Source organism: Roseovarius albus (genome assembly GCF_900172335.1).
GTDB lineage: Bacteria > Pseudomonadota > Alphaproteobacteria > Rhodobacterales > Rhodobacteraceae > Roseovarius > Roseovarius albus.
The window spans coordinates 57,672-102,369 of sequence record NZ_FWFX01000015.1 but is presented as its reverse complement, the minus strand read 5'-3'; the positions used below and the strand labels follow the sequence as shown (position 1 = coordinate 102,369).

55 protein-coding genes, 1 tRNA gene and 1 pseudogene (1 of these 57 running past the window's edge) are annotated in these 44,698 nt (G+C 54.0%); 33 read left to right on the top strand and 24 right to left on the bottom strand.

Features of this window, described 5'->3' with window-relative positions; translation table 11 throughout:
* Positions 1-287: 287 nt before the first annotated feature.
* From ROA7450_RS18360 to truA, 3 genes are all read right to left on the bottom strand, one after another.
* Positions 288-869 (bottom strand): GNAT family N-acetyltransferase, encoded by a 582-nt coding sequence (locus tag ROA7450_RS18360; protein ID WP_085807419.1) that lies wholly within the window; start codon positions 867-869, stop codon positions 288-290.
* Between the two features lie 422 nt (positions 870-1,291).
* Positions 1,292-1,369, bottom strand: a tRNA-Arg gene (locus tag ROA7450_RS18355).
* A 203-nt stretch (positions 1,370-1,572) separates the two neighbouring features.
* Positions 1,573-2,340, bottom strand: coding sequence for a tRNA pseudouridine(38-40) synthase TruA (gene truA, locus ROA7450_RS18350; protein WP_085807418.1), 768 nt, complete (start codon positions 2,338-2,340; stop codon positions 1,573-1,575).
* Positions 2,341-2,450: 110 nt separating this feature from the next.
* Between truA and ROA7450_RS18345 the strand changes: the two genes are divergently transcribed.
* Genes ROA7450_RS18345 through ROA7450_RS18335 form a run of 3 tightly spaced genes read left to right on the top strand, consistent with a single transcriptional unit; the run spans position 2,451 to position 5,304 of the window.
* Entirely contained in the window at positions 2,451-3,866 is a 1,416-nt protein-coding gene (locus ROA7450_RS18345) for a YcjX family GTP-binding protein (RefSeq protein ID WP_085807410.1), read from the top strand.
* Positions 3,863-4,294 carry a GNAT family N-acetyltransferase gene (locus tag ROA7450_RS18340; protein ID WP_085807409.1) on the top strand — a complete coding sequence of 144 codons (432 nt, stop codon included), beginning with the start codon at positions 3,863-3,865 and terminating at the stop codon, positions 4,292-4,294. The genes ROA7450_RS18345 and ROA7450_RS18340 overlap by 4 nt, the downstream gene beginning before the upstream one ends.
* Entirely contained in the window at positions 4,294-5,304 is a 1,011-nt protein-coding gene (locus ROA7450_RS18335) for a YcjF family protein (protein WP_085807408.1), read from the top strand. The genes ROA7450_RS18340 and ROA7450_RS18335 overlap by 1 nt, the downstream gene beginning before the upstream one ends.
* Here ROA7450_RS18335 and ROA7450_RS18330 read toward each other — a convergent pair.
* A complete protein-coding gene (locus ROA7450_RS18330) occupies positions 5,301-6,068 on the bottom strand; it encodes an FCD domain-containing protein (protein ID WP_085807407.1) in 768 nt (255 codons plus the stop codon). The two genes, ROA7450_RS18335 and ROA7450_RS18330, sit on opposite strands and share 4 nt — an antisense overlap.
* Positions 6,069-6,145: 77 nt before the next feature.
* Positions 6,146-7,021: a LysR family transcriptional regulator gene (locus ROA7450_RS18325; RefSeq protein WP_085807406.1), complete on the bottom strand. Its 876-nt coding sequence runs from the start codon at positions 7,019-7,021 to the stop codon at positions 6,146-6,148.
* 80 nt (positions 7,022-7,101) lie between these two features.
* Between ROA7450_RS18325 and ROA7450_RS18320 the strand changes: the two genes are divergently transcribed.
* Positions 7,102-7,899, top strand: a complete 798-nt coding sequence (locus ROA7450_RS18320) for a phytanoyl-CoA dioxygenase family protein (protein ID WP_085807405.1) — start codon at positions 7,102-7,104, stop codon at positions 7,897-7,899.
* Positions 7,900-7,973: 74 nt separating this feature from the next.
* Here the strand turns inward: ROA7450_RS18320 and ROA7450_RS18315 are convergent, their stop codons facing one another.
* The 3 genes from ROA7450_RS18315 to ROA7450_RS18305 all read right to left on the bottom strand — a co-directional run bounded on the left by ROA7450_RS18315 (position 7,974) and on the right by ROA7450_RS18305 (position 9,294).
* Positions 7,974-8,339, bottom strand: a complete 366-nt coding sequence (locus ROA7450_RS18315) for a Lin0512 family protein (protein WP_085807404.1) — start codon at positions 8,337-8,339, stop codon at positions 7,974-7,976.
* Positions 8,332-8,682: a Lin0512 family protein gene (locus ROA7450_RS18310; protein ID WP_085807403.1), complete on the bottom strand. Its 351-nt coding sequence runs from the start codon at positions 8,680-8,682 to the stop codon at positions 8,332-8,334. Before ROA7450_RS18310 ends, ROA7450_RS18315 begins: the two co-directional genes overlap by 8 nt.
* A gap of 66 nt (positions 8,683-8,748) precedes the next feature.
* On the bottom strand, positions 8,749-9,294 hold the full coding sequence (locus ROA7450_RS18305) for a TetR/AcrR family transcriptional regulator (protein ID WP_085807402.1): 546 nt from the start codon (positions 9,292-9,294) through the stop codon (positions 8,749-8,751).
* A 112-nt stretch (positions 9,295-9,406) separates the two neighbouring features.
* Between ROA7450_RS18305 and ROA7450_RS18300 the strand changes: the two genes are divergently transcribed.
* Positions 9,407-10,183, top strand: a complete 777-nt coding sequence (locus ROA7450_RS18300; protein ID WP_085807401.1) for an SDR family NAD(P)-dependent oxidoreductase — start codon at positions 9,407-9,409, stop codon at positions 10,181-10,183.
* Here the strand turns inward: ROA7450_RS18300 and ROA7450_RS18295 are convergent.
* From ROA7450_RS18295 to ROA7450_RS18280, 4 genes are all read right to left on the bottom strand, one after another.
* Positions 10,180-10,830 (bottom strand): hypothetical protein, encoded by a 651-nt coding sequence (locus tag ROA7450_RS18295; RefSeq protein ID WP_370738218.1) that lies wholly within the window; start codon positions 10,828-10,830, stop codon positions 10,180-10,182. The genes ROA7450_RS18300 and ROA7450_RS18295 overlap by 4 nt on opposite strands.
* Before the next feature lie 12 nt (positions 10,831-10,842).
* Positions 10,843-12,243 carry a selenium-binding protein SBP56-related protein gene (locus ROA7450_RS18290; protein ID WP_085807399.1) on the bottom strand — a complete coding sequence of 467 codons (1,401 nt, stop codon included), beginning with the start codon at positions 12,241-12,243 and terminating at the stop codon, positions 10,843-10,845.
* Between the two features lie 321 nt (positions 12,244-12,564).
* Positions 12,565-13,173: a cob(I)yrinic acid a,c-diamide adenosyltransferase gene (gene cobO, locus ROA7450_RS18285; protein ID WP_085807398.1), complete on the bottom strand. Its 609-nt coding sequence runs from the start codon at positions 13,171-13,173 to the stop codon at positions 12,565-12,567.
* Between the two features lie 302 nt (positions 13,174-13,475).
* The gene (locus ROA7450_RS18280; RefSeq protein WP_085807397.1) at positions 13,476-14,297 is read right to left on the bottom strand and encodes an SAM-dependent methyltransferase; all 822 of its coding nucleotides are present in this window, start codon (positions 14,295-14,297) and stop codon (positions 13,476-13,478) included.
* A 273-nt stretch (positions 14,298-14,570) separates the two neighbouring features.
* Here ROA7450_RS18280 and rpmC point away from each other — a divergent pair, with 273 nt between their 5' ends.
* From rpmC to rpmD, 11 genes are all read left to right on the top strand, one after another.
* Entirely contained in the window at positions 14,571-14,774 is a 204-nt protein-coding gene (rpmC, locus tag ROA7450_RS18275; protein WP_085807396.1) for a 50S ribosomal protein L29, read from the top strand.
* Positions 14,775-14,787: 13 nt separating this feature from the next.
* Complete coding sequence (gene rpsQ / locus ROA7450_RS18270; protein WP_085807395.1) at positions 14,788-15,018, top strand: 30S ribosomal protein S17; 231 nt, start codon at positions 14,788-14,790, stop codon at positions 15,016-15,018.
* Between the two features lie 76 nt (positions 15,019-15,094).
* A complete protein-coding gene (gene rplN, locus ROA7450_RS18265) occupies positions 15,095-15,463 on the top strand; it encodes a 50S ribosomal protein L14 (protein WP_085807394.1) in 369 nt (122 codons plus the stop codon).
* 1 nt (position 15,464) lies between these two features.
* The gene (gene rplX / locus ROA7450_RS18260) at positions 15,465-15,776 is read left to right on the top strand and encodes a 50S ribosomal protein L24 (protein WP_085807393.1); all 312 of its coding nucleotides are present in this window, start codon (positions 15,465-15,467) and stop codon (positions 15,774-15,776) included.
* The gene (gene rplE / locus ROA7450_RS18255; protein WP_085807392.1) at positions 15,769-16,332 is read left to right on the top strand and encodes a 50S ribosomal protein L5; all 564 of its coding nucleotides are present in this window, start codon (positions 15,769-15,771) and stop codon (positions 16,330-16,332) included. Before rplX ends, rplE begins: the two co-directional genes overlap by 8 nt.
* Before the next feature lie 21 nt (positions 16,333-16,353).
* Positions 16,354-16,659: a 30S ribosomal protein S14 gene (gene rpsN / locus ROA7450_RS18250; RefSeq protein ID WP_085807391.1), complete on the top strand. Its 306-nt coding sequence runs from the start codon at positions 16,354-16,356 to the stop codon at positions 16,657-16,659.
* 13 nt (positions 16,660-16,672) lie between these two features.
* A complete protein-coding gene (gene rpsH, locus ROA7450_RS18245) occupies positions 16,673-17,065 on the top strand; it encodes a 30S ribosomal protein S8 (protein ID WP_085807390.1) in 393 nt (130 codons plus the stop codon).
* Positions 17,066-17,078: 13 nt separating this feature from the next.
* Positions 17,079-17,612 carry a 50S ribosomal protein L6 gene (rplF, locus tag ROA7450_RS18240; RefSeq protein ID WP_085807389.1) on the top strand — a complete coding sequence of 178 codons (534 nt, stop codon included), beginning with the start codon at positions 17,079-17,081 and terminating at the stop codon, positions 17,610-17,612.
* A gap of 12 nt (positions 17,613-17,624) precedes the next feature.
* The gene (rplR, locus tag ROA7450_RS18235) at positions 17,625-17,984 is read left to right on the top strand and encodes a 50S ribosomal protein L18 (RefSeq protein ID WP_085807388.1); all 360 of its coding nucleotides are present in this window, start codon (positions 17,625-17,627) and stop codon (positions 17,982-17,984) included.
* Positions 17,985-18,087: 103 nt separating this feature from the next.
* Positions 18,088-18,651 carry a 30S ribosomal protein S5 gene (rpsE, locus tag ROA7450_RS18230; protein ID WP_085807387.1) on the top strand — a complete coding sequence of 188 codons (564 nt, stop codon included), beginning with the start codon at positions 18,088-18,090 and terminating at the stop codon, positions 18,649-18,651.
* A gap of 12 nt (positions 18,652-18,663) precedes the next feature.
* A complete protein-coding gene (gene rpmD / locus ROA7450_RS18225; RefSeq protein ID WP_085807386.1) occupies positions 18,664-18,852 on the top strand; it encodes a 50S ribosomal protein L30 in 189 nt (62 codons plus the stop codon).
* Between the two features lie 67 nt (positions 18,853-18,919).
* Here the strand turns inward: rpmD and ROA7450_RS18220 are convergent, their stop codons facing one another.
* From ROA7450_RS18220 to ROA7450_RS18185, 9 genes are all read right to left on the bottom strand, one after another.
* Positions 18,920-19,696, bottom strand: coding sequence for an outer membrane protein (locus ROA7450_RS18220; protein WP_085807385.1), 777 nt, complete (start codon positions 19,694-19,696; stop codon positions 18,920-18,922).
* A gap of 399 nt (positions 19,697-20,095) precedes the next feature.
* Positions 20,096-20,221 carry a hypothetical protein gene (locus ROA7450_RS21455; RefSeq protein WP_268808485.1) on the bottom strand — a complete coding sequence of 42 codons (126 nt, stop codon included), beginning with the start codon at positions 20,219-20,221 and terminating at the stop codon, positions 20,096-20,098.
* A 522-nt stretch (positions 20,222-20,743) separates the two neighbouring features.
* Positions 20,744-21,973 (bottom strand): tryptophan synthase subunit beta, encoded by a 1,230-nt coding sequence (trpB, locus tag ROA7450_RS18215; protein ID WP_085807384.1) that lies wholly within the window; start codon positions 21,971-21,973, stop codon positions 20,744-20,746.
* Positions 21,974-22,315: 342 nt separating this feature from the next.
* Positions 22,316-22,765 carry a GNAT family N-acetyltransferase gene (locus ROA7450_RS18210; protein ID WP_085807383.1) on the bottom strand — a complete coding sequence of 150 codons (450 nt, stop codon included), beginning with the start codon at positions 22,763-22,765 and terminating at the stop codon, positions 22,316-22,318.
* Positions 22,762-23,409 carry a phosphoribosylanthranilate isomerase gene (locus ROA7450_RS18205; RefSeq protein ID WP_085807382.1) on the bottom strand — a complete coding sequence of 216 codons (648 nt, stop codon included), beginning with the start codon at positions 23,407-23,409 and terminating at the stop codon, positions 22,762-22,764. Before ROA7450_RS18205 ends, ROA7450_RS18210 begins: the two co-directional genes overlap by 4 nt.
* Before the next feature lie 9 nt (positions 23,410-23,418).
* On the bottom strand, positions 23,419-23,769 hold the full coding sequence (locus tag ROA7450_RS18200) for a lipopolysaccharide assembly protein LapA domain-containing protein (protein ID WP_085807381.1): 351 nt from the start codon (positions 23,767-23,769) through the stop codon (positions 23,419-23,421).
* Position 23,770: 1 nt separating this feature from the next.
* Positions 23,771-24,052, bottom strand: a complete 282-nt coding sequence (ihfB, locus tag ROA7450_RS18195; RefSeq protein WP_085807380.1) for an integration host factor subunit beta — start codon at positions 24,050-24,052, stop codon at positions 23,771-23,773.
* Positions 24,053-24,369: 317 nt separating this feature from the next.
* Positions 24,370-26,049 (bottom strand): 30S ribosomal protein S1, encoded by a 1,680-nt coding sequence (rpsA, locus tag ROA7450_RS18190; RefSeq protein WP_085807379.1) that lies wholly within the window; start codon positions 26,047-26,049, stop codon positions 24,370-24,372.
* Positions 26,050-26,443: 394 nt separating this feature from the next.
* Positions 26,444-27,439 (bottom strand): isopenicillin N synthase family dioxygenase, encoded by a 996-nt coding sequence (locus ROA7450_RS18185; protein WP_085807378.1) that lies wholly within the window; start codon positions 27,437-27,439, stop codon positions 26,444-26,446.
* 155 nt (positions 27,440-27,594) lie between these two features.
* On the opposite strand from ROA7450_RS18185, the gene ROA7450_RS18180 reads away from it, so the two are divergent.
* The 4 genes and pseudogenes from ROA7450_RS18180 to ROA7450_RS18165 all read left to right on the top strand — a co-directional run bounded on the left by ROA7450_RS18180 (position 27,595) and on the right by ROA7450_RS18165 (position 31,123).
* Entirely contained in the window at positions 27,595-28,488 is an 894-nt protein-coding gene (locus tag ROA7450_RS18180; protein WP_085807377.1) for a LysR substrate-binding domain-containing protein, read from the top strand.
* A 130-nt stretch (positions 28,489-28,618) separates the two neighbouring features.
* A pseudogene (locus ROA7450_RS18175) lies at positions 28,619-29,005 on the top strand (YHS domain-containing (seleno)protein); the annotation flags it as partial.
* Positions 29,006-29,240: 235 nt separating this feature from the next.
* A complete protein-coding gene (locus ROA7450_RS18170) occupies positions 29,241-30,464 on the top strand; it encodes a RidA family protein (protein WP_085807375.1) in 1,224 nt (407 codons plus the stop codon).
* A 23-nt stretch (positions 30,465-30,487) separates the two neighbouring features.
* On the top strand, positions 30,488-31,123 hold the full coding sequence (locus ROA7450_RS18165) for a tetratricopeptide repeat protein (protein WP_159454098.1): 636 nt from the start codon (positions 30,488-30,490) through the stop codon (positions 31,121-31,123).
* Positions 31,124-31,160: 37 nt separating this feature from the next.
* Here ROA7450_RS18165 and ROA7450_RS18160 read toward each other — a convergent pair whose 3' ends face one another.
* Complete coding sequence (locus tag ROA7450_RS18160) at positions 31,161-31,478, bottom strand: bactofilin family protein (RefSeq protein ID WP_085807373.1); 318 nt, start codon at positions 31,476-31,478, stop codon at positions 31,161-31,163.
* 255 nt (positions 31,479-31,733) lie between these two features.
* Between ROA7450_RS18160 and ROA7450_RS18155 the strand changes: the two genes are divergently transcribed.
* Positions 31,734-33,107, top strand: a complete 1,374-nt coding sequence (locus ROA7450_RS18155; protein WP_085807372.1) for a DUF3179 domain-containing protein — start codon at positions 31,734-31,736, stop codon at positions 33,105-33,107.
* On the opposite strand, the gene ROA7450_RS18150 is transcribed toward ROA7450_RS18155, so the two are convergent.
* The gene (locus ROA7450_RS18150) at positions 33,104-33,721 is read right to left on the bottom strand and encodes a (d)CMP kinase (protein ID WP_085807371.1); all 618 of its coding nucleotides are present in this window, start codon (positions 33,719-33,721) and stop codon (positions 33,104-33,106) included. The genes ROA7450_RS18155 and ROA7450_RS18150 overlap by 4 nt on opposite strands.
* A gap of 452 nt (positions 33,722-34,173) precedes the next feature.
* Between ROA7450_RS18150 and ROA7450_RS18145 the strand changes: the two genes are divergently transcribed.
* The gene (locus tag ROA7450_RS18145) at positions 34,174-34,419 is read left to right on the top strand and encodes a hypothetical protein (RefSeq protein WP_085807370.1); all 246 of its coding nucleotides are present in this window, start codon (positions 34,174-34,176) and stop codon (positions 34,417-34,419) included.
* Positions 34,420-34,717: 298 nt separating this feature from the next.
* On the top strand, positions 34,718-35,092 hold the full coding sequence (locus ROA7450_RS18140) for a hypothetical protein (RefSeq protein ID WP_234999588.1): 375 nt from the start codon (positions 34,718-34,720) through the stop codon (positions 35,090-35,092).
* 154 nt (positions 35,093-35,246) lie between these two features.
* On the opposite strand, the gene ROA7450_RS18135 is transcribed toward ROA7450_RS18140, so the two are convergent.
* Complete coding sequence (locus tag ROA7450_RS18135) at positions 35,247-37,127, bottom strand: adenylate/guanylate cyclase domain-containing protein (protein ID WP_085807369.1); 1,881 nt, start codon at positions 37,125-37,127, stop codon at positions 35,247-35,249.
* 222 nt (positions 37,128-37,349) lie between these two features.
* On the opposite strand from ROA7450_RS18135, the gene ROA7450_RS18130 reads away from it, so the two are divergent.
* The 10 genes from ROA7450_RS18130 to ROA7450_RS18085 form a co-directional block, all read left to right on the top strand.
* Positions 37,350-37,733 carry an ectoine synthase gene (locus ROA7450_RS18130; RefSeq protein ID WP_085807368.1) on the top strand — a complete coding sequence of 128 codons (384 nt, stop codon included), beginning with the start codon at positions 37,350-37,352 and terminating at the stop codon, positions 37,731-37,733.
* Positions 37,734-37,911: 178 nt separating this feature from the next.
* Positions 37,912-38,385 carry a 50S ribosomal protein L15 gene (gene rplO / locus ROA7450_RS18125; RefSeq protein WP_085807367.1) on the top strand — a complete coding sequence of 158 codons (474 nt, stop codon included), beginning with the start codon at positions 37,912-37,914 and terminating at the stop codon, positions 38,383-38,385.
* A gap of 112 nt (positions 38,386-38,497) precedes the next feature.
* Positions 38,498-39,862, top strand: coding sequence for a preprotein translocase subunit SecY (secY, locus tag ROA7450_RS18120; RefSeq protein ID WP_085807366.1), 1,365 nt, complete (start codon positions 38,498-38,500; stop codon positions 39,860-39,862).
* Complete coding sequence (locus tag ROA7450_RS18115) at positions 39,859-40,500, top strand: adenylate kinase (protein WP_085807365.1); 642 nt, start codon at positions 39,859-39,861, stop codon at positions 40,498-40,500. Before secY ends, ROA7450_RS18115 begins: the two co-directional genes overlap by 4 nt.
* Positions 40,501-40,505: 5 nt before the next feature.
* Positions 40,506-40,748 carry a hypothetical protein gene (locus tag ROA7450_RS18110; RefSeq protein ID WP_085807364.1) on the top strand — a complete coding sequence of 81 codons (243 nt, stop codon included), beginning with the start codon at positions 40,506-40,508 and terminating at the stop codon, positions 40,746-40,748.
* Between the two features lie 208 nt (positions 40,749-40,956).
* Entirely contained in the window at positions 40,957-41,325 is a 369-nt protein-coding gene (gene rpsM / locus ROA7450_RS18105; protein WP_085807363.1) for a 30S ribosomal protein S13, read from the top strand.
* 14 nt (positions 41,326-41,339) lie between these two features.
* Positions 41,340-41,729 carry a 30S ribosomal protein S11 gene (gene rpsK / locus ROA7450_RS18100; protein ID WP_085807362.1) on the top strand — a complete coding sequence of 130 codons (390 nt, stop codon included), beginning with the start codon at positions 41,340-41,342 and terminating at the stop codon, positions 41,727-41,729.
* A 117-nt stretch (positions 41,730-41,846) separates the two neighbouring features.
* Positions 41,847-42,863 (top strand): DNA-directed RNA polymerase subunit alpha, encoded by a 1,017-nt coding sequence (locus tag ROA7450_RS18095; protein ID WP_085807361.1) that lies wholly within the window; start codon positions 41,847-41,849, stop codon positions 42,861-42,863.
* 153 nt (positions 42,864-43,016) lie between these two features.
* The gene (gene rplQ / locus ROA7450_RS18090; protein WP_085807360.1) at positions 43,017-43,436 is read left to right on the top strand and encodes a 50S ribosomal protein L17; all 420 of its coding nucleotides are present in this window, start codon (positions 43,017-43,019) and stop codon (positions 43,434-43,436) included.
* A gap of 127 nt (positions 43,437-43,563) precedes the next feature.
* Positions 43,564-44,698: the 5' portion of a trypsin-like peptidase domain-containing protein gene (locus tag ROA7450_RS18085; protein WP_085807359.1), read on the top strand. The gene runs 245 nt beyond the window's last position; only the first 1,135 of its 1,380 coding nucleotides appear in the window; its start codon is at positions 43,564-43,566; its stop codon lies off the right edge, out of view.

The following is a 44,698-nucleotide window of genomic DNA, read 5'->3' as shown; positions in this document are numbered from 1 at the left end:
TATGCGTGCAGCGGTGCCATCATGGCATCAAACCAGACTGCGAAGATAAGCGTGACCCGGATGAGCGACAATGACCCGAAAGAAAAGGAAAAATGAGCTTGACCTAAACACCCAATTAGAGAAGCAGGCATTGGACTCAATTCCAAATTGCTGCGGTCGCAGCCCGCATTGCGGCCGTTCGCCTCAATTGGAAATCTTGAACCCAGCCAACACTCAATTATGTACGTGATCGCTTCGTCCGCAAAACAGCAGACAGTATACGGCATTCCCAACACAGGTGGCATTCTTCAAGAAAGCGGTTTGATCATGAGCAGCCAGTTCTCGGTTTTGGTGTTCCAGCCATTCTTGGCACAGGGAGTTTGGGCCACCTCAGAGTAGCCTTTGCGCTTGTAGAGACGTCTTGCGCCAATGTTTTCATCGGCCACAATGATACTCATAGGACTGAAACCCTCAGCTCGACCTATTTCATCAGCGAGATCAAGCAACTGCGAACCAAGACCTCGGCCGCGATGCTCTGGGTAACAGGCCAACACGTTGACGTACCAACTCTCAAGCGCTTGGTTCTCCAGTTCTTGCAAAGGCCGAAACAACACTGGAAAATCATCCGGAATTTCCTCTGGTTCAGCCCCAATTCCATAACCATTTAATCCCGCCACGGCACCATTTCCAAAGTCGATAACCACGACCTGACCCTCTCGGGCTTTGTCAGCTTGGCGCGCCCGACCAACTTCCCAGGGGTCTTCACCTTCCTGCGCAAGTCCGGTCCAAACGTGGAGAGGCAATCCCTCTCCAGCGAAATTTATTAACTCCGCAAGTGCGACAGCGTCGGCTTCCACGGCCAATCTCAGAGGTTTCTCAAGCTGTATCATCTGCATTTACACCACTTCAAAGTTTCTGACTTCTGTCAGAAGTATCCCATCCAGCCATCTTCCCGCTACGGTTCTCGCAATCAAAAAAAACACTGCGGAGGATCAAAAATAGGGCGCCCGCGCTCGCCATATACTGGTCAATTGCATTTTAAGGTTCTGTACGAAGACCAAATTTGGTTTCAAGAAACCGCTCGTGCATATGAAATTCGGCAAGGCAGGTTCTTCCACCACATGCGGAAATTGTTCGAAACCCACAGCTAGAGGCGTTTGTCTTTTTAAGGCATTCTAGATTGCAAAGAGAAATTGCTATCAAGAACAAACGTGTTTGAGAGAAGTTTTAAGTGTAGTAGCTAAAATGCCCCACGCACATTTTATGGCCTAAAAATAAGGTTTTAATATTGGGTTGGACCAATATTAAAATTTGGCGAGCCGTGGAGGACTCGAACCCCCGACCTGAGAATTAGAAGTTCCCTGCTCTAATCCAGCTGAGCTAACGGCCCGCACTTTTGGGCTGTATTATTGAACACAGCCAAATTGTCAACTCGGTAGGCACATGGGATATCTACCAAAAGAAAATAATTAAAATTCAATGCAGTATACTGATTTGGTATGAAATAGGGTGTTATTCTTGCTCTATCCAGTTGAGCTACGGGACCGCTTGGGTTTCCTTCAACTGGGGTTTTGCCCAAGATCAAAGGGCAATTTAGCTAAAAGGATCATCCGGGTAGCCGACACCGGCGAGATACAGCCCCTGCGGCGGGCAAACCGGGCCGCAGGCGGCGCGGTTGCAGGCTTCGAGCGCGGTTTTCACGTCCTCGGGGGTCCAAGCCCCTGAACCGACTCGTTCTAGCGTTCCGACAAAGCTGCGCACTTGATTATGCAGGAAGGACCGGGCCCGCAGGTGAAAGCGAATCTCGGGCCCGCTCACGCCGGTAGTTTCCTCGATCTCCAGCATGTCCAGTGTTTTGACTGGGCTGGCGGCCTGACAGATCGACGAACGGAAAGTGGTGAAATCATGCCGCCCCAGCAGATATTGCGCGGCCTCGCGCATGGCCTCGGCATCCAACGCGTGTTGCACCTGCCAGACTTGCCCGCGATCATGCACCGCCGGGGCGCGGCGCATCAGCAGGCGAAACAGATAGCGGCGTTCATGTGCAGAGAAACGTGCATGCCATTCACCATCGACCTGCGCGCAGGCGGTGATGGCAACCGGGTCGGGTTTTAGGTGATAGTTCAGTGCCTCGCTCAGGCGGAACGGATCCCAGTCTTTGGCCATGTCGCAGTGGGCCACCTGTGCGGTGGCATGCACGCCTGCATCGGTACGCCCGGCGGCGGCGATGGTGTGCTCGCGCGGTTCCAGCTTGGCCAGCGCAGATTCAATGGCCCCCTGCACGGTGGGCAGGTCCGCCTGACGTTGCCACCCGGCGAAGGGCGCGCCATTGTATTCGACTTTGAGGGCGTATCTGGGCATATCCGGGCAATAGCGCGCTGTGGGCATGGGAACAATCCCCCAAAGCTCCCCTCTGGCATGCTGGGCGATCCGTGACTATCTTGGAATTGTAATGAGATAAGGGGCAGAGTTTGGTACTCTCTAACATCGCAGACGGGTTGACGCGCAGTGTTGAGGGCGTTGCTGATACGGTCTCCGAGGCGTTATTCGAACCTGTCATTCGCCTGGGGGTGACCGGCTTGGCACGCGCCGGCAAGACGGTATTTATCACCTCGCTTGTGGCCAACATGATGGATCGTGGTCGGATGCCCGGGCTGGCTGCGGCCGCCGATGGGCGGGTGGTTGCTGCGTTTTTGCAGCCGCAACCTAATGATACGGTGCCACGTTTTGATTACGAGACGCATCTTAGTGCCCTGACATCACCCGAGCCGAATTGGCCGGACAGCACGCGTGCTGTGTCAGAATTGCGCCTGTCGCTCAGGATGCATCCTAATGGGCTGCTATCGGGCTTATCGGGGCCGCGCACGATGCATCTGGATATTGTGGATTATCCGGGGGAGTGGCTGCTGGATCTGGCGCTGTTGGATAAATCGTATGTCGAGTGGTCGATGCAGGCGCTCGCGCGGTTGAAAACGAGACCCGGAGGCGAGGGCTATCTGGCGCTGGTGGGGCGGACTGATGGAACCGATGCCTTGGAGGAGCCGAACGCGCAGGCCTTGGCCGCGACATTCAGCGCGCATTTACAGGCGGCGCGTGATGCGGGCTATTCCGATTGCAGCCCGGGGCGGTTCTTGCTGCCCGGAGATTTGGCAGGATCGCCGGCGCTGACTTTCGCACCGCTGCCGAAACCGGAAAGCGTGCCGCGCAAATCACTGTGGCGCGAAATGGAGCGGCGCTATGAGGCGTATAAATCTCAGGTGGTGAAACCGTTTTTTCGCGATCACTTTGCTCGGATAGACCGGCAAGTGGTGCTGGTCGATGCCTTGGGTGCAATTCATCAGGGGCCGCGCGCGGTGGAGGATATGCGCCAGACCATGGCGGATATCCTATCGGCGTTTCGTCCGGGGCGGAATGATTTCCTGAGGCGATTGCTTCGAGGTAGACGCGTTGAAAAGATCTTGTTTGCGGCAACAAAGGCAGATCATCTTCACCATACCCAGCATGACAAGCTGGCGGCGATTATGGCGGCGATGACACGGGATGCAAGGGACCGGGCCGATTTCAGCGGGGCCGAAACACATGCGATGGCGATTGCGTCGCTGCGGGCGACTGTAGAAGAGACGATTAAGCACAACGGATCGACGTTAGACTGTGTGCGCGGGCGGTTGCTGGAGACCGGCAAGCAGGCGGCGTTTTACCCTGGGGCCTTACCTGCGGACCCCGCACATTTGTTGACCCCGGGGCGTGAGGGGGCCGAGCGCTGGCTGGACGCTGAATATGAGGTGATGACTTTTGCCCCGGCAAATCTGACCCTGCGCCCGGGCGAAGGGCCTCCGCATATCCGGTTGGATCGGGCGGCGCAGTTTCTGATCGGTGATCGGTTATGAGTTTGAGATCCGCAAAGCTTTGGCATTTACCCCAATTGCTACACGTGTTGTGGGCCAATACGCGATTGTCGCCGGTGCAGGCGCGCTCCAAATTTACGGATGCAGCCCTGATGCTGCGTTGCGTGCGGCGCGGTTGGGTCTGGTTGGCGAAAGAAGGCGACGGGTTCTTGGTGCGTGACTCTGCGCGCGTGCATGCGCTGTACGTGCATCCCAAGGCCCAAGGGCGTGGCACCGGACAGCGATTGATGCAGGACACGCAGGCGCGGACGGATCAGTTGGAGTTGTGGGTGCAGCAGGATAATCAGCGCGCCATCAGGTTTTACGAAGCGCTCGGGTTTACCGAAGTCGCCCGCACCGACGGGCATGGCAATGATGAGAAACAGCCAGACATCTGCATGCGCTGGCAGGCAAGCACGGGGACACTGTGATGGCAAAAGGCCCGGTTTTGATTGATCTGGAAGAAGCGCAGGATACGCCCAGCCCAGCAGATGCGCCACCCGTGCCCGACGTCGGGCGGGATCTGCAGCCAACGGGGCAGGCGATGCAAACGGCTGCGCGTCTGGCGGCGCATAAGCCGTCGCGTTTGGCGCGGTGGTTCTGGTCGCTTTTGTTGATGATCATTGGGGCTGCGGTCTCGGTCGCAACCTGGGATTTTGTCACCGGGATGATGGCGCGCAATCTGGTGTTTGGCTATGGCATCATCGCCATGGTTGGGGCCTTTGTTCTGGTGCTACTGGCGATTGTCTGCAAGGAACTGGCGGCTTTGACGCGATTGCGGCGCATGGACCGGATGCAGGCGGCGGCGCGCACAGCGCTGAGCGAGGAAGACCTGCCACAGGCACGGGCGGTGGTTAAGGATCTGACAGCGCTCTATGCCGGGAGAGCGGATACCCAATGGGGTCGAGAACGTCTGCGAGAGTTGTCGGGAGATCAGTTTGATGCATTGTCTCTATTGGAACTCGCTGAAAGCGAAATGTTGTCGCCTTTGGACCAGCAGGCCGTTCACGAGGTTGAGGCTGCCGCCCGTCAAGTTGCCACAGTGACCGCGCTGGTACCATTGGCACTGGTCGATATGTTGACGGCGCTGGCGGCAAATCTGCGAATGATACGTAATATTGCCGAGATCTACGGCGGGCGAGGTGGCGTGCTGGGCAACTGGCGTTTAGCGCGGGCAGTGATGGCGCATCTGGTTGCTACCGGGGCTGTGGCCGTGGGGGATGATATGCTGGAGCCGCTGATCGGTGGCGGGTTGCTGGGCAAACTGTCGCGCCGGTTTGGTGAAGGGCTGGTCAATGGTGCCCTGACAGCACGGGTGGGGGTGGCCGCATTAGAGGTCTGTCGCCCGCTGCCGTTCACGCGCAAAAAGCGCCCGTCGGCCAGCCGGATCGTGAAACAGGCATTGACCGGCGTGTTCAAATCAGACGGTGAAAAAGCCTAGCGGGTTTGTTCGTGCTCAAAGCGCTGGCGGGCAATCGCCTCGTTCTGATCGGCCTTTTGCTGATCTCTCAGGGAATGTTCGACATAATCCATATGCGCCTCAATCGCTGAGCGGGCGGCTTCGGGATTGCGAGCCTGCAGGGCGGTGTTGATGGCACGGTGCTGATCCAGCAGGGCGGTTCGGGTCAGACGTTGCTTGAACATGACCTGCCTGTTGTAGAAAACGCCTTGTTGAAGCAATTGGAACATGGACCGGATCATGTGCAGCATCACCACGTTATGGCTGGCCTCGATGATGGCCATGTGAAACTCGGCGTCCAGCTTGGCTTCATCCTTGGGGTTGGTCTTCTGGTGGGCTGCTTCCATTTTGTCGTAGATGGCTTGAATGACTTGCAGGTCGGTATCTGACGCCAGCCGCGCGGCACGCTCTGCGGCCAGCCCTTCGAGGTCGCGGCGGAAGGCGATGTAGTCAAAAACCGCTTCGTCATGTTCGGCAAAAAGCTGGATGAGCGCGCCAGAGAAGGCGTTGCCTAGCACGTCCGCGACGAAAATGCCAGCCCCAGCTTTACTGGTCAGCAGACCCTTGTCTTGTAGTTCGGCGATGGCCTCGCGTAGGGACGGGCGGGAAACGCCGAGTCTTTCTGCGAGGTCTCGTTCCGCAGGCAAGCGCTCACCGGGGCGCAGGATGCCGCGCAGGATCAGCTTTTCAATCTGGCGTTTGACGGCGCTTGAGAGTTTCTCGGGGGTAACTTTTTGAAATGGCATGGGGCACCTTTGGGGACTGGTCAAATCATATGACCAGAGGGTGTGGGCAGCAAGAGCACAACAGCTGAGGCCGCAAGTTACTTCGATTTGATCGAGGCGGTGAATTGATCAAGCAGAGGATTGGGTTGGTCGGGCGCGGGCCAAATGATGTAGAGACCGGCGCTGGCTTTTGGGGTTGTAATCGGGATTGTGACCAATGGCTGCCCATCATAGCTAGTTGGCGTTGTCGGAAAGGAATAGCTGATCCCGACCCCTTCACCATGTGCTGCCATCGAACGCATCAATTCCAGAGAGGCCGCTTTATGCGCCAGTTTGGCCGTGATGTTGAGTGTGTCGAAGAGTGTGCGCATGTGGCTTTCGGATAGGCCCTCTGCCGAGAGGATCAGTGGATATTTTGCGACTTCCCTCAGATCCAAAGATTTATGGGAGGCCAGCGGATGGCCCATCGCGACAAATGCAACTGGTGTGATCTCTTTGAGGTGGCGGCGTTGAAAACGATCGTCGAAGCCAACATCATAGGTGATCGCGAAGTCAATTTCTCCTCGCAACATACCCGAGGCGAGATCAGCGAACCGGGCCTCAATCCCGTTAAATTCATGCGTCGGATATGTATTGCGTAGGCGTTTGAGCGTATTGGGAAGGTACCAGGGTGCAATATCCTCAAAGCACCCCAGAACGTAAGGCCGGGTCGCATCCGAGGCGTGTTCGATGACGGCTGCACTGTGCAAAAGTGCTTGCGCTTGTTCGACAAAACGATGACCGAAGGGGGTGATGCTTATGGCGCTGCCCTTGCCTCGCAGAAAGATCTTGCGACCGATATGATCCTCGACCCGGGAGATCGCAACAGAGAGCGAGGGTTGCGAGACGTTCAAAACCCCTGCCGCATCAGTGAGGCTACCGGTGTCTGCGACAGCAAGAATGTATTCATATTGGCGGAGAGTGATATATAACATAAAGCTAATAATATTATTAAATACTATTATTTGAAGCTAATATTGCCGCTGGCTATCTTGCGAGAAAAGGGAGAGCCGTAATGACACATCCACTCCTCACGCAGGACCACATTGACGCCTATCAAAAAGAGGGAGTCGTTCTGATCAAGGGCTTATTCAAGGATCACGTTGAGACCCTACGCCGTGGGATTGAGCGCAATATGAACGAGCCCGGGGAATATGCGGCGGAGAACCTGAAAGAAGGTGAGGGCGGTCGGTTCTTCGATGATTACTGCAACTGGACCCGGATTACCGAGTTCGAGGAAGTGATCCGTTCCTCTCCTGCGGCAGAGGTCGCGGCGGATTTGATGGGCTCCAATCGCGTGCAAATGTTTCACGATCACGTGCTGGTCAAGGAACCGGGCACGTCAAAGGCCACGCCATGGCATCAGGATGGGCCGTATTACTTTGTCGATGGTATGCAAAACGTCAGCTTTTGGTCGCCCATGGACCCAGTGAAAGGGGCGAGCCTGCGCTGTGTTGCGGGTAGCCATCGGTGGAAAAAACCGGTGCTGCCAACGCGGTGGCTGTCCGAGGAAAACTTCTTTGCCGACGGCGAGGCCTATATGCCGGTGCCGGACCCGGATGCCGAAGGGATGGAAGTCAAAGAGTGGGAAATGGAGCCGGGGGATGCGGTAGCGTTTCACTATGGCACGCTACATGGGGCACGTGGCAATACCACAGAGTCTCGTCGCCGGGCCTTTTCCCTGCGTTTGGTTGGGGATGATGCACGATATGTAGAACGTCCGGGGCGCACATCCCCACCGTTTCCGGGGCATGATATGAAGGCTGGTGATCGTTTGCGCGAAGATTGGTTTCCGACGATCTTTGAGCGATGACAGTTATTGGCATATTATTCTAAATTCAGGAAAAACGGGCAGCTAAGCGACGCACTACCCGTTTTTGACTTGGATTAACCTGTGCGCGTCCAGTTTGCGCTTTGGTTTGGCAGGAAAGCTTCGACTGCAGCAGTCGCAATCACAAGTGTTTCGTTGTTGTCAGGATTGGTGACATTCTGTCCGCCTTGAACCGCGGTTACGGTAGCATGACCACGTGGAAGGAGTTCGGCCAATGCCTCGGTGTCCAGTTTGTCAGGCTCTTGCACGCCGACGGTAACCTGCACGCGCATTTCAGTGTGGTCGACGCCAATGGCGCCAAAGAGCGGTAGGGTCGAATGACGGAACGCGTCTTCGATGGCGCGTCGGGCGGCCTTGTTGTAATCCATCCCGTGCAGATCGTTGCCCATACCCATCTCAATAATAAAACGTTGATCAGACATTCTTGCGCTCCATGTCAAAGCTGACAGAAATGGCGGCATTGGCAATCACGGTAGGGTTTCCATCGGGTCGGGGCACGTCCAACCCGCCGCGGGTGGCGGTGACAGAGATCTGACCATAAGGGAAGATCGATTTCAGCGCCTCGCAGTCCACTTGCTCGGGTTGCTGTACTGCGATTTCGAGATCAATCAGCATCGCCTCTTTGGGAAAACCAAACAGCTCTGCCATGTTAATAGAGTTATGCCACAAAGCATCTTTGACAGCGCGTTTGGCTGCTTCGGTATAGTCCTGTCGGCGTAGGGAGGAGCCCATGCCAAATTCGGTGAGCATGCGGTGTTTGGGCATGATCTGTCCTTTCCATTCGTTGCACCAGTGATGGCGGGAACGCGGAAAAGGGTCAATGTGTCCAGATTAGATTTCCGGTCCGGCCAGAGCCGATTGCAGCAGGTAACGGAAGCGTTGCTCGTATTCAGGCGTCGTATGATCCGGAATGCCGGGCAGGTTGAGCGACTTCTCGGCAACGCTGAAGCCGAACATCACCGCGCTGAACTGGGCGGCTTTGCCAGCATCGCCGATGATCTGTTCAAGCGGGTTTTGCCATTTGGATTGGAAGCAAGCACGGGTCATTTCGCCCACTTCCGCATCCTGCGCATTCATCAGGAACAGGCGCAAAGGGGAGGGCTCGGAGCTGTCGCGATTGGCGGTGACAAATATCAGGGTAATCCTGTCGACCAGTGTCTGCGCGTCTGGAAAGTGACACGCATCAATTTCGGGCACATCAACAAGGGTGGCCTCGTAGAGTTTGAGCTTGGAGCCATAGTAGCGCGAGATCAGAGCGACATCGACTTCTGCAGCGCGGGCAATCTCTCGCACGGATACGTTGGAATAACCGCGTGCCCAGAACAGTCGGCGGCCTTGGATCAGCAAAATGTCTTTTGTTGTAAGTGTGTCAGCCATGAGTGTGTGTGGCGTGTTGGAAAAATTATGTCAACACTTGTTGACATGTGGCGGTGTGCGACTTATTTGCCTGTCAACACTTGTTGACATCAATTTATGAAAGGACCTTACGATGTCTGAGACAGCATTGATCACCGGGGCGTCCTCGGGGCTGGGAAAAGAATTTGCACGTTATCACGCCAGCAAGGGTGGGGATGTGATCCTGACCGCGCGGCGCGAGGTGGAGTTGAACGAGTTGAAAGCTGAGTTGGAAACCGCAAATAATATCACGGCACACGTGATCGCCTTGGATCTGGGCGCTGATGGCGGGGCTGACGCGCTATGCAAAGCTGTGGATGAGGCGCAGTTGCAGGTCGATATCCTAATCAACAATGCGGGATTCGGCGGGCAAGGGGCCCATGTCGAGCGTGATCTGGTAGCTGAACAGGCGATGATTGATCTGAATGTGAAATCTCTCGTGACCTTGACACACCACTTTGGTGGTAAAATGGCGCAACGTGGCATGGGGCGTATTTTAAATGTCGGCTCGACGGCGGGATTCATGCCCGGCCCGATGCAGGCGATATATTTTGCCACCAAGGCCTTTGTGAATTCTTTCAGCCAGGCGGTGGATCAAGAGTTGCGCAGCAAGGGTGTGACCTGCACGGTGCTGGCACCCGGGTATGTGAAAACAGAGTTCGCGCAAGTGGCTAACTTGGAGGGCACGGACCTTGTCAAAGGCGGCGGGGCAACCGCAGCCTCAGCCGCGCAATGCGGCTATGACGCAATGATGAAAGGCCGCCTCGTCGTGATAAACGAGCGTATGCTGACTTTTATGATGAACTGGGTGTTGCCACTTTTGCCACGCCGCATGATGTTGAAAATGGTTCAGAAAATGCAGACCCGCTAATGCAGGGTCAGCAGTGAGATAACACCAACCAAGATCAAGCTGAGGGCCCAGACCACATTGAGATTGAACCAGCCTTTTGATAGGAACCTTAGCCCTAGCCAATGATAGACACCAACGGCGAGTAGACCGCCTGCGGCGGTCATCGCCAACGTATGGGCTAGGGCCACCATCAGTGCCGTTGCCGTATTTTCTGACATCAACGATGTGGCCGCAGCGTGGCTGGTGTCTTTAACAGAGAGACCACATATACCCAGATAAATCGGAACCAGCATCAAACCCGCACCGTGCGCCATGGCAGCGAGAAACGACCACAGGGCCAGCCGGGTCGGCGGTACGCGCGACAGAAATCGGGGATGCCGTCGGTTGATCAGCAAATAGACGCCGAGGCCGATCACCAGCAACGCCGCGCCGATCTGAATTTCGCGCTGCCACTCTAGCAGAGTGATCATTACTGAGAAGGGCAGTAGAATTGCGAGCATGGCCAGCAAGTGACCAAAGGCCAGCGCCAGTAATGCCTTGTAAAGGTTTCCGTATTTTCGGTCCATCAAGGCGGCAGAGACCGCTAGTGGCCACCCCATGCCGGGGTTGAGTCCGTGATAAAGGCCCGAGGCGACGACAGCCCACCACAGGGCTGCTGTCGAAGTCAGTTCCCCCACGCGTCAGACAGAGGGGTAGCAGAAACTGTCGGTCGAACAGTCACCGCCCTCAAGGCGAATTTGGTGGCTGCGATAGCCTTCGGGGAAGTCGACCCAGAAATCCTTGTCTAAGGTCAACCCCCCGTCAGCTCCGGCAATAGCCATCACCATCGCGGCGCCCCGTTCGCCGGGATAGAATTGATCGTCCCACGTGGAATAGAGCGAATTGGTCCAGTAGACCCGTTTGCCATCGCGGCTGATCTCAACCATTTGCGGGCCGTATCCAAAATCATTGCCATTGGGGTGCTTGTGTTTGGCGACGATGCCACCAAGTTCCACCTTGCCCGCCAGTTTTGGGTTCATCGGATCACTGACGTCATATTGATGCATCTCCCCTGTGCCCCAGCAGGCGACATAAAGGAATTTGTCATCAAGGCTCAGGTCAATGTCGGTGACCAGTGGTGGCACAGCGGAAAACCCTTTGAGCAGCTCCGGCAGATCATCAGGATCGGCGGGTTGCGGTGGAATCGTCACCGTTTTCTTGGCATCAAAAGTGCCATCCTCCTTGCGCCACCATGTCCAGATCGACCCTTCGAGGTTGGTGGTGTCAACAACCACGCCGCAGAAGCCATATTCCTTGACCGGATCATGCGCTGGGCGGATTTCCAGTGCCATCTGGTGGTTTTCACCAAAATCTATGGTTTGCACGTTTTTACGCGCCCGTAGATCCCAGAAATGGATGCTGTGGCCGTATTTATTGGACAGCAGGTCCTCGGGGACAATGCCATTTTCAAACTGCGGCGGCAGGCCCCATTCCGAGCTGACCATGTAGTTGCGCGGCAGGTTCCACCAGAAATCATACTGCTTATCCTGCACGCCACGGTCCATCTCGTAGCGGCCCAGAATTTCAAATGTCTCACAATCCATGATGAAGATGCCAGGCGGTCCATCGGTGCCGTCGGGGCCACCGCCGCCCAGCGTAGACACATAGATGCCCTCAGGCCCGCAATGGATGGTATGTGGGCGGGAGTAGCCGGTTTTGGCGAACACTTCTTCAGGTTCGATAATCTTGTGGATCTTTGCCTTGAGCGGCTCTTTTACATCAATCACGTAAATGCGGGAAGAGCGTATCCCCGGAATGATGAGATAGCGCCGCTCAAGGAAAGCATGCCCGGTGAGCGGGGATAAGGCGGAGGAACAGGCGTTCCATCCGAAATGGTGAAATTCATCGCCGGTGTTGGGCATCAACACCTGATGGACAATTTTGCCGTATTTTTTCGATTTTGGGTCAACATCGACCACTGCCAATCCATCGGGTTGCGAGCCGTCGGGGCTGAGCATCAGGGTGAAGGCCAGCTTTTCCGCCGGGGCCTCCATCGCCAATTTCGGTGTTGCATGGAATGTCGGATCCGGGCGCAGGTTCATAATTCGATTCCTCCCAAAACGTTAATGAACTGATCGCAAAATATCTTTTACCTAAGGTTACACGGATTTAATTGTCTGACAAATAAATTTTTTCCCAACCTATACTTATGATTTGGAATAATATTCTGGAGGCTGGGCGGGTATTTGCTGATTACAAGACCTCAGTTAATGAAGTGAATTGCGGTTTTCGGCGTGGCCCTTGTAGGCGCTTTGCAGGCACCAAAGTCGCCTAATGTATAGATGAGGTGGAGAGCAAAGACGCCCTCCCAAAGGGAAGGCGTAGTCTTAATTCCATCAGAAGAATTTATGTCGAAGAGGTGCTTAAAACTCAACGCCTATCTGGGCTTTCACACCTGAGCGGAAGGGGTGCTTGATCAGCTCCATTTCGGTCACAAGATCGGCGATTTCGATCAGGTCCTCCTTGGCGTTGCGGCCAGTCAGAACCACGTGGGTCATATGGGGCTTTTCTTCGGCCAGGAACTGCACAACTTCATTGATATCTAGGTAATCGTAACGCAGGGCGATGTTGATCTCGTCCAGCAGCACCATCTTGTTGCTTTCGTCCCGGATCAGCTCCTTGGCCTTTTCCCATGCGGCCTGCGCCATTTCGGTGTCGCGAGTGCGATCCTGAGTTTCCCAGGTAAAGCCTTCGCCCATAGTGTAAAATGAACAGGTGTCCGAGAATTTGTCGAGGATCATGTCCCGCTCGCCCGTGGACATGCCACCCTTGATGAACTGAACCACGGCGCATTTCATGTCATGCGCGATGCAGCGAAAGATCATCCCAAAGGCAGCCGAGGATTTGCCCTTGCCCTTGCCGGTATGGACAATGATCAGACCCTTTTCATCGGTCTTGGTGGCCATGATCTTGTCGCGCGAGGCTTTCTTCTTGGCCATTTTCATCGCGTGGCGTTCTGGATCTACGCTCATCTGTGTCCTCCCGTATACAATAGAGCCAACTGTGATGGAGCACACCCAGATGTGCAAGCCGGATTGCGACGGAATAGATGAAGGGAAAGACGTTTGCTTGGCCTAATTGCCATATCTACACAGCAGTTTTCATTCGATCACGTCTATCGTGAAATGGTCTTTTGTAAATGGCACGAAGTGCAGATTTCTTCCAAAGGACCCGCGTTTTATGCCCGTCAACCTTCCGCCTTAGCTTTGTTCGGTCATTAACAAGCTCTCAGATCGCCCGTTCGGTGGTGAGTGTGGCCCTTTAAAGCCAGTAGTCATCGCCGCGACATGAACCTTATCCCGCCAACAAGCCCGCGCGCAAAATACCCAGCCATCTTGTCATAGAAGGTCTCGATCACCCTGTACCCATCTGTCCCATGAACGGCCACATAAGCGCTGCGACTGTTGCGAAAAGCCTCCAGACGAGTGGCTGTAAACGTGGCCCAATCCTCAGTCATGTCCGTGATATCAGTAATCTCAAACCCTGCCTCGCGAAGTGTCGTGCGATAGCTCTCAATATTCACAAGCGAGTTTGGAAACAGGTGTCGTTTAAAATCTTCCTGCTCGGCTTTGTCCGGCGGAGAGATCAGATAAAGGTCTTCGGCGTAGAAATTTCCACCGGGTTTCAACGCATCATGAACTTTACCCAGATACCGTGCGCGGCCCGGGATATGAAACAACGCCAGCCAACTGACCGCATGATCGAATCCGTGCCGGGGCAGGGCGATCTCTAGGAAATCCGCATTCAGATGGGTGACGCCCTCTTTGAGCCCCGAGCGATTGGTCAGGTCTTGGGCAATCCGGTTGTAATCTTCTTGAAGCTCCACCGCCGTCACGTGCGCCCCTGATCGGTGCGCCAGATAACGCGCGCAGCCACCCCAGCCTGATCCGATCTCCAGTACCTGTTCTCTAGCCGCCATCCCTGTTTGGTCAATCGCCACATCCAGCGCTTCGGTGCCGTGATAATGGAGTTGGTCAAACTGGTTGAGGGTCTCCACATCAACCGGCATCCCATTTGCGATTCCGATTGCTGCCAGATCATCCAAAAGCCGTTCGGCCCGGGGATACAACTGCATGGACTTGATGGCGTCTGTCATGGAGGGAGCCTAGCACGGAACTCTTGTGTTTCGTCCAGACTTGTTTCATCTTACTTGGGCGAGAGAGCGGCGCAGCGTTTTGTGTTCATAACCCACGTACACGCTGTACAACTCGTACATAATTAATCCCTTGCCACCAGAGCGACTCCCCCTTATAGGGACACATCGCGCGGAATCCGGGTCACCGGGATTCGTGTGTTTTGTATTTCATCCATCAGGTCCAAGGTGACCCTGTCAAAGGGGCCTTCTGATGTTTTGAGGAAGGATAGGCGAATGAGCGCCACTGAACTAAGAGATAAAACGCCGGATCAGCTCCGTGAAGAGCTGGTTAACCTGAAGAAAGAGCAGTTCAACCTGCGCTTTCAGGCCGCAACTGGCCAACTGGAAAACCCGGCACAGATGAAAACTGCACGTCGCAAAGCTGCGCGTGTTTTGACCATCTTGAACGAAAAAGCCGCTGCTGCGGCAGCAGAATAAGGGAGCCTGACAGATGCCCAAGCGAATTCTATCCGGCACCGTGACAAGCGACGCCAACGAACAAACTGTAACCGTTTCTGTTGAACGCCGTTTCAAGCACCCTGTGATGCAGAAAACCATCCGTAAGTCCAAGAAATACCGGGCTCACGATGAAAAGAACGCTTTCAAAGTAGGCGATGCAGTTCGCATCATCGAATGTGCGCCTAAATCGAAAACGAAACGCTGGGAGGTTCTGGAGGCGTAAGCCAAAAGGCCAAACAGTATGAGCGAAACCCTGGGGGATCTAACGAGAACAGCCCCCACAGGTCGGGAGAAACCATATGATCCAGATGCAGACCAATCTGGATGTCGCTGACAACTCCGGCGCACGCCGAGTTCAGTGCATCAAGGTCCTGGGTGGTTCTAAACGGAAATACGCGTCGGTTGGTGATATCATCGTCGTTTCCGTGAAAGAAGCCATTCCACGTGGCCGCGTAAAGAAAGGCGACGTCCGCAAGGCCGTTGTTGTTCGGACCGCAAAAGAAATCCGTCGCGCTGACGGTACAGCAATCAGCTTTGACCGTAACGCCGCCGTTATCTTGAATACCGCAGGCGAGCCGGTTGGTACACGGATCTTCGGACCCGTTGTTCGTGAGCTGCGTGCCAAGAACTTCATGAAGATCGTCTCACTCGCCCCGGAGGTGCTGTAAGATGGCTGCTAAGTTGAAAACCGGTGACAAGGTTGTTGTCATTGCTGGCAAAGACAAGGGTAAAGAGGGCATGATCTCCTCGGTTGACCCAAAAGCTGGCAAAGCTGTTGTGGAAGGCGTCAACATGGCTGTCCGCCACACACGCCAAAGCCAGACAAGCCAAGGTGGCCGCCTGCCAAAGGCCGTGCCGATCGAACTGTCGAACCTGGCGTTCCTGGACAAAAACGGCAAACCCTCTCGCGTTGGCTTCAAAATGGAAGGCGACAAGAAGGTACGTTTTGCTAAGACTACAGGAGATGTGATCGATGCTTGATACTGCAAACTACACTCCGCGTCTGAAGACACAGTACAAGGAAAGCATTCGTGCCGCTCTGAAAGAAGAGTTCGGCTACAAAAACGACATGCAGATCCCTCGTCTGGACAAAATCGTACTGAACATCGGCTGTGGTGCCGAAGCGGTGAAAGACTCCAAAAAAGCCAAATCGGCTCAGGAAGATCTGTCTCTGATCGCTGGTCAAAACGCTCTGATCACTCGTGCAAAGAACTCGATCGCGGGCTTCCGTGTTCGTGAAGACATGCCAATGGGTGCCAAAGTTACTCTGCGCGGCGACCGTATGTACGAATTCCTGGATCGTCTGACCACGATTGCGATGCCTCGTATCCGCGACTTCCGCGGCGTATCAGGCAAATCTTTTGACGGCCGCGGCAACTATGCCATGGGCCTGAAAGAGCACATCGTATTCCCTGAAATCAACTTCGACAAAGTCGACGAAGTTTGGGGTATGGACATCGTTATCGCAACCACGGCTCAAACCGATGCCGAAGCAAAGGCGCTGTTGAAGCATTTCAACATGCCTTTCAACAGCTGACGCCGCGGGAGGATTTGAATAATGGCTAAGAAAGCAATGATCGAACGCGAGCTCAAGCGCCAGAAATTGGTAGCAAAATATGCTACTAAGCGCGCTGCTCTTAAAGAGATCATCAGTGATGAAAGCAAGCCGATGGAAGAGCGTTTTCGCGCTTCTCTGAAGCTGGCCGAACTGCCACGCAACAGCTCTGCAACTCGTTTGCACAACCGTTGCCAGCTGACAGGTCGTCCGCACGCTTATTATCGTAAGCTCAAAATCAGCCGGATCGCGCTTCGCGAACTCGGTTCTGCCGGTCAGTTGCCCGGCGTTGTGAAATCAAGCTGGTAAGGGAGTACAGACTATGAACGATCCTATCGGCGATATGCTCACCCGTATCCGCAACGCGGGTATGCGTGGCAAGTCCACCGTAATGGTACCAGCTTCGAAAATGCGCGTGCGCGTTCTCGACGTGCTGGCAGGCGAAGGCTACATCCGTGGTTACGAAGACACCACTGGTGCCAATGGTCATCCGGCCATTGAAGTCAGCTTGAAATACTTCGAAGGCGCTCCAGCCATTCGCGAAATGAAGCGGGTTTCAAAGCCTGGTCGTCGCGTTTACATGAGCGTTAAGGACATCCCATCGGTCCGTCAGGGCCTGGGCGTGTCGATTGTCTCCACCTCTCAGGGTGTGATGTCGGATGCATCAGCGCGCGCAGCCAATATTGGTGGCGAAGTGCTCTGCACCGTATTCTAAGGGAGTTTCAGATATGTCTCGTATCGGTAAACAACCTGTCGCTCTGCCAGATGGCGTAACAGCCTCTGTCAGCGGTCAGACAATCGAAGTCAAAGGTCCGAAAGCAACCAAATCCTTTACTGCAACTGACGATGTTACACTCGAAGTTCAGGACGGGGTGGTTGTGGTCACACCGCGCGGCAAATCAAAGCGCGCTCGCCAGCAATGGGGTATGACCCGCACAATCGTGGCCAACCTGGTTCACGGTGCGAAGGACGTGTTCAAGAAAGAGCTTGAGATCCGCGGTGTTGGTTACCGGGCACAGATGCAGGGCAACACCCTGAAGCTGAACCTGGGTTACTCGCATGACGTAGATTTCGACGTTCCGGAAGGTGTAACTGTTACTGCGCCCAAGCCTACCGAACTGGTAGTCGAAGGCACAGATAAGCAGCTCGTTGGACAAGTCGCGGCAAACATCCGCGATTGGCGCCGCCCAGAGCCTTATAAAGGCAAGGGCATCCGCTACAAAGGCGAGTACATCTTCCAGAAGGAAGGCAAGAAGAAGTAAGGACGCGTTAAAATGGCAAACAGCAAAAGAACACTGTTCATCAAACGCCGCATGCGCGTTCGGAACAAACTTCGCAAGGTTAATGCTGGGCGTGCGCGCCTTAGCGTTCACCGTTCGAACAAAAACATCAGCGTTCAGCTGATTGATGACGTCAATGGCGTGACACTGGCAGCAGCTTCCACTCTTGAAAAAGATCTGGGCGTTGTTGGTCAGAACAATATCGCAGCAGCCACCAAAGTGGGTGAAGCGATTGCGGAACGCGCCAAGAAAGCAGGCGTGACCGAAGCTTACTTCGATCGCGGCGGCTTCCTGTTTCACGGTAAGGTCAAGGCAGTTGCCGACGCCGCACGTGAAGGCGGTCTGAAAATCTAAAAGCGTAGGTGGCCCGCTCAGGGCCACCTCGATGATCCGGGGGTTTTACTCACTGGGATCGACAAGAAATAGGCGCTGAGCGCCGGATTGAAAGGATGCCACAATGGCAAGAGATGACAACCGTCGTGGAGGTCGCGATCGCGACGAAACTCCAGAATTCGCAGATCGCCTAGTCGCGATTAACCGCGTGTCGAAAACCGTAAAAGGTGGTAAGCGTTTTGGCTTTGCTGCTCTTGTGGTTGTTGGCGATCAAAAAGGCCGTGTAGGTTTTGGTAAGGGTAAAGCGAAAGAAGTACCTGAAGCGATCCGTAAGGCAACTGAGCAAGCCAAGCGTCAAATGATTCGCGTACCTCTGCGTGAGGGCCGTACTCTGCACCACGACATGGAAGGCCGTCACGGCGCAGGCAAAGTTGTTATGCGCACAGCGCCAACTGGTACTGGTATCATCGCCGGTGGTCCGATGCGTGCCGTGTTTGAGATGCTGGGCGTTCAAGACGTTGTTGCAAAATCGATCGGTTCACAAAACCCTTACAACATGATCCGTGCCACCATCGATGGCCTGCAGAAAGAAGCTAGCCCACGTATGGTTGCCCAGCGTCGTGGTAAGAAAGTTGCAGACATCCTGCAGCGCGATGCAAAACCAGCCGCTGAAAAAGCGGAAGCGTAAGGAGACCTCGATATGGCTAAAACAATCGTTGTCAAACAGATCGGTAGCCCGATCCGTCGCCCCGAAAAACAGCGTCAGACCCTGATCGGTCTGGGCCTCAACAAAATGCACAAAACCCGCGAGCTGGAAGATACACCGGCTGTGCGTGGCATGATCAACAAGATTCCGCATATGGTTGAGATCATCGAAGAGCGCGACTAAGCGATGGTGGGGTGATTTATCCCCCTGTTGAAATAGAAACCCCGGTCAAATTGGCCGGGGTTTTTCTTTACCATGTAAAGCTCGCGCCCAGATAAGGGCCATGTTGGTCAACGTCATAAGCGAAGCGACCGCCTGAGCGAGTGGTTGCGAAATCGATACCATACCACTGATATCCAAATCTGAGTGAAACATTCTCCCACGCCTGCCAGTCAAAGCCGGTCAGTACAGTATATTGCAGATCGTTGCCGTTAACGCCAAATCCACTAAGCTCAACACGTGCGCCAGCGGTCCAATCCTCTGAGAGCTCATAAGCCGCGCGAAGGCCGATCGCGGGTTCAAACCAGGTTTCGGTCCCACCCAGAGAGGTGGCCCTTGCAGGGCCGGTGATGTTGATGTCCTGGGTGATGCTGTTCCAGCGTACGCCGCCTGAAACATCCCAAGAATAAGGCCCTCGGGATGTCCGCCCTTCGTGAAACCGGTAGGCGCCCATTAGGCTGATATAGGCCTGCTTCACTGGGACATTCAGGTTCACCTCGGCAGGGCCGGGTAATGTGACGTCTTCTTCTATATAGACATAATAGCCTTCTGTGATGATCCCAAACTGACCGCGCCAAGCCTCAAACCGCGCCGAAAGAGCACCTTGAAGAAGGTCCAGTATATCTCCTAGATCGAGATCAATCGATGCACTGGAACCATCAACGGTCGAAGTTCCTTCTGTGCTGGTGGGCAAAAATAGATATGGGGTTAATGTGAAATGCCATTCATTTGGATCAGCCCCAGCCGATGCAAGCGGATTTGCCGCTGTTCTCTGGGCATTGAAGCCGCCTGCAATAATAGCTGACATTACTAGAATAGCAGATGACTTGAGAACTTTTGCTAAAAACATATTGAATTGCCCCTATGCCAAAATTTAAGTTGCACGCGAAACGAATAAATACATTTAACACGCTAAACTTAGCTTAACGCTTGCAATTCGGCAAACTGAAGCATTCCAATGCTATCGCGGGCGTTTTAGTCAGCGAGATCGCAACGAATTCCGCGATTTTAAGAAAGCTTTATTGACCCAAGGCCACGCGCAGTCGGGTGGATAATACGTTAGAGGTGCGAGCGAGTTATACTCTAACCCGATCAGAGGGGCGCCAACGCGAACAAGCTGCTGCTCATCCGAGCCTGGCAGAAGATCGGCGCCGTCCAAAAACTGGTTGATGGTGAAGGGTGAAAGATCCGAAAGGGTTTCCCAGATTTACAGATCTTCTGCGGCGTCTTGCAGGGCCGTTGCTGGTATTGGGATGCCTGCGGTCTGAATGATTGAACTGTTCTCGGCGGCGTCAAACAAAACAATCACATTGCCGTCAGGTTGAACCAGCAATGACGAATTTTGAGGCGAGTGAACACTCTGACTAGGCAACCGTATTGATGTCAATGGTGTCGACCACCTAGGCAAACAGATAAGGTGTATCCCTTAGCGCCGTCGTCAATTGCGCGCAGCTGGTTAGATGCGTACAACGTAAGATTGGAACTCAAGCACCATCGGCCACGTCGTTTCTCCGAAAAAGCGCTTCTGAAAGTTAATTTCATTTTAGTCATATTGGAAGCAGGCGACCAAGCCGAAACTGGCAACCTCAGTAAGTCGAGGCAGGAAAACGTGACTTAGAATTCTTGAATTGCACAGCATTGTATAAACTTTTTTCGGTGCCAGCGGATCAACGTACAAAAAGGGATTCAAGTGGATTTGTAGAGCGAAAAAAGCCAGTCATTCACGCTCCAAACTTGAGATCAAAGGGGTGCCAATGATTCTTATGCTTCTGCCCCATTGGTTCAAAATAAAAACCCTCAGCAAGAAACGTTTGATAACTTGCTGAGGGTGTCAATTTGATTAGGCCGGGTTGATCTAGTCGGATTCGGCCATATCGAAGCCCAGATGCCGGGCGACAGCAAAGATGTCCTTGTCGCCACGTCCACACATATTCATGCAGATGATGTGATCCTTTGGCAGGTCCGGTGCGATTTTCATCACGTGGGCCAGCGCATGGCTCGGCTCCAACGCGGGAATAATGCCTTCGGTCGAACAGCACAATTGGAACGCTTCCAACGCTTCCTTGTCCGTGATCGCGACATATTCGGCGCGACCCACTTCATGCAGCCAGGAATGCTCGGGCCCGATGCCAGGATAGTCCAGACCGGCCGAGATGGAATAACCTTCTAGAATCTGGCCATCGTCATCTTGCAGCAGATAAGTGCGGTTGCCATGCAGCACGCCGGGGCGACCGCCGGTTAGCGAGGCGCAGTGCTCCATCTTATTGGTCACGCCCTTGCCACCAGCCTCGACGCCGATGATCCGAACCTCTTTGTCATCCAGAAACGGGAAGAACAGACCCATGGCGTTCGACCCGCCGCCGATGGCAGCAATGATCGTGTCGGGCAGGCGACCTTCGGCCTCTTGCATCTGGGCTTTGGCTTCCTTGCCAATGATGGTCTGGAAGTCGCGGACCATCGCGGGGTAGGGGTGCGGACCAGCGACTGTACCGATGCAGTAAAATGTATCACGCACGTTGGTCACCCAATCACGCAGCGCATCGTTCATCGCGTCCTTGAGCGTGCCACGACCAGAGGTCACCGGCACGACCTCGGCCCCCAGCAAACGCATGCGGAACACGTTTGGTTTTTGCCGCTCAACGTCATGTGCGCCCATGTAGACCACGCACTTCAACCCAAACTTAGCACAAACGGTTGCCGTCGCTACGCCGTGTTGCCCTGCACCGGTTTCGGCGATGATCCGGGTTTTGCCCATTCGACGCGCCAGCAAGATCTGGCCCAGCACATTGTTGATCTTATGCGCGCCGGTGTGGTTCAGCTCATCGCGCTTCATGTACACTTTGGCGCCGCCAAGGTGCTCCGTCAGCCCTTCAGCAAAGTAGAGCGGGCTGGGGCGACCAACATAATGCGTCCACAAATGATTCATCTCGTCCCAGAAGCTCTGGTCGGTTTTGGCCTTTTCATACTGCGCTTCCAGCTCAAGGATCAGCGGCATCAAGGTTTCAGAGACGAAACGCCCCCCAAAATCGCCAAAGCGGCCCTTTTCATCGGGGCCGGTCATGAACGAGTTGAATAGATCATTCATAGTATATATTTCCCATCTTGGTCTTGGGTTGAATATGGGACGCTGACAGAATTTTCCAGCGAAAAGCGGATGGATTGACCTGCGCTACATAGGCATGCAGCCAACGACCAGCGTCGATGAATAAAAACTGGGGACATATGCGCGTATTTGCCATGTCTTAATCTTAGGCACCGTTTGTGGGCTTCCGGACATTCCTATTTAACATAGTGTATTTTGATTAGCCGGCACATTGATTCCTCAAGAGATTGCGAGCCGTACACATTGACTAGCTCATCGGCCGAGTTTGATGTCTGTTACCTCTGCCTCTGCCCAGTATAGAGAAGCTTGGGGCAGTCGAGGAAATCAGGAGAGATATTTTTTAAATCCGAAGTGTGAAGGGGTAAAACCAGCTTGTTCGTAAAAATCCAATGCCCGTTCCCGCGTCCGGTTCGATGTGAGCTGCAACAAGCGACACCCTGCGGCCCGTGCCCGGCGCTCAGCATCAGCGACCACCTCAGCCCCGACCCCTTGACCTCGGTAAGGCGCGGCCACTCGGACGCTTTCGATTTGGGCGCGTCTTGCGGCACTGAGCGATAGCCCCGAAATCAGCGTCAATTGATAAGTCGCGATCGGGTGATCTTTGTCATCCACGCCGACAAGAATCCGATTGCCGCCCTCGGATAAAACGGCATCAAAAGCCGCATAGTAGGACGTCAGATCTTCCAGCTCGCGCGTGCTGCCCAATTCATCATCCGCGAGCATCGCAACAATCGCCGGAACATCATCGCGGCGGGCAGGGCGAAACACGATCATGCCAGTGCCGCCGCGATAAAGTCCTGAATCAGCTTGATGTCTTTCACGCCCGGCGCACTCTCTACACCTGAGGAGATATCAACCTGCCGCGCGCCTGTCCGTTGAACAGCTTCAGCAACATTTACTGCAGACAATCCGCCCGCGAGCATCCATGGTCGTTGCCAGTATTTGCGTCCAGCGAGCAATGTCCAGTCAAACGCCAACCCATTACCACCCGGCAGTACGGCCTGTTTGGGCGGCTTGGCGTCGATCAGTAGCTGGTCAGCGACGGCTTCATAAGCCTCGATCTGGGGCAGGTCGCCTTTATCTGCAATGCCAATGGCTTTCATGACGGGGAGGCCGTAACGGGCTTTGACCGCCAACACGCGTTCGGGTGTCTCGGCTCCGTGCAGCTGCAACATGTCCAATGGCACAGTATCTGCCAATTGATCCAGAAAGACGTCGTTGGCATTCACGGTCAACGCCACCTTGGCCACGCCATTTGGCACATCAAGCGCCAATTCTCGCGCAGTCGCTAAGTCGATATTGCGGGGCGATTTCGGAAAAAACACAAATCCGACATAGGCCGCCCCAGACTCGGCTGCGGCAGCAACGGTTTCGGGCGTGCTTAACCCGCAGATTTTGATACGTATATCAGACGGCATAGCCGGGTCTTAGCTGGCCTTGTCCAAAATAGCCAGCACCTCGTCCTGACTTTCGGGCTGCGCCCCCTTCAGGCGTTTGACCTCAGCGCGCAGACTTTCCACTTCGCGAATCTGGCGCGCGTCCTCACGGTGCTTCTTTGCCTCGATAAAGTATTCCCAGACAAACCCGATGATCAAACCCACCAGAATACTCCCCAAGATCACCAGAAACAGTGGGAGCTGGAAACTTGGCGTCAAGACCGCGAAGCGGTCAAGCTCGTCAGGGATGATCTTCAAAGTGACCATTGACCGGTTGGCCATGGCGACAAGAATAAGAGCCACCGCAAAGATGGCGATCGAGGCGTAGCGAATATAGCGCATGTTATTTTCCGTTCAGCCGATCACGAAGCAGTTTGCCTGTCTTGAAGAAGGGCACGTGCTTTTCTTCAACCTCAACCGATTCACCCGTGCGTGGATTGCGCCCGGTGCGAGCATCCCGTTTCTTGACTGAAAAGGCGCCAAAGCCCCTCAACTCAACCCGGTTGCCCTGGGCCATCGCGCTGGTGATCTCGTTGAAAACGGTGTTCACGATACGCTCAACATCCCGCTGATAGAGATGTGGATTTTCCTCGGCTATCTTCTCAATCAATTCCGATCGGATCATCAGTTCCTCCCCAGGCGATTGTTATCTAGTCACGTACTATCATTGCAGAAACTATAGATAGAAAAAGAAAAAATCTAAACACTCACCTTCGTAAGTTACGCATGAAATTGGGCTTTTCCTAGGGTTCAACACCAAAAATCACTAATTTTTTCAGCGCCATCTCGGCGGGATGCCCTCCGATTTCACATTTGCTTCGCCCAAGGGGCGGAAACGATTCGGGTTCAATCTTACATTTTCAAGCTGGCAGCCCGGTATGTCATAAACATAAAACGGCCCCGCAAATACGAGGCCGTTTAAATACCGAAAAGCGGTTGATATTATTCGTCGCCTTTGAGCGCGGCACCCAGGATATCCCCCAGAGATGCACCCGAGTCGGACGAACCATACTGCTGTACAGCTTCTTTTTCTTCCGCGATTTCGCGTGCTTTGATCGACAGACCCAGACGGCGGGTTTTGCTGTCAACGTTGGTCACGCGCACGTCGATTTTGTCACCGACGTTGAAACGCTCTGGGCGCTGCTCGGCACGGTCACGCGACAGGTCGGAACGACGGATGAAGGATTTCATGCCTTCGTACTCAACCTCAACGCCACCGTCTTCGATTGCAGTCACTTCAACAGTGATGATCGAACCACGCTTCACGCCGCCAACGGCTTCGGCGAACTTGTCACCACCCAGGGCTTTGATCGACAGAGAGATACGCTCTTTCTCGACGTCAACTTCGGAGACAACGGCCGAAACCATGTCGCCTTTTTTGTAGCCTTGGATCGCGTCTTCGCCGCGCTCGTCCCACGAGATGTCGGACAGGTGAACCATGCCGTCGATTTCGCCTTCGAGTCCGATGAACAGACCGAATTCGGTGATGTTTTTGACTTCACCTTCAACTTCGGCACCTTCTGGGTGGTTTTCAGCGAACACTTCCCATGGGTTACGCATGCACTGCTTGAGGCCCAAAGAAACGCGACGTTTGGCGCCATCGATTTCCAGAACCATGACTTCGACTTCTTGGCTGGTCGATACGATTTTGCCAGGATGTACGTTTTTCTTGGTCCAGGACATTTCGGACACGTGAACCAGACCTTCAACACCGGCTTCCAGCTCAACAAATGCACCGTAGTCGGTGATGTTGGTGACGCGGCCCATGTGCACTGATTCCAGAGCATACTTAGCAGCAACCAGATCCCATGGATCGTCTTGCAGCTGCTTCATGCCCAAGCTGATGCGGTGGGTTTCTTTGTTGATCTTGATGACCTGAACGTTGACGGTTTCACCGATTGTCAGGATCTCGGATGGGTGGTTCACACGGCGCCATGCCATGTCAGTGACGTGCAACAGGCCGTCAACGCCGCCCAGATCAACGAATGCACCGTATTCGGTGATGTTCTTGACAACGCCTTCCACAGCCTGGCCTTCGGTTAGGTTGCCGATAACTTCGGCGCGCTGCTCGGCACGGCTTTCTTCCAGAATGGCGCGACGTGAGACAACGATGTTGCCACGACGACGGTCCATTTTCAGGATTTGGAACGGCTGCTTCAGACCCATCAGAGGGCCGGCGTCGCGTACCGGACGAACGTCAACCTGTGAACCGGGCAAGAATGCCACTGCGCCACCCAGATCGACTGTAAAGCCACCTTTGACACGACCAAAGATCGCACCTTCGACGCGCTGGTCGTCGGCGTATGCTTTTTCCAGACGGTCCCAGGCTTCTTCGCGGCGGGCCATCTCGCGTGAAACAACCGCTTCACCGCGGGCGTTTTCAGCTGCGCGCAGGTAAACCTCAACTTCGTCGCCAACAGCGATTTCAGGGGCTTCACCAGGGTTCGCAAATTCCTTCAGATCAACGCGGCCTTCCATTTTGTAGCCGACGTCGATGATGGCTTGGCCCGCTTCGATTGCGATGACTTTACCTTTGACAACTGTACCCTCATCGGGTGTGTCCATTTCGAAGCTTTCGTTCAGAAGGGCTTCGAACTCCTCCATAGATACGTTATTAGCCATGTGGCGTCTGTTTCCTAACTAGTTTTGTTTCGGGCCGCGCGGTTGTCTCCGCCGGTCTTGGGGTTTCATTGGTCAGACGGAACACAAAACAAAGAGGGCCGGAGGCTCCGACCCTGCTCGATCTCTTTATTTCGCGGCGTTTCCCGCCTTGTCGACAGGGCTGCTCATAAAGGGTTCCGCCCTATGTTTCAAGCCGAAATATAAGGGCTTTGACGCCTGCAAGGAGATGTTAGTCCGGGCCGCAGGGCCGGACCACGGCCGACCCTCCTCATGGGAGGGTGTTTCCGTTACGTTATTTGCTGCACAAATGGCGGGCTTGAGTGGGCGTTTCGAAGGCATCAAATGCCCCTAACGTCCACCCAGTGTCGGGCGTGGCCCTTCGCGTAATATATCCCTACCGCGCCGCCAGATGCGGAAAGCTTTCCAGGAAACGGCCGAACTTGTGTTTGCCGCAGGTGACGGCTTCGTACTTCGCCGGATTTTCGGGTGTCACACAGCTTGGGAGAGGAGCGAAATCCGCATCGTAATCCGCGTCAATAAAGAACGGGATCGAATAGCGCTCGCGACCAGAGGTGTTCACCACCCGGTGCAGGTTCGCCAGATAGACATCATTGGTCAGGCGCTGCACCAGATCGCCGATGTTAATGACAAACATGCCCGGAATCGGCGGGCCTTGCACCCAATCGCCATCGCGGTTCATTACCTGCAACCCGCCGACATCATCCTGCGCCAGAATGGTCAAGTTGCCGTAGTCAGTATGCGCGCCAATGCCCATCACGCTTTCATCAATCTTGCCGGTCTGTGGCGGATAATGCAGCAAGCGCTGAATGCTGATCGGGTTCTGCATCTTAGGCTCAAAGAACCTCTCGTCCAGATCCAGCGACAGGGCGATCCCACGCAGTAAGCTACCTGACAGCTGTTTCATATCTTCATGATAGCCATAGATCGCCGCCCGAAACTCTGGCAGATCGGCGGGCCACTGGTTCGCACCAAAAAATGGCGTGGTGTCGCCGGGTGTCTCTGGCCCCAGATCAAAGCACTCTTTTAGGTCTTTGGTCTTGGTTGGGTCGGTGTTTTCCCCAAACATCTCAATATAGCCGCGCAGCGCTGTGCCCGATTTGCTGACGTGCAGCTTCATCTTCTCTTCCAAGGGCAGATCAAAAAACGCTTTGGTCTGGGTAAAAGCATTGTCGAGTTTTTCTGCCGCAACACCGTGGTTCTGTACATACATGAAACCTGCGTTGGCCAGCGCCCAGCGGATTTCCTTGGCGACTTTCATCTTGTCGCTGCCATCCAGCAGGGGGGCCACATCCACTACCGGGATGCTGTCAAAAGATTGGCGTGTGGCGCGCAAGGAATCGTCAAGTTGGGCAAGGGCGGATTGGGTCATATCACTCTCCAGTCAGTTGGGGCAGACATGCGTTCAAAACGGGTATCGGGCAACGTCAATAAAATTCGAATTGGCTTATTTAAAGTAATTCAAAACTTGATTGCGTGTCTTGTTGTGCGCTATGCAGAGCGCTAATTTTAAGGATCGAAGATACAATGGCTAACAAACACTATGGCTTACCTTCACTAAGTGCGTTGGCCAGTTTCGAAGCAGCAGCAAGGCACGTTGGGTTCAAGGCCGCAGCGACTGAACTAAATGTCACGCCCGCTGCCGTTAGCCACCAAATTAAATCTTTAGAACAAGAGCTTGGCCAAACACTCTTTCACCGACACCAACGCGGCGTCGAATTGACTGACACCGGCAAGACGTTGTTTCTTGCTGTGCAGAGGGGGTTGGGGGAGATGTCTGAGGCGGTGCAGCACATCCGCGAAAGCGCAGCTTTGAAAGGCGTCACAATCCGTGCCACAACGGCGGTTTCCTCGCTTTGGCTCACCCCAGCTTTGGCCAAGTTCTGGCGTGCCCATGGGCATGTGGTGGTCACCCAACAGGTCACCGATGCCCCCCAGCCCGCAGATGATTGTGACCTGATCGTGCGCTATGCTAATATGAGCCGCGATAGCGGGGCCTGCCAATCTTTGTTCAAGGACCATATCATCGCTTTAGCCAGCCCAAACTTTGCTGCGCAGCACGGGATCAAAGATCTATCCGATCTTGCCAATGTTCCACTGATTCAGCTCCACGCCGAAGACCAAACCTGGACCACATGGCCGCAATGGACGCAGGCTTTCGGTTATAACGGAGCTCTGGGCGAGGGGCTGCACGTCAACAATTACACAATTGCCCTGCAGGCCGCACAGGATGACATGGGGGTTGTGCTGGGATGGGAGCTGCTTACCCGTCCACTCATCGAGCGCGGCGTGCTGATGCAGGTCTTGCATCACCGCCTGGAAACGCCGCAGGATTTTTATGTCAAACTCCGCCGCAACGCCCCCGCCAATGCAAAACTGCTGCGAGATTGGCTGCTACAGCGGGCACGGAAAGCGCCATAAATACCCAAGGTTCTGAGGATTGAACGATCTGCAATTATATTGGAATTCTTGGATCTAATAATTCTCGTGACAGCATGTATTTCCTCTCTTACCGCACCGCGATCTGGTGCCAATATGAAAGGAAGACCCAATGAAGAACCTGATGATCACTGCCCTCATTGCCACATTGCCTCTGGTTGCCAGCCCGGCCTTTGCCGCTGATGAATTGAATGTCAGCAATGGCATCGCAGCTCCTGGTGCCCCATTGGCGGTGCATGGAGCAGACCCAGTTGCCCTGCTGGACGGTGGCAAGCTTTTGGATGGCTCTGCCGAACATGGTCTGGCTTATGAAGGTGCGTCCTACTATTTCGCCAGCGCCGAAAACAAAGCCGCATTTGAGGCCAATCCAGCCAAGTACCTGCCGCAACACGGTGGCTTTTGCTCCTACGGCGTGTCGGTCGGCAAGAAGTTCGACGGCGACCCAAGCGAGTTCGTGGTGCATGAGGGCAAGCTGTTCCTGTTCCTGAACGCGCAGACACGCGCGCTGTTCCTCAAGGACGTTGCCGGTGTCACTGACACGGCGGATGAGAACTGGGAACGCATCGAGAGCATCTCGGTTGCGGAACTGGCGGCCTCTTAAGCTGCTGAACAAGACGAAAAACAGGGCTGCGTTTGCGGTCCTGTTTTTCTTTCCGTGCCGCAAAATCTTTGATTGCATTGAAACATGTTCTGGCCACAGTGATCTTGACTAAGATCTGTGACGGAGTAGCAAAGTGGCCCATCAATACAGCTTTCCCGACGAACACTGGAACTGGCCGGTTAAATTGACCCATCACCACGCTGTGCGGGCCGGAAATCTGATCTTTACCGGCGGTCAGGTGGATCTGGATGCGCAGGGCACAGTGCGCAATCTTGGCAATCTGGACCAGCAATGTCGCAACTCCATGGCCTATATGTCAGACCTGCTCAACGATCTGGGGGCAGATTTCGCAGATCTGGTGCGTCTTGTGGTCTACTATGTCGGTGATGCGGATGACGAGGCACGCTTGTTTGATCTTCTTGCAGAGATCATCGGGCACGACACCATGCCAGTGATCAACATGATCATCCTACCTGAGCTGTGCTATCCCGGTATGCTGACCGAGATCGAAGGCGTGGCCATGCGCGCGCCAAGCGGGGAAAGGCTTCTGAAGCAGCATTTTCACCTGCCGGACATGCCCCACCTGCCAAACACCTTTTCTCATGTCCTGCGGTGCGGTGAAATGGTGTTCACCAGTGATTTGTCGGCCATGTCCCCGCAAGGCGCGGTAGCCACCCCAGATGATATCGTCGCTCAGACCACTTTGATGATGGACCGTTTGTGTGATGTGCTCGCGGCGGCAGGGGCAGGGATGTCTGATGTCGTTAAGGTTAACACTTTTTACCGCGGCGACGGCACCGCCGACGATTGGGCCAAATCCGCCACCATCCGCGCCGATCACTTCCCCGATCCCGGCCCAGCCCCAACTGGCATACCAGTGCCGTCTTTCCCGCATCAGGGCCTGATGGCCAAAATCGCCGCCACCGCCATTTGCGCGCAAGAGGGCGAGGAACCCCTGACAAAACGCTTTTCCTGGCCCGAGGGACATTGGGATTGGACTGTCAAATTGCCCTACAAACACGGCACCCTGTGCAACAATGTGATCCACGTCGGCGGGCAGGTATCATTGGACAGCACGGCCAATGTCATCCACCCGGACGACATGGTCGCCCAGACCCGCGTGGCAATGGACAATCTCAAACGCGTTCTGGCTGAATTCGGTGCAAAGCTGAATGACGTGGTCAAAGTCACAACCTTCTACCAAGGCTCTGCCTCGGCCGAGGCTTTACACGAAAATCTGCTGATCCGCTCGGGGTCCTACACTGACCCCGGACCTGCGACCACCGGCATTCCGGTTCCGGCGTTGGTGTACGAGAATATGGTGATCGAGATCGAAGCGATTGCGGTGCTGAATTGAGGTGTTTATCGCGTTGACAATTTGTGACATCGGAAAGTTACAAGTGCATTTTTACTGGAGAGATTATCAAGGTGGAAACTCAAGATAAATATGAGTTGGAAGAAGCTCAGAAATTGTTGGAAATGACTTGGCATTGCTCCAATGATGACCTCGTTGCCTCAATTGAAGAGTGGGCACGAGAGCTCTTGGAACGATTGTCGAACAAAGGCATGCTGATTGCTGGATACTTACTCCAAGGGCTTGATGATCAGAAGAACTCTCCGGAAATGACCAGCGAGGAGTTCGATCAGTGCTTTTTGCGCCGATTAAAGAAGGGTGCTGATGATGAAATCCCCGAAGCAATGTTCTATCTGGCCCATAGTTATTGGGAATCGCAGAATTACGAAGAGGCGGCTTCACTATACCAAAAAGCCGCGTCTAGTGGGCACGTGTATGCAAAATGGTGTTACGGGCTAGCGTTGATTGCGGGTAGAGGTGTCGAGAAAGATGAAGTTTCTGGCCTAAAACAGATTGAAGAATCTGCCGCGCAGAAGTTTGAAGGGGCGATTCAATTCATGGCAAACGCCTATGCTGGGGGTCTATATGGATACTCTCAAAATACGAGCGAGGCCGCAAAATGGCAGCGAATGCTCGGGTCAGAAGGCGTGATTCATTACTAATTTTATTTGACGGCTCAAACCATTTTATATGGAAGCTTTACGGTTTCCCCGTCACCTTAACTGTTCCGGCAATCTTGGCCCCGTTTTCGGTGGTCATCGTCTGGGCTGCAACCTTGGCATTCAAGTCCGAGGTTGAGGTCAGCGTTAGCTCATCACATTGCACGCTGCCTTTGTGTTTGCCTTCGATGGTGACAATCTTCGCAGACAGCTCCCCATCAATGGACCCTTTCAGGTGCAGCTTCACGGCATGGGCATTCACATTCCCGGTCACCCGGCCTTTGATATCCAGATCACCCTTGCTGGCATTAATATTGCCCTCAATGATCAGGTCTTCTTCGATAACGGAATCGGTCATTTGAACTCCCCCTTCCAAATGTCGTGATGATATCACTTCTGAAATGGTAGCTTGGACGAGATCAATGACCAGTGGCAACTGGGTAGGAACGCACCGGCGAATTTGCGCCAAAGCCCGCCCATATAGTCCAAAAATGGGTTGTTTTATCATAAATTGGGCGGGGTGGATCCTGCTTGGGGCCGATCACCAAGACGTTTAGTGCGTGTGAAGTCTGTATTCGGCACAATGGCGTCAACATCGAGCCGGAGCTTCCTCATGACTTTCACCCGCCGAGAATTCACCGCCGGTCTGGCAGGATCCGCATTGTTGCCCACCGTTGTCAGTGCGCAAACTGCCGTCAAAGAAATTGACCTGCTCAAAGCCACGATCAACAGTTCACCCGAAGGGGCCTTTGCCGCGCTCACAGCTATTCGCAAACGCGGGAAACCGGATCTGGCCGCGGGTCTGATCATGGCCATGCGGTTTGCCCAGCTGCCGCAAAACTATTTTGTCGAAACCCTGAACGAAATCACTGGAGCCAAACCCGGTGACAATTGGTTCGACTGGATGCTCTGGCAAGAGGCCAATCCGCAGATCATCCCGCATCAGGCGTCTTTGATCGAGTTCAAACGAGATATCTATCTGCGCATCGATCCCAATTTCGATGTCTTCCTAAAACCACGCCACCTGCAGCGTGACCGAATGAAAATTCGACTTGAGGAAATCACTTGGGGCGGGGTGCGCAAGGATGGCATTCCATCGCTCGACAACCCCAAACTGATTGTGGCCAAACAAGCCGATTACATGCGCAAGGATGATCTAATCTTTGGCGTTTCGATCAACGGTGACACCCGCGCCTATCCCCTGCGCATCATGGGTTGGCACGAAATGTTCAACGAGGTCATTGGCGGTGTGCCGGTCGCCTTGGCCTATTGCACCCTGTGTGGTTCAGGCATTTTATTCGAGACAAAGGTTAAAGGTCGCGCGAAGCCCCTGATCTTTGGGTCATCTGGCTTCCTTTATCGCTCCAACAAACTGATGTTCGACCGTGCAACGCACTCTTTATGGAACCAGTTCACGGGCAAGCCGGTTTCGGGCAAATTAGTGAACAAAGGGATCGAATTGCAGCAGCGCCCTGTTGTAATTACGACATGGGCAGATTGGCGACAAATCAACCCGCAAACCCGGGTTCTGTCGGTCAATACAGGGTACAATCGCAATTACGGCTCAGGGGTGGTGTATCAAGACTACTTCTCGTCACCCGATCTAATGTTCCCCACCAATGTCGATCAGCGCCAGCACCGACAAAAGGACTATGTCTTTGGCATTCGCGAATTCGGAGGGGCCAAGGCTTGGCCGCTCAAAGCGTTTCGCAAAAACAAGGTGATCAACGATGGCATGCTGGGCCGCTCGCTGGTTTTGATCGGGGATGACAAAACCCGCACTGTACGCGCTTATGAGCGCAAGGGCATCACTTTCAGTGGCAATACCAAAACGGTCAAATCCGCTGATGGCACACAATGGCAAATCACCGAGGATGCGCTTGTCGCTCCCGATGGCCGCCAATTGCCGCGGGTCGCTGGTCATATTGCCTATTGGTTTGCCTGGAATGGCTATCTTGGCGCGCAAAGCGAGATTTACAAAGGCTAAGACACCTGCGTCATGCGTGCCCGTACAATTTCAGCTGCTTCTTCAATGGCGGCGGCAATGCTCATCTCTGACGTGTCCAGAACCGTCGCGTCCTCGGCGGGCTTCAGCGGGGCTGTGGCGCGGGCGCTGTCCCGTGCATCACGCACCTGCAGGTCCGTCAACACATCTTCAAGTGTCAAGTCGTGTCCCTTGTTCACCAATTCCTGATGTCGGCGCCGTGCGCGTACATCGTCGGTGGCTGTGACAAACAGTTTCACTTCGGCCTCGGGGCAGATCACCGTGCCAATGTCGCGCCCATCTAATACCGCACCACCATCACGCCGTGCAAAGGCGCGCTGAAAGTCGGTTAGCGCTTGCCGCACCTCAGGGATGGCCGCCACGCGCGATGCCGCTTGCGCCACCTCAGGCGTGCGTAGGTTATCAGCTTCAATATCCTGCGGCTCCAGTGCCAGCGCGGCGTCTACTGGATCCACACCACTCAACGTTCGAAACCCCGCCGCACGGTAGAGGAGACCGGTGTCCATATGAGCAAATCCAAATTCGGCGGCCAAAGCCTTGGAGAGCGTGCCTTTGCCAGCTGCCGCCGGTCCATCAATCGCGATTGTGAATGCCATCAGGATCCCTTTTTATGGTGCCCCATAGTGGTAATTAACTATCGCGTCACCCTCAACCCACATACGAATCGTTTCGACATGTCTGCAGACTTTGCAAACCAAAAATGTGTTTTAATGTGTTTTCAGAATGGTGAATTCAAAATGCTCAAAAAAACACTTCGTTTCCAAGTTTGATCAAAATTAAATAAGGCGAAAATGACACAATTCAGCATGCCGGGATAAATTACCAACAAGGAAACATAGGAAACAATGGATGCTTAACTCTTTGTAATTACGTAAGTGGATCAATTATTGTTGCAATAATGGATACAAAAAGCGACACGCCTAGGGTATTGAGGGGGATTTGGGCCTCGAATTGTGGCGAAAAAGTGTCAAACTGCGTCAAAATTGTGCCGATTTTGGTGGGCAAATAAGTCGCGTTCGATATCCAGTGTACTTTTTAGGAGAAACGTATGTTTCGAAACCAGATAACCAGTAAACTCTGTATGAGTGACCGCTTTAACTTCGGCTATCATGTGTCTGCGCGCGAGTGTTTTGAGCGCAATGGCGCAAGAGTTATTTTAGACGCACCAGACCCAGAGGTGCTTGGGGGAGAAGTTCCGGTAGGGCGACGCCCATCAGAACTTTCATGGCTGCCTGTGACAGAATTGGTTGCGCTCACTTGTTTGTATTTGTTGATTGCCAATCCCTTCGGGTAAATTTTTAGTGGGGCTTATACAGAAATAGAGAAATGTGCTGGACGGGGTTACCGTCTGCTGCCGTGCATTTGGGGCCAAGAGATGAGATGATCTCTTGGCCCCAAGTCTTTTTGTTTGAAGATCATTGGCCTTGGCGTATTTCTAATGAGAGCAAAACGGGGCGCATACTGTGATAAAGAACGTCATAACAGTCGATGACAAATTTCAAAAAGGCTATTCATATACTCTCGAAGTGGCGATCGGTTCACAATTTTCGTCAGCATTTTCACCGGCATATTCCCCGGCGGAAATGCTGAAGATGGGTGTTTTTGAAGGGAAATATATCAATGACAGCGTGGAGGAATTCCCGCAGGAATGGTTTGATGGCGCTCAGCTGTCAGACTATGCGGATCCAGCGCTCAACTATTTTGGGGTAAAAAGCCGGCAGTCTTTATCAGTCTGGCGAGAAAAGGGATGGATTTACGGTCCCGACCCGCGTGGCTGGTTTCAGTGGTATTGCCGATACTACATGGGCCGCCGCCTGCCGCAGACGGACGCGATACAGATTAAACGCTGGCGCGCCTTTGCCCGCCACGCCGGGCAGATCCGCGCCAATTGTGACCCCGGCGACATTTTCTGCCGCCCGCGTCAGCGGCAGGGGTTGCTGCAATGGGCGCACGACGCGTTGATCTGAGATCAATTGCCTCTGCAACGCTTTGCCAAGTATTTGACAACTTAGCGTTAGGTCGTTGGAGGTTCATTTTGGGCCCAAAAAGTGAGTTTGTCACGAAACCATCTGTGTGTGTTATTGGCTTCATTATCCGCTATACGAGAGAAACTCCAAACCACTAAAACGCGTTTTCCGGAACTCCCAATGTTCGCAAATCGTCTAACCATCGGTTTTGGAATTCTTTGTCGGTGAACGGAGCAGCTTTCGCTTCTTCAATATCATAGTCGGGATTGTCTATTAGGAACTCGCCCATCATCGTGCGCGCTTCGTCATCACGCCCTAACCGGAGTAAAATCGGAGCAAGGGTACGTCTGAGGCGATCCGGGACCCCGTTCATTTTCTCAATCGAAGCGAGTGCTCCTTTGTAGTCCTCTGCAAAGTACTGGGCCCAACCCAGATTCCATAGATACCAATCTGGATGATGTGGATTGAGGCGTATTGCAGCCCTCATCCGGTCAACGGCTTCATCCGCCCTTCCACTGTAGATCAGAGGATCAATGGAATCGGCAAGTACCTGAGCGGAGTTCGGGTTTAAAGATATTGCCTTCTCGTAAAGTGATGCGGCCTTCTCAAGATCTCCACTTTGCACTGTAATACTGGCCAGAACCTGATGAGCTTTGAAATTGAATGGCTCCAGTTTTATCGCCTTTCTAGCCATTTCAAACGCGAGACCCAAAGATTCTTCACGCGACGTGATTTCAGTCCAACCCCAGCGATAGCCGAAGTTATGGGCCCAGGCGAGTTCGATGTATGCGCTCGCAAAATTCGGGTCGAGTTCGATTGCTTTCTCGCTCAGCTCCATCGCACGAATGTTGCCTTCTTTCGTGAATGTGAACGCCTGTTCCTGCGCGCGCTTAAAAAGCTCGTATGCATTCAAGTTGTCTGTGGGCTGGTGTTCTAGCCGGTCATACTCAGCCAGGTCGATGTTTTCGTTGAGAGTCAGAGCAATCGTTCGCGTGACTTCGTCTTGAACAGCAAAAATGTCCTCAAGGTTGCGGTCGTAGCTTTCTGCCCAAAGATGTTTGCCATTGGTTGCGTCGATCAATTGCGCTGTGACCCGCAACTTGTCCCCCAATATTTGGACACTGCCCTCGACGACATAGCGAACACCCAGTTCCTTCGCCACCTGTTGTACCTTTACGGGTTGGTCCTTGTAGGTAAATGACGAATTGCGGGAGATTACGAAGAAGTCGACAAATCGGGAAAGCGCAGTGATGATGTTCTCGCTGAAGCTGTCGCTGAGGTAATCATGTTCCGGGTCGCTGTTCAAATTGTCGAAGGCCAATACGGCAATAGACGGTTTGCCAGTTAGTGGGACGGTAGAGAGATCGGCCGTATCGGATGATTGGTTTGAATCGTCCCAACTCTGCCACAAGACCATTCCCCCGATCGCGAACGCAACCGCGACCACAATAGCGACCAACCGTGAGCGACGTGCTGGCGCCACGGGTTGGGGAATAGGAGAAACGAGTGCCATTGCTTTGTCATCAAGCAACAGGCTGAAAACATTTATAGGTTCTGCGATGTTCTTGACCTCATGCAGCCCGAGGTCTTTGATGTTGAGGTCGAGTTTGTCTTTTACCTGATCATATACGCTGGCCGCCATATAGATGCCATCAGGCACAGCCAAACCTTCCAGGCGCGACGCGACGTTTACACCGTCCCCGTAAATGTCATCGTTCTCCACGACGATGTCACCGACGTTGATCCCAATTCGGTAGTGTATCTGGTCCTTTTCCAGGACATCCTTGTTTTTCAACCCTATGAAATGTTGAAACTCTATCGCGCATTGCACCGCTTCAACGGCGCTGGCAAATTCGATCAGCAGGCCATCGCCCATCAATTTGACGATGCGCCCTTTTCGGGCTGAAACGATAGGTTCTATCAGATCTTCGCGATGTGCCTTAATGGACTCCAGAGTGCCTACTTCATTCTCCCGAATGAGGCGGCTGTAGCCTACTACGTCTGCAGCAATTATCGCCGTGAGGCGTCGTTCCAATGCTCAACCTCCCTAACTCAATTGATAGGTTAGCCAAAAAGACGGATTTAATCCAGATACGAGGTTGACGTCACATCTCACCAGCGAATGCTGCCATTGCAATTTTGCACGAGACCGGCTGGTTTGTCCGCGAAGCGGCCCTTGACACTTGAAGTCGGTAGAGTGTTCAAGTTTTTACAGAATGTTTACTGATGGCCCCACGGGTCAATGAGGCAGCGCACGATGATTGTAAAACACCTATCGCAGATTCTGGGCACCAGCGCCCATATCACGGGCGACGCCTTTGAAAGCCGCCGGATCTTGCTCGCATCGGACGGGCTTGGTTATTCCCTGCATGACACATTTATCAAAGCTGGTAGCGAGCAGCATTTGCATTACAAAAACCACCTCGAATCAAACTACTGCTTTCAGGGGGAGGGCGAGGTTGAGAACGTTGCAACCGGTGAGGTGTTCCCTCTGAAGCCGGGTTCGATCTACGTGTTGGACAATCACGAGGCGCATATCCTGCGTGCCAAGACAGACATGCGCTTGGTTTGCGTCTTCACTCCGGCGCTGACCGGCGACGAGGTTCACGACGAAGATGGAAGCTACGCCGTATCCGAGTAATTCGCGGCTAAGCGCTTTATATAAATCTGCACTGCTTAATTGATCAGCTTTGGTCTTGATCGTTCGTCTTATCCCGTCTATACGCGCCCGGTGGCCCGCCGGGCTACACACCTTTAATCTAGAAACGCCGCGTTTGCCCATCACGCTTCGGGGGCATATCCGGCAAAGGAGAAGCGATATGAAACTCAATGAACTGCGCGACAATCCTGGCGCAACAAAAAAACGCAAGCGCGTTGGCCGTGGTCCCGGCTCCGGCACAGGTAAAACCGCTGGCCGTGGTATCAAAGGTCAGAAATCCCGCTCGGGTGTATCCATCGGTGGATACGAAGGCGGCCAAATGCCATTATACCAACGTTTGCCAAAGCGTGGCTTCAACAAGCCAAACCGCAAGCAGTACGCTGTTGTGAACCTGGGCCTGATCCAGAAATTCATCGACGCCAAGAAAATCGACGCCAAAGCGGCCATCACCGAAGATGCGCTGTTGGATAGCGGCCTGATCCGTCGCAAGCTGGACGGTGTGCGCGTTCTGGCCAAAGGCGAAGTGACATCGAAACTGAACATCGAAGTGACCGGCGCGTCGAAGTCAGCTGTTGAAGCAGTTGAAAAAGCGGGTGGCTCACTGAAAGTCACAACCGCGCAGGCGGCCGAATAAAAACTTGTGAGCGGCGTGCGCGCCGCTTAGATAAACCTCAAGTTTTCCTTAAAACGCCGCCTGGGTCGGAAAACGACCTTAGGCGGCGTTTGATTATGAAAGAGACCTCTTCATGGTATCTGCAGCAGAACAAATGGCGGCCAACACCAGCTGGTCCGCGCTTGGCAAAGCAACTGATCTTCGCAAACGCATTGTTTTCACCCTGATCGTTTTGATCATCTATCGTCTGGGCACCTACATTCCTGTGCCGGGCATCGATGGCCAGGCGCTGCGTGAATTCATGGAAGAGGCGGCAACCGGCATTGGCGGCATCTTGTCGATGTTCACCGGTGGAGCCTTGGGCCGCATGGGGATCTTTGCGCTGGGCATCATGCCTTATATCTCGGCATCGATCATCATTCAGCTGCTCACCGCCATGGTTCCTGCGCTGGAACAGCTCAAGAAAGAAGGCGAGCAGGGCCGCAAGAAGATCAACCAATACACCCGTTTCGGCACGGTTGGTCTGGCGACGCTGCAATCTTATGGTCTGGCTGTCAGCATGCAGTCGGGTGATCTGGTCACCAATCCGGGCTTCTTCTTTATTGCCAGCTGCATGATCACACTGGTCGGCGGCACCATGTTCCTGATGTGGCTGGGTGAGCAAATCACTGCACGCGGCATCGGCAACGGCATTTCATTAATCATTTTCGTCGGCATCATTGCCGAGGTACCCGCAGCGCTGGCGCAATTCCTTGCCTCTGGCCGCTCAGGCGCAATCAGCCCTGCCGTGATCGTCAGCGTTCTGGTGATGATCATCGCGGTCTTTGCCTTTGTTGTGTTCATGGAACGCAGCCTGCGCAAGATCCACATTCAATACCCCCGCCGTCAGGTGGGTATGAAAGTCTACGACGGCGGCTCCAGCCATCTGCCAGTCAAAGTGAACCCAGCGGGCGTGATCCCGGCGATCTTTGCCAGCTCGCTGCTGCTCTTGCCGATCACCGTCAGTACTTTCTCGGGCAACCAGACCGGCGGCGTTATGTCGGTTGTTCTGGCCTATTTCGGCCCCGGCCAGCCTCTCTATCTGGCGTTCTTCACGCTGATGATCGTGTTCTTTGCCTATTTCTACACCTTCAACGTGGCGTTCAAACCCGATGATGTTGCGGACAATCTGAAGAACCAAAATGGCTTTATCCCCGGCATCCGCCCAGGCAAGAAAACCTCTGAATACCTTGAGTATGTGGTCAACCGCGTTCTGGTCATCGGTGCCGGCTACCTTGCGGCAGTTTGTCTCTTGCCTGAAATTATGCGTAGCCAATTCCAGATTCCGTTCTATTTTGGCGGCACGTCAGTTCTGATTGTGGTTTCGGTCACAATGGATACGATCCAGCAGGTTCAATCACACCTTCTGGCGCATCAATACGAAGGGCTGATCGAAAAATCACAATTGAGCGGCAAAGGTAAAAAGCGCGCTCGCAGAAAGGGAGCCACTCGTCGATGAACATCATTCTTCTCGGACCACCGGGTGCCGGTAAAGGCACACAAGCACATATTTTGGTCGAAGACCGTAACATGACCCAACTTTCCACCGGGGACATGTTACGAGAGGCCAAAGATAGCGGGACCGAGATGGGCAAAATTGTTGCCGATGTTATGGCGCGTGGCGATCTGGTCACCGATGAAATCGTGATCGGCCTGATCCGCGAAAAGCTGCAAGGCGAAAAGGGTGGGGGCTTCATCTTTGATGGCTTCCCCCGCACATTGCCACAGGCCGACGCGTTGGCGGCGTTGCTTGAAGAGTGCGGCGAAAGCCTTGATGCCGTGGTTGAGATGCAGGTTGATGACAATGCGTTGGTCAGCCGTATCACTGCCCGTTCCACCTGTGGCGGCTGTGGCAATGTCTACAACGACATCACCAAACCATGGCCCGCAGACGGAAAATGCGAAAACTGTGGCTCCACCGAGGTGAAGCGCCGCGCTGACGATAACGAAGACAGCCTCAAAAACCGTCTGATGGAATACTACAAAAAGACCTCGCCACTGCTGGGCTACTACTATGCCAAAGGCATGTTGCAATCGGTCAATGGCTTGGGCGAAATCAACGAAGTTAAAGCATCGATTGCGGGCGCTTTAGGCTAAAAGAAATGACTGCCTTGAATGAAATTCGGGTAGGTGATTGCTTGGATGTAGACGACGGCATTATAGGTGCCGTCGTTTTCAATTCAGTGGTTGGGGAGTGGTCCGACAACTTTCCAGAGCAGGAATGGCCACAAGCCGACTATCTAGGAATTATGATCCAGCAGGAAAACGGTGCTTTAGTGTTCTTTGATGGGACCACATTGGTAGAAGAAAAAGTACCTTTGCGACGCATCCCAGAACCCGGATAAATGGCCGTTTTTCGTTTAGCCTTGACGCTCCCCTCAATTCCTCCTATGGACCACCATCTCGTTAGAGATACGATTCTTTAACCGGGTCGCCCCCGGCGCGAATCGATTACCTGAATTCAGCTGCGGCCCGATGCTTGATCGCTTCGGGCTTACGTTGTGAAAAAAGGGTCTGGAGCTACGGACCCGCAACGCAAAAGGAAAATGACACTTGGCACGTATCGCCGGCGTTAACATCCCGACCCACAAGCGGGTCCCGATCGCCCTGACATATATCACTGGTATTGGTCACACTTCGGCCAAAGCCATCTGCGAAGCCGTAAACATCGACTCATCCCGTCGTGTAAACGAGCTGAGCGACTCTGAAGTTCTGGCCGTGCGCGAACACATCGACGCCAACTACAACGTCGAAGGCGATCTGCGCCGCGAAGTTCAGATGAACATCAAGCGTCTGATGGACCTTGGTTGCTACCGTGGCCTGCGTCACCGTCGTAACCTGCCGGTTCGCGGTCAGCGTACACACACCAACGCACGCACACGCAAAGGCCCTGCAAAGGCCATTGCTGGTAAGAAGAAATAAGGGAGGGCTGATCAATGGCACGCGATACCAAACGCACCAAAAAGAAGGTCTCCAAGAACATCGCCACAGGCGTTGCTCACGTGAACTCTTCTTTCAACAACACCAAAATCCTGATCTCAGACGTTCAGGGCAACGCCATCGCATGGTCGTCCGCGGGCACCATGGGCTTCAAAGGGTCGCGTAAGTCGACACCTTATGCCGCTCAGATGGCTGCCGAAGACGCAGGCCGCAAGGCGCAGGATCACGGTATGAAAACCCTCGAAGTCGAAGTTCAGGGCCCAGGTTCGGGTCGTGAATCGGCGCTGCGCGCTCTGGCCGCGGTTGGTTTCAACATCACATCAATCCGTGACGTAACACCGATTGCACACAACGGCTGCCGCCCACCTAAGCGCCGTCGGGTTTAATCCGCATTTATTTTGGATGGGGCCGTGTGATTTTTCACGGTCCCATTCCGTCAATTTTAAACCTCGGGCGTTTTCGGCCTTTGGACATCGGGCCGAGAACAGGAATGGAGGGACAGCATGATCCATAAGAACTGGGCAGAACTGATCAAGCCGACACAGCTGGACGTTAAGCCGGGCAATGACCCGCTGCGTCAGGCGGTTGTCACGGCAGAGCCGCTGGAACGCGGTTTTGGTCTGACACTGGGCAACGCGCTGCGCCGCGTTTTGTTGTCGTCGCTGCAAGGCGCGGCGATCACCAGCATTCAGATCGACAACGTTCTGCATGAATTCTCATCCGTGGCTGGTGTACGTGAAGACGTCACCGACATGGTTCTGAACCTCAAGGGCGTTGCCCTGCGCATGGAAGTCGAAGGGCCAAAGCGCCTGTCGATCACTGCCAAAGGTCCAGGTGTTGTCACGGCTGCTGATATCACTGACAGTGCTGGCATCGAGATCCTGAACAAAGAGCACGTGATCTGTCACCTTGATGACGGCGCGGATCTGTTCATGGAACTGACTGTCAACACTGGTAAAGGCTATGTCGCTGCCGACAAGAACAAACCAGAAGATGCGCCAATCGGCCTGATTCCGGTTGATGCGATCTATTCACCTGTTGTGCGCGTCAGCTATGACGTTCAGCCAACCCGTGAAGGTCAGGTTCTGGACTATGACAAGCTGACCATGAAAGTTGAAACAGACGGTTCACTGACACCTGACGATGCTGTGGCATTCGCTGCGCGCATTCTGCAGGATCAGCTATCGATCTTCGTCAACTTTGATGAACCAGAAGCCGCCGGTCGTCAGGACGAAGACGATGGTCTCGAGTTCAACCCACTTCTGCTCAAGAAAGTGGACGAACTGGAACTGTCCGTTCGTTCGGCCAACTGCCTCAAGAACGATAACATCGTTTACATCGGCGATCTCATTCAGAAGACCGAAGCAGAAATGCTGCGCACGCCAAACTTTGGCCGCAAGTCGCTCAACGAGATCAAAGAAGTGCTGTCCGGTATGGGTCTGCACCTTGGCATGGATGTCGAGGATTGGCCGCCCGACAACATCGAAGATCTGGCGAAAAAGTTCGAAGACGCGTTCTAAAGCCAGAGCAAAGAATGCGCGTAGGGCGGGGAGGTCTCCGCCTTATGCAAAATGCCCGGAATGCCGGGGACAGATTGGGCAAACCCGCCCTAAGGAGAGTTGGCGACACGCATCGCTGGCCAGACAAAGCAAAATGAAGTTAGGAGACTTAAAATGCGTCACGCACGAGGCTACCGCCGCCTGAACCGTACCCACGAACACCGCAAGGCTCTGTGGGCCAACATGGCTGGCTCGCTCATCGAACATGAGCAAATCAAAACAACTCTGCCAAAGGCAAAAGAACTGCGCCCGATCATTGAAAAGCTGATCACGCTGGGCAAGCGCGGTGACCTGCACGCGCGCCGTCAGGCCGCAGCGCAGTTGAAAGAAGATCAATACGTTAGCAAACTGTTTGATGTTCTGGGCCCACGCTATGCTGAGCGTCAGGGTGGCTATGTCCGCGTCCTGAAAGCTGGCTTCCGCTATGGTGATATGGCCCCAATGGCGATCATCGAATTCGTTGACCGCGACGTTGATGCCAAAGGCGCAGCTGACAAAGCCCGCGTTGCAGCAGAAGAAGCTGCTGAAGAATAAAAGAATATTCGACTTCGGTTGAGGATTGAGCCCCTGCCTTTTGGCGGGGGTTTTCTTTTACCGGCACGGCCCTTGTATCTTTTGCCTGCTGATTTCATATCTTCTTTCATAGAATTAAGAGGCTCTGATGCTGCGACTTTGTGTTTTGCTAACCCTGCTTTTGACGCCACCAGCTTTGGCTGAAACACAGGTGCCTAAATCGCAGGCTGAGGTCAGCCTGAGCTTTGTCCCTGTGGTCAAACAAGCAGCCCCAGCCGTTGTGAACATCTACGCACGCATCATCCATCAGGGCCGCCGCAGCCCGTTTCAGGGTGACCCGTTTTTTGAGCATTTTTTCAAAGGCTTCGGTGACCCGCGCCCACGGATTGAAAACTCTTTAGGTTCCGGAGTGATCCTGACCGACGACGGGATCGTCGTGTCGAATTATCATGTCGTCGGTATGGCCTCAGAGATCCGTGTTATCTCCCAAGATGGTCGCGAATATGACGCCGAGGTTTTACTAGGCGATCAGGAAAGCGATCTGGCTATCTTGAGGTTGAAAGACGCAAGTGACCTGCCGTATCTCGAACTGCGGAACTCGGATGAAGTGGAGGTCGGCGAGCTGGTTTTGGCAATCGGAAATCCCTTTGGGGTTGGGCAAACCGTCAGCAGTGGCATCGTGTCTGGCCTTGCGCGATCAGGCACGGCCACGGGGAATAGCCGGGGTTATTTCATCCAAACTGACGCGCCAATCAATCCGGGGAATTCTGGCGGTGCCTTGGTTGATATCAGCGGCCATCTTATTGGAATCAATACCTCAATTCTGTCCCGCTCTGGTGGCTCCAACGGCATTGGCTTCGCCATTCCTTCGGCCTTGGTCGCACAGTTTCTGGATCAGATGCGCGATGGGCGCGAGAGTTTTCAACGTCCGTGGGCAGGTGCAACCGGCCAGCCGGTGACGTCAGATGTGGCCGATGGGTTGGGATTGGAGCGCCCCGGTGGTCTGATCTTGTCGCAACTGCATAGGCAAAGCCCTTTCCGGGAAGCCGGGTTCGAAGCAGGCGATATCATCGCCGCTGTGGATGGCTATACGGTCAACACCCCGGCTGAGATGATCTATCGCATGTCGGTTGCAGGTATTGGCAAGGAATCTCTGGTCACTCGTATCCGGGACGGGCAGAGCGAAGAGATCGCTGTTGCCCTGATGGCGGCACCAGAAACGCCTGACCGAGGCACCATAACAACTGGGCGTAAATCTCCTGTGCCGGAGTTGGTCCTATCCA

Bases quoted from the DNA above. Each gene is read 5' to 3' on its own strand.
- ROA7450_RS18305 (WP_085807402.1), bottom strand. From the start codon at position 9,294: ATGGCTGACACACTTACAACAAAAGACATTTTGCTGATCCAAGGCCGC.
- rpsN (WP_085807391.1), top strand. From the start codon at position 16,354: ATGGCTAAGAAAGCAATGATCGAACGCGAGCTCAAGCGCCAGAAATTG.
- rplO (WP_085807367.1), top strand. From the start codon at position 37,912: ATGAAACTCAATGAACTGCGCGACAATCCTGGCGCAACAAAAAAACGC.
- ROA7450_RS18095 (WP_085807361.1), top strand. From the start codon at position 41,847: ATGATCCATAAGAACTGGGCAGAACTGATCAAGCCGACACAGCTGGAC.
- ROA7450_RS18150 (WP_085807371.1), bottom strand. From the start codon at position 33,721: ATGGCATTCACAATCGCGATTGATGGACCGGCGGCAGCTGGCAAAGGC.
- rplX (WP_085807393.1), top strand. From the start codon at position 15,465: ATGGCTGCTAAGTTGAAAACCGGTGACAAGGTTGTTGTCATTGCTGGC.
- rpmD (WP_085807386.1), top strand. From the start codon at position 18,664: ATGGCTAAAACAATCGTTGTCAAACAGATCGGTAGCCCGATCCGTCGC.
- rpsH (WP_085807390.1), top strand. From the start codon at position 16,673: ATGAACGATCCTATCGGCGATATGCTCACCCGTATCCGCAACGCGGGT.
- rpsQ (WP_085807395.1), top strand. From the start codon at position 14,788: ATGCCCAAGCGAATTCTATCCGGCACCGTGACAAGCGACGCCAACGAA.
- ROA7450_RS18200 (WP_085807381.1), bottom strand. From the start codon at position 23,769: ATGCGCTATATTCGCTACGCCTCGATCGCCATCTTTGCGGTGGCTCTT.
- ROA7450_RS18340 (WP_085807409.1), top strand. From the start codon at position 3,863: ATGAGTTTGAGATCCGCAAAGCTTTGGCATTTACCCCAATTGCTACAC.
- ROA7450_RS18130 (WP_085807368.1), top strand. From the start codon at position 37,350: ATGATTGTAAAACACCTATCGCAGATTCTGGGCACCAGCGCCCATATC.
- rpmC (WP_085807396.1), top strand. From the start codon at position 14,571: ATGAGCGCCACTGAACTAAGAGATAAAACGCCGGATCAGCTCCGTGAA.
- rpsA (WP_085807379.1), bottom strand. From the start codon at position 26,049: ATGGCTAATAACGTATCTATGGAGGAGTTCGAAGCCCTTCTGAACGAA.
- ROA7450_RS18210 (WP_085807383.1), bottom strand. From the start codon at position 22,765: ATGATCGTGTTTCGCCCTGCCCGCCGCGATGATGTTCCGGCGATTGTT.
- trpB (WP_085807384.1), bottom strand. From the start codon at position 21,973: ATGAATGATCTATTCAACTCGTTCATGACCGGCCCCGATGAAAAGGGC.
- ROA7450_RS18180 (WP_085807377.1), top strand. From the start codon at position 27,595: ATGGCTAACAAACACTATGGCTTACCTTCACTAAGTGCGTTGGCCAGT.
- ihfB (WP_085807380.1), bottom strand. From the start codon at position 24,052: ATGATCCGATCGGAATTGATTGAGAAGATAGCCGAGGAAAATCCACAT.
- ROA7450_RS18300 (WP_085807401.1), top strand. From the start codon at position 9,407: ATGTCTGAGACAGCATTGATCACCGGGGCGTCCTCGGGGCTGGGAAAA.
- ROA7450_RS18205 (WP_085807382.1), bottom strand. From the start codon at position 23,409: ATGCCGTCTGATATACGTATCAAAATCTGCGGGTTAAGCACGCCCGAA.
- ROA7450_RS18325 (WP_085807406.1), bottom strand. From the start codon at position 7,021: ATGTTATATATCACTCTCCGCCAATATGAATACATTCTTGCTGTCGCA.
- rplE (WP_085807392.1), top strand. From the start codon at position 15,769: ATGCTTGATACTGCAAACTACACTCCGCGTCTGAAGACACAGTACAAG.
- secY (WP_085807366.1), top strand. From the start codon at position 38,498: ATGGTATCTGCAGCAGAACAAATGGCGGCCAACACCAGCTGGTCCGCG.
- ROA7450_RS18145 (WP_085807370.1), top strand. From the start codon at position 34,174: ATGTTTCGAAACCAGATAACCAGTAAACTCTGTATGAGTGACCGCTTT.
- ROA7450_RS18310 (WP_085807403.1), bottom strand. From the start codon at position 8,682: ATGCCCAAACACCGCATGCTCACCGAATTTGGCATGGGCTCCTCCCTA.
- ROA7450_RS18315 (WP_085807404.1), bottom strand. From the start codon at position 8,339: ATGTCTGATCAACGTTTTATTATTGAGATGGGTATGGGCAACGATCTG.
- cobO (WP_085807398.1), bottom strand. From the start codon at position 13,173: ATGAGCGTAGATCCAGAACGCCACGCGATGAAAATGGCCAAGAAGAAA.
- ROA7450_RS18160 (WP_085807373.1), bottom strand. From the start codon at position 31,478: ATGACCGATTCCGTTATCGAAGAAGACCTGATCATTGAGGGCAATATT.
- ROA7450_RS18115 (WP_085807365.1), top strand. From the start codon at position 39,859: ATGAACATCATTCTTCTCGGACCACCGGGTGCCGGTAAAGGCACACAA.
- ROA7450_RS18140 (WP_234999588.1), top strand. From the start codon at position 34,718: ATGGGTGTTTTTGAAGGGAAATATATCAATGACAGCGTGGAGGAATTC.
- ROA7450_RS18220 (WP_085807385.1), bottom strand. From the start codon at position 19,696: ATGTCAGCTATTATTGCAGGCGGCTTCAATGCCCAGAGAACAGCGGCA.
- rpsK (WP_085807362.1), top strand. From the start codon at position 41,340: ATGGCACGCGATACCAAACGCACCAAAAAGAAGGTCTCCAAGAACATC.
- rplF (WP_085807389.1), top strand. From the start codon at position 17,079: ATGTCTCGTATCGGTAAACAACCTGTCGCTCTGCCAGATGGCGTAACA.
- rplN (WP_085807394.1), top strand. From the start codon at position 15,095: ATGATCCAGATGCAGACCAATCTGGATGTCGCTGACAACTCCGGCGCA.
- rplQ (WP_085807360.1), top strand. From the start codon at position 43,017: ATGCGTCACGCACGAGGCTACCGCCGCCTGAACCGTACCCACGAACAC.
- rpsE (WP_085807387.1), top strand. From the start codon at position 18,088: ATGGCAAGAGATGACAACCGTCGTGGAGGTCGCGATCGCGACGAAACT.
- truA (WP_085807418.1), bottom strand. From the start codon at position 2,340: ATGCCCAGATACGCCCTCAAAGTCGAATACAATGGCGCGCCCTTCGCC.
- ROA7450_RS18330 (WP_085807407.1), bottom strand. From the start codon at position 6,068: ATGCCATTTCAAAAAGTTACCCCCGAGAAACTCTCAAGCGCCGTCAAA.
- rplR (WP_085807388.1), top strand. From the start codon at position 17,625: ATGGCAAACAGCAAAAGAACACTGTTCATCAAACGCCGCATGCGCGTT.
- ROA7450_RS18155 (WP_085807372.1), top strand. From the start codon at position 31,734: ATGACTTTCACCCGCCGAGAATTCACCGCCGGTCTGGCAGGATCCGCA.
- ROA7450_RS18290 (WP_085807399.1), bottom strand. From the start codon at position 12,243: ATGAACCTGCGCCCGGATCCGACATTCCATGCAACACCGAAATTGGCG.
- ROA7450_RS18185 (WP_085807378.1), bottom strand. From the start codon at position 27,439: ATGACCCAATCCGCCCTTGCCCAACTTGACGATTCCTTGCGCGCCACA.
- ROA7450_RS18280 (WP_085807397.1), bottom strand. From the start codon at position 14,297: ATGACAGACGCCATCAAGTCCATGCAGTTGTATCCCCGGGCCGAACGG.
- ROA7450_RS18360 (WP_085807419.1), bottom strand. From the start codon at position 869: ATGATACAGCTTGAGAAACCTCTGAGATTGGCCGTGGAAGCCGACGCT.
- ROA7450_RS18335 (WP_085807408.1), top strand. From the start codon at position 4,294: ATGGCAAAAGGCCCGGTTTTGATTGATCTGGAAGAAGCGCAGGATACG.
- ROA7450_RS18110 (WP_085807364.1), top strand. From the start codon at position 40,506: ATGACTGCCTTGAATGAAATTCGGGTAGGTGATTGCTTGGATGTAGAC.
- ROA7450_RS18320 (WP_085807405.1), top strand. From the start codon at position 7,102: ATGACACATCCACTCCTCACGCAGGACCACATTGACGCCTATCAAAAA.